This is a genomic window from Acinetobacter sp. S-1, assembly GCF_059579785.1.
Genome location: NZ_JCAOGE010000002.1, coordinates 56,139 through 113,809 on the forward strand (window position 1 = coordinate 56,139; position 57,671 = coordinate 113,809).

A 57,671-nucleotide genomic window follows, 5' to 3' on the forward strand; every position below is an offset into this window, starting at 1 on the left:
TTGACGCTTTTGCACGTTTGCTTGAAAGTGGCAATCTGTCTGATCAGCTTTTCGGTGTGCATATTGAAGCCATTCGCGAAGAAAAGATTGCTGAAAAAGAGCGTAGGAAGGAATTGAAGAAAAAAGCGCTAGAGTTAATTAAATCTGGCCAAGTGCAGTAAGAAATGCCTCAAGTGATATATGGGGCATTAATTTATTCGGAATATCATAGGTAATTAAAAAGCTTAGCTCAATAAATTGTAGCCCAAATATTTTTTCAGCTTGTTCAATACGCGACAAAATATCTTTACTTGATCGGGAGTTAAATTAAGTTTGCCCAAAAGTAATCTAAAATTTCTACTATCGAGCTGGTTTGAAGCCCAAAGCAATGTAGCGGCTTTATTTTCGCCGAATTCGTAAAGACGATCTATTTTTTCGTTAATATAAGAATTATCTAAACCCTGTTCTTCCAGAATTTCGATAATGTGGTAAGCAACATAATTTAAATCATCCTTTGAAGCCATCTTTTCCCTCTTTACTTGGTCAAATAGCTTAAAGCTAATAAGAACTAACGAAATCGTTGAACTTAATAATTTCCTTATAAACGTTTCTCTTGCAACTGGCCATCGGGTCATAAGGCTTGGTCATATTCGGATTATTGCATGACATGTTGGCCACGATCGCATAGGTTCCCTTCCCATAAGGCTCCTTAGAAACCTTTACGATGATCTCGCCAGTGAACTCGCGCGGAGCGTATGTTTCGATTAATACGTTATTTGAACTTCTGATCTTGTAATCAGCGTATTTACTCACCCACAAATGAGCAGCTTCCATTTTCTTGTCACATTCTTCTTTGCTTGAGCACGTTGGTCGGGTCTTTGCAATCGCAGCCAGATATTCGTCCTTATTCATCTTTTTCATGATTGCCAGCTTTTGCCCAACATAAACAGTTGGTGGATCAGGGAGATCATTGTCTTCTGCCAGCTTTGCCCACGTGGTCCCGTTACGCTTGGCTATATCATTTAATGATTCGCTCGGTTTCACGGTGTACTCGGCGAACAGGCCCTCCCCTTCTGCCATTGCATTTGAACAAACTAAAATCAAAGTAGCCAAAAAAAATCTTTTCATATTGATCCTTAAATATTATTAGAAAGTCGTCCTGAAAAGAATAATGGACATGGCGTACTGGGACAAGGATAAGTGTATGGATTTAAGCGGCGCAAGGGTAAAGTATTTGTTATATAGGCCTGGTGGTGAAAGGGTGTTTGGAAAATGGTCGCGATTGACACAGGCTATGCACCCGACACATTCGCGTTTTTTCTAGGACTTCGATATTAATATATAAAGAAATATAGTAATCGCTTACTATATTTCTTTATCTTTGCATGTTCACTTATTACGCTTGTTATCTTGTCTCATAATTAAGACAGCGATTAATAGTTTATGTTCGTTGCTAATCATGTTCTTACTCTCTATTAGAGTGATATTAGTAAGTGCTTACTAATATCACTGATTACTAAATTATGCGTTTGCTTGTTTTTCGCTTAACTCTTTCTTAATGTCATGCTGTACGCGCTCTAATTCTTGTTGTGTATTCTCTTTCATTTGCAAGAATGACAATACAGCTTCAATAAACTGAGAATTTTCATTAAACGTTATTTCACTGTCTTTTACAGACTTCACAACGTTACAGATATTAAGCGCTCTCAGTGTCATACGTGAGCTAGACGCTTGTGATGATGCTGTGCTGTGCGCTGATAAGTAATACTGTCTTACTTTCTTTTCATGCGACTGTGCGCGTATTTCAGTTGTGCAGCATAAACGACATTCATTAACAGTAAGTGAACCGTACTGCAATAAGTTTAGCAAGATTGACATTGTGTAACCGTCTAGCTTGCGTCTGTCGTTTTCAGCGATAGCTGTAATCGCTTGAAAGATTTTTCTAATGACTTTCACTTGTACAAAGTCAATGTGTGATTTATCAGTGTGAGCGATGATTGTTGCTAGATCTGATAAATCAAACTTAGCTTTTTGAAGCGTGTCTATTTTATTAAGCATAGAGCGTGAGCATGCTTCTCTTAAGTCACTGAATAACGTGCTTGATATTTTTTGTTCTGTCTCAAGCTTGTTATTCATACGGTTTATGATCGCGTTTGCTATATCAAGCTGTACTGCTACTGCTTTGCTAGTAACTTTTTGCTGTCTTGCATACGCTTTTATTGTCTCTTGATCTATAACTATTGCATTACGTGCTTCATGAGCTGAAAAATTAACGTCTGCAAAGATGTTTAGAGTTTCTGTGTTTTTAACTTGTGCATTCATGATTTTTGACCTTTTGTTAACAAGCTTTATTGCTTGATTAAATATTAGTGCAAATAAAAATTTAGTGCAAGTTTTTATTGATTGAAAGTTATTTAGTGCAAATAAAATTTAATCGAAATTTTCATTAATAAAAAACTTGCACTAATAAATAAACTCCGCTATTCGCGTGCGTGCGCGTTTCATCTATATGCTTTATACAGACATTCTCTAGGCATGCATTGGGTTGTTTGCTGGCGGTTTTTCTTGAGGTTCGGGCACGCACCCGCTTGTTTAAGCGCCCTAGGTCTGCCTTGGTTGTTAAAGATAAGGATGTGGCATTCCAAGGAGCTGCTAGGTGCTCTTTGGTTATATAAATGCGTGGCGCTTGGTTATAAAAATAGGATGTCGGCCAAAGTTTTGATTTTTTTGGTGGGCTGTTTTGGAATATTAGGATGAGCCTATGCCCATCCTACCGCTTCATTAAGATTTGAGTCATAGGCATGACCAGTCTCAATATCTATAAACATGAGATTGGTACGCTCGAAATCTTCCCGCTCATCTTCATAGACGGTTTTCTCATCATAATTTACCGCAGCATCATAAATATCACCGACCGCTACACCAATGGCATCAATGATGCTTTGATCTATGGATGAAAGGTCGGCATCCGTTTCAATCCCATATTCGCTGCCGATATCATCACTGAGTTTATAGCGGGTAAATTTCGGTTCTACCTGTTTGCCCTGCAATAATGAAAGAATCACGACAAAACCGTTGTCTAGCCCAATCTTTTGCGCTTGGTTCGCTGATATAAAGCCCCATTGAGCTAATTTACCTTTACTTGCAAGGCGACGAATTTTAAGCATTTTCCGCTTAACCAGCATAATTACTCCTTGTTTATTTAGTTGAAGAAAATATTAGCAAGAAGAAATAGGTGTAACAAAATTTAGTTAATGTAAGTTTGCATTTCACTAATTCATGTATTTAGGTGGGGAAATTTAATTTTCAATATGCGCGCCGCGAATTTTTGAAGATCCAGCATAAAAAAAGCCCGACCTAGAGGGACGTCGGGCAAAGGAGGTTTTCAGACGCAGAGTTGTTGTAAGTTATGTTAATTCGATAGATTTGGAATTCTAAGGAAATGTTTTTAATTTTTCAAATTCCATATTCTATATTTTGGTATGCCCTTTTCTTACAGCGGAAACCACTAACGTTAAGGAACGCCCCCCCAAACCCCCCCATAGAATTTTGCCTCATAAATCTTGGAGAGAGTTTGGGGAGACGTAACCTAACCTAGCCAATTTCCACCACAAGAAAAGGAACTTTTCTTTACAGTGCAAACCACTGACACGGTATAAGCCACGACCCCCATCAAGCAAATCGCGTCGGGGAGAAAATCTCAACCCGAAACCCATTTGTCAGAAGTATAGTAAGCGCTCACTAGATTGTAAACCCCCTAGGCATGCCTGATTTATCCATTTTATGCCTTGGTATGCCGTGGTACAGCTTCAAAAAGCCAACTTTACGCTGGCAATGGAATAACTTTAAATTTTCGAACACCAATACCGCTAATTTCAATCATTAGCGCGTAATTCAGGATGAATAAATAACATGATTACTTATCCTCTTTCCAAAGACTGTTGTGATTCACATGTCTGCCCAAATCAATCAGCTTTTGCATATCCTCTATAGATAGACCGTGATAACGTGCAAATGCCTCAACGCTTAAAAAGTCGTTGTAATACTGAATATAGAGGTCGTTAAGGCGTGTAGTGATTGCATTAACCATCTCGCTCATTAGCTCGTTTTGTTTTATAGGCATGACTGTAAAACTCTATGTGTACTTAGATGCATAACAGTGTATAGAGATAGAGCAGGAAACAAAGCTAGAGAACTAAAAATCCATTTATATGGCTATGTAGATAGATTTCTATATTTCTACATAAGTGCCTAGGCATACCTATTGGTTGATGGCGATGTGTGGCGATTGGTGCATTGCCTCATCCCTAGATAGAGAGGTGCAGGTATAATAGAGGTATGGGCTGATCTGGAAGTGGAGCTGACCGGCTTACCTATGTGCGCCGTGGTGTGCTTGGTTATAAAAATAAGAATGTCGCCCGAAGTTTTGATTTTTATATTTCCTGTAGGTCAAAGGAATGGCTAGGTAGACGATTGATTGAAACACACAATTCTTTGGCTCACTCCGTTCGCCTTTGTTTTATCGTCTTATCTCTCTACTAAGTGCTTAATATCCTCTATCTCTCTCCTTATACCTGTTTATCTATCTACATATCTATATAGATAAATATTGAGCTATTTTCCCTATACCTGTTCTATCTCTATCTACGCTTACCTATGCCTATCCGTATAGTCCTATTGTTATCTATCTATATAGATTTCTACATTACTACACAGTTTTACTTGTTCTTTATCTCTATATGATTGGCTTTGTGTATTGCTAGTTTTCTACATTTCTATATAGATAGATTGCTTGTATATCTACTCGATATTTCTATCTATCTAGGTTTCTACATTTCTATAAGTATTGGTGCATAAGTGTTTGCCTATATTGATGTTTATTTCTATCACTTCTTATACGTTTGAGGATTTTCTTTAGCCGCGTATCTCTATCTCTACGTTTACCGAGACTTGGGTGTACTTGGGTATTCCGAGAGTTTTCGAATATATAAATATACTTTCTTAGAACATTCTTATATTTCTTATTCTCGGAAATGTAGGCGCGGTTCACTTGGGTTTTTAGAGATTCTTCTCATGTATCTTTCAAACCGGCATAAAAGCTATCATATTTCTTCACCGTTTCGCGTATTTCGCATTTTTCATCTTAAGATGACTCTCTTTATCTCTTTTGCTTAAAAATGCTTAAAACGCTCTAAAAACGCGAAATAGAGTAGAGTTATAAAAACGATTAATTCACACCAAAATCAGCTTTAATTGCCTGAAGGAAAATGCCTAGGATAAAATCTATAAAAATGCCTTAAAAATCAAATAACTAAGTTGTAGTTTTTATTATTTTATATACCACTATTCAAATTATCGCGGATTAGCCTGATTTTTAACATTTTTTGCCTGTTTTTAAGCTGTTTTGGGTTACTATAATGGGCATGTGTCATTAGGGAGTGTCTATTACATGCTTGCTGTAATTATTGTTTTAGGTGCTTTGCTGTTTGTGTCACTCATGTCAAAATTTACGGCGTTGCAGAATGAAAGAAATAAGGCTGCTAGATTACGCCAGCTTTCCGCGAAGGCATCTGAGGCACGAGCAAACTTGGCTATGCACCAAATGAGACTTACTACAATGTCTCCAGAGGACGCCTTTATTTCTATCTTAACCGATGAAGAAGGAGAAAAATATTTAAGCCTTACCACTACGCTTGAGCGACTAGAATTTAAAGTAAATCGGGCTGATGAGGATATTAAGAAGATGGTGAAAAATGTTCAAAATCTCGTTAGTTCCCTTGCATAAAATTATAACTACGTCTTTTTTTGATTTATCGCTACTAATCACATTGAACATATGAGGTGACTTATGTTGATCTTGATTGGTATGGCACTTGTAGCGTTATCGGTCTACCGTGGTATAAGTTTAGGCAGAGATTTAGAAGGCTCGTCGGTAACCCAACTATCCAATAGCATGTATATTCAGGAAATGGTAATCACGCAAATTAAGCAGGCTTGGTATTGTATTGTCGGTTTTACCGGAGCAACCATGATTGCAATGGGGGTATGGCATACCTGGCTATCTTAAGTGAGTTTTTGGCTCCTAACAGGAGCCAGTATCATGATATATAAGATTCAGGTTTTTAATGTTTCGTTATAGAGTGCGCTCAAACATTTGATATTTAACCTGAAAAGATGACGCTTAAAGATCACATTAAACAACTTGTCGGCGAAGAAGAATTTAATAACGTCCTATCGGAGGTAAAAGAAAACATTTCGGTAGAAACAAAGAACTTTAGAAACACTAAGTACATTTCAAATGGCTGCTTGATTATCGGGTTCCTTTGTTTGTTTTTCCCGCCATTTTGGATAGGGGTAGCAATTTTTCTTGTCATTGGTATGGCTACTCATATGATAAAAGCTGGTGTTCAAAAGAAGTTGGAAATATTCAACGAGGTATGGTTTGTCTTAACTGAAGAACTTGAGAATTCCGATGAAAATCTTGATCGATACAAATATTTGATTGAACAGTTGTAACTTGAACCTATCAATAGATAGGTTAATATGGGCTTAGTTAAGCTGGGAATAGTTACATTGTGATTGATCAAGATACTCCTCGCATGACGCCGGAAGAATTAAGACAGGCGGGTGAAATACTCTACGGCACGCATTGGCAAAGCGAATTGGCTCGTGCTATCGGCGTGGATCCACGCCGAGTTAGACAATGGATAACGAGAGAGCGACTAATTCCCGTGGGCATAAGAAATGAGATTATTTTGCTTCTTAAAGAGAAAAGTATAAAATCTGTGGAATACGCCGATTACTTGGATCAGCAATTTTAGAAAGGGCTATTAAGCCATCCAAACAAAAAAGGCTCGCTTATTGCGAGCCTTTCTTTTCTTCATTGTATTGATCGCCTTGTTTTCTATAGGCATCAATTTTCTTTCGAATTTGCTTCATGGCAGCATCATTGAATTTTACTCTTGGATCTTGTTCACCAAATAAATCATCATGAATAGCCATAAAGCGAATACTTGCCACTTTCATTTCGTGACCATCGGGATGTACTTGGTCGGTATCTTCAAAAGTTATAACAAGTAAAGGATCGTACTCGCCTTTAACAACGCGGGCATGATACATATTTAGATAGTATGGAACGGAATTTCGTACAGAAGCCATACTTTTGGCTCTGCCGTAGCGTCTATCGCTATCTTCTATGTATATATCGATGTAACCTTGCTCTCGCCAAAGCTCGATTAGGTTAAAGATGTCTTCTTCGTAATCCTCAATGTCTTCAATAGTGAAGCCTATATGTTGACTGATTACGAAGAATAGGTCGTGCAATTCTGCGTGGGTGATGTATTTTCTTTCGAGTTGTTGATCAGGTTGTGGCATCCCGTTTCATGCGTTCCTTGGCCGCTTCAAAGGCTCTGCGCAAGTTGCGTCTCGTTTCCTCAGAAGAGTTGCCAGTGATTTTTGTGCCACCGAAGCTATTACCCATCTGCACAAGTTCAACAATTGCAGGGTTTACGTTTTGGTTGGTCATCTTGTTCATAACTTTTTTCTCCAGTTGGAGATTCTCGTTAAGAGATGACAGTACATATAATAACTGTCATTTCGCTTTATTGCTTTAATAAGCTGCTTAAATAGTCGGCAGTTTGTAAACTAAATAGGCTACAACCTATTTGATTTACATATGCATAATCGCATCAGATAAATAAAATTTTATCGACCTCTTATAGAATTCTATAAACGATCAATAATATTTCTTAGTTTGCATCGATTATTTTATGCTTTTACGCATAATTTGCAATAGAGAATATTTCAAAATGAAACTATCCCTTTCTAAAATAGAAACTGTAAATCTATGTAGTAATGTAGATATATAGAAATCTACAAATATTATAAGCCTTTATTTTTTATGATTTAATTGTGAAATTTTCTACAAAGGCTTCAAAGCAATCATGATTAATCACTTGTTTTTGATGATTAAAGACAAATTCATATTTTTGATCGTTCTTTTCAAATTTTGCAAAACCACTACTTAACTTCACATGAATCGAATCATGGACGCCCTTTTTATCCTTTGTGTGCGTAACTTTTACTTCATTCTTTTCATAAGCCAGCGCATCAAAGAATTTTGCCATCGGTGTTCTGTCGGCGTATGACATTTCGGTACCTGAGTACAAGAGGAGCATATAAGGAGATTGGCTGCGTAGACTGGGTTCGAACCAGTGACCAACGGATTAACAGTCCGCTGCTCTACCTACTGAGCTACTACGCAATATAGTTAGGTAATTATATTGTTTTATAAGTAACTTTCAATATTGTTATGTAGTAATATAGGAATATAGAAATGTAGATAACTAGATAGATATAAAGCTTGTAATATGGGAGTATAATTATATTGAAGAGGGCGTTTGGCAGATGCCATTGCAAGTAATGCAAGCAATTTAGCACTCGATGGGCTTTGTTGCACAAACCTATCTGTAAAGGCTTTTTCAGCGATATAATTTTCAAATGAAGAAGCCTACACACAAAATCTACCGCACAACCAACTGGTCTTCCTATAATCGCGCTCTCATTAATCGGGGCAACATTTCCATTTGGTTTGATCCAAACACTCAGTGGTATGCACAACCACAAAACAAGCAAGGTCGAAATCAAACTTACGCCGATACGGCTATTCAATGCTGTTTAATGATTAAATCCTTATTCCGTCTATCTTTACGTATAGTCACTGGCTTTGTGCAAAGTCTGATTAAACTTTGCGGATTAAATTGGACCGCACCAGATTACACCACGCTTTGTAGAAGACAAAAGCATATTGATATTGTAATCAACTACCAAAAAAGTAGCGATGGGCTGCATCTACTCATGGACTCTACAGGCATGAAGTTTCTAGGTGAGGGCGAATGGAAGCGCAAGAAACATGGACCTGAATATCGTCGCCAATGGCGTAAACTTCATATTGGTATAGATGCTAAAACCCTACAAATACGAGCAGTTCAGCTTACAACCAATAATGTCAGTGATTCACAGGTGCTTGGTGATTTACTTGATCAGATTCCATTGGATGAGCAAATAGACTCTGTTTATACCGATGGAGCTTATGACACAAAAAGATGCCGTCAAGTCATTGCAGATCGACAAGCGCATGCAGTGATTCCTCCTAGAAAAAATGCAAGACCTTGAAAAGATACAAAATCACATTCTCAGGAGCGAAATGAATTACTTCGAACAGTTAAACGTTTAGGCAGAACACTATGGAAAAAATGGTCAGGCTATCATCGGCGAAGTTTGGTGGAAACCAAGATGCATTGCATCAAATTATTAGGGGATAAATTAACAGCAAGGAGTTTGCCTAGTCAGGTGAATGAGATTCATGTACGCATAGCAGTCTTGAATAAATTCACAGAGCTAGGTCGCCCTCATACCCAAGTTGCCACTTAAATTTGGATCACTTAGGGGCAGCTGTGCATTTCAAGCCTTTGTGCAACAAAGCCGGGTCAAAGTGTGATTTACTTCTCACAAGAAAATTGTTATTTTACTCGATAATAAATTACATTTTTTTACTTGGTAAACCGACTTGTATACATAAAGGCTGCAAGTTCTAACTTCTTTTCTGCATTTGGAAATTATTATGAATAAGGTTTATAAGGTTGTATGGAATGCCTCTTTAGGCGTATGGGTGGCGGTTTCTGAAATTGCCAAAGGGAAAACAAAAAATAGTGGAAGTGTTGGGCAAACTCTTTCTTTAGAACAAAAAGAACCACAGAGTTTTGGTAATCTTTTTTTTAATTACAAAGCTTTAACTCTTGCTATTTTCGCAGCATTTACTGCTGATTTTGCCCATGCAGGTTATGAAGCTGGAGGGGGTACTACTCGGACCAACTGTACGAGAACTTCAAATGGGACTGGAAGTGAAACTGCCGCAATTGCCATTGCAAATGAAAATAGTACAGCTTGCGCATCTGCAGTTGAAGCAATAGCAATTGGTGCAAATTTAGCAGCTCAGGGGGCACAATCTACTGTCATTGGTAATGATATTATTTCATCAACATCGGCTGAGCAGTCAGTAATTATTGGATCAAATTACAACTCAAATCCAGTGACGTCTAATGGTAAAGGTGGTGTAGCTATAGGTAGTGGTTTATCTACTACACACAGCAGCCCAATAGCTGATGGTCAGGGATCACTAGCTTTAGGTTCGAGTGGTGATGGCACTACAATTAATGGGACCACTTATAACCAGCAAGGCCCTGATGCTAAGGCTGCTTATAGCGCGGCTCTTATGGCAGGATCACAAGTAGCTACTGGCGCTGACAAATCTATTGCATTTGGTGTGGATGCAAAAGTCTCTGCAAATATAAAAGATGCTATTGCATTAGGTACTGGGGCGGTTGCTAGTGTTAACAATTCTGTTGCATTAGGTGGAGGCTCAACTACGACTGCGCCTACTGGTACAGGTTACATTACCAACACTACAGCTCCTACCTCCGTTGTTTCAGTTGGTTCATCTACAAATCTTAGACGTATTCAAAATGTTGCTGATGGTGCTGCTGACCAAGATGCGGTTACAGTGGCTCAACTTAAAGATGTAAACAATCGTGCGGTTGGGAACACTACAGCTTTAGGAGGCGGAGCAGCCTATGATCCATCAACAAATGTATATACTGCACCAACTTTTACAACTACAAAAACAGATGGAACAACAGTAAACTCGAATACTGTGTCAGGTGCTTTAACTAATCTAAATAATGAAGTTATTAAGCCAATTACTTTTAGTGGGAATACAGGTAGTTCTGCTAACAAGCTTGGTTCAACATTAAATATTACTGGAACAGGCTCAACAGCTGGAACTTATTCTGGAAATAATTTAAAAACGTCAGTAAGTGGAAATACTGTTAGTATTCAAATGGCTGATGCACCTGTATTTACAGGCACTGTCACAGCAGGAAATCTTGCAACTGGTGGCACATTGAGTGTTACGGGAGTAAGTAATCTAAATGGTGGTGCAAATTTAAATAATCAAAAGATTACAAATGTTGCAGCAGGTACAGCATCAGGTGATGCGGTTAACTTTGGTCAGTTAACTACCACGAATAACAATGTAACGACTGCACAAACTACAGCGAATTCAGCACTAGCAGAAGCACAAAAAGGCATTAATTTTGGTGATGGTAGTACCTCAAATAACTATGCGTTGGGAGAAACTATCAATGTTAAAGGTGATAGTAATATCAACAGTGTTACTACTGCAGATGGTGTGCAATTAAGTTTAGCATCGGATATTAGTGTCGACAGCGTGACCGCAGGTAACAGCAAATTAAACAACAGTGGCTTAACCATCACAGGTGGACCAAGCATCACCACAGCGGGCATTGATGCTGCGAACACCAACATCAGCAATGTTGCAGATGCGACCACAGCAGACCAAGCGGTGAACAAAGGCCAATTGGATGCAGCGACCGCCGCAGCGGATAACAAGACTGATGCATTGGGCAACAGCACAGCCAACAACTTAGGTGGTGGTGCAACCTATGACAGCACGACAGGTGCAGTGACAGCACCGACCTATACCGTGAATGGCACAGACGTGAACAACGTAGGTGCTGCGATCAGTGAATTAGACAAAGGTTGGAACTTAGCCAGCAATGGTGCCAATGCAGGTGCGATCAAAGCGGGAGATACGGTCGATATCGGCACAGCAGCAGGCGAAACGAACTTACAAGTTGCGAAGAGTGGCAACACCATTCAATACAGCCTAAGCCGTGACCTTGACCTAGATAGCGTGACCGCAGGTAACAGCAAATTAAACAACAGTGGCTTAACCATCACAGGTGGACCAAGCATCACCACAGCGGGCATTGATGCTGCGAACACCAACATCAGCAATGTTGCAGATGCGACCACAGCAGACCAAGCGGTGAACAAAGGCCAATTGGATGCAGCGACCGCCGCAGCGGATAACAAGACTGATGCATTGGGCAACAGCACAGCCAACAACTTAGGTGGTGGTGCAACCTATGACAGTACGACAGGTGCAGTGACAGCACCGACCTATACCGTGAATGGCACAGACGTGAACAACGTAGGTGCTGCGATCAGTGAATTAGACAAAGGTTGGAACTTAGCCAGCAATGGTGCCAATGCAGGTGCGATCAAAGCGGGAGATACGGTCGATATCGGCACAGCAGCAGGCGAAACGAACTTACAAGTTGCGAAGAGTGGCAACACCATTCAATACAGCCTAAGCCGTGACCTTGACCTAGATAGCGTGACCGCAGGTAACAGCAAATTAAACAACAGTGGCTTAACCATCACAGGTGGACCAAGCATCACCACAGCGGGCATTGATGCTGCGAACACCAACATCAGCAATGTTGCAGATGCGACCACAGCAGACCAAGCGGTGAACAAAGGCCAATTGGATGCAGCGACCGCCGCAGCGGATAACAAGACTGATGCATTGGGCAACAGCACAGCCAACAACTTAGGTGGTGGTGCAACCTATGACAGCACGACAGGTGCAGTGACAGCACCGACCTATACCGTGAATGGCACAGACGTGAACAACGTAGGTGCTGCGATCAGTGAATTAGACAAAGGTTGGAACTTAGCCAGCAATGGTGCCAATGCAGGTGCGATCAAAGCGGGAGATACGGTCGATATCGGCACAGCAGCAGGCGAAACGAACTTACAAGTTGCGAAGAGTGGCAACACCATTCAATACAGCCTAAGCCGTGACCTTGACCTAGATAGCGTGACCGCAGGTAACAGCAAATTAAACAACAGTGGCTTAACCATCACAGGTGGACCAAGCATCACCACAGCGGGCATTGATGCTGCGAACACCAACATCAGCAATGTTGCAGATGCGACCACAGCAGACCAAGCGGTGAACAAAGGCCAATTGGATGCAGCGACCGCCGCAGCGGATAACAAGACTGATGCATTGGGCAACAGCACAGCCAACAACTTAGGTGGTGGTGCAACCTATGACAGTACGACAGGTGCAGTGACAGCACCGACCTATACCGTGAATGGCACAGACGTGAACAACGTAGGTGCTGCGATCAGTGAATTAGACAAAGGTTGGAACTTAGCCAGCAATGGTGCCAATGCAGGTGCGATCAAAGCGGGAGATACGGTCGATATCGGCACAGCAGCAGGCGAAACGAACTTACAAGTTGCGAAGAGTGGCAACACCATTCAATACAGCCTAAGCCGTGACCTTGACCTAGATAGCGTGACCGCAGGTAACAGCAAATTAAACAACAGTGGCTTAACCATCACAGGTGGACCAAGCATCACCACAGCGGGCATTGATGCTGCGAACACCAACATCAGCAATGTTGCAGATGCGACCACAGCAGACCAAGCGGTGAACAAAGGCCAATTGGATGCAGCGACCGCCGCAGCGGATAACAAGACTGATGCATTGGGCAACAGCACAGCCAACAACTTAGGTGGTGGTGCAACCTATGACAGCACGACAGGTGCAGTGACAGCACCGACCTATACCGTGAATGGCACAGACGTGAACAACGTAGGTGCTGCGATCAGTGAATTAGACAAAGGTTGGAACTTAGCCAGCAATGGTGCCAATGCAGGTGCGATCAAAGCGGGAGATACGGTCGATATCGGCACAGCAGCAGGCGAAACGAACTTACAAGTTGCGAAGAGTGGCAACACCATTCAATACAGCCTAAGCCGTGACCTTGACCTAGATAGCGTGACCGCAGGTAACAGCAAATTAAACAACAGTGGCTTAACCATCACAGGTGGACCAAGCATCACCACAGCGGGCATTGATGCTGCGAACACCAACATCAGCAATGTTGCAGATGCGACCACAGCAGACCAAGCGGTGAACAAAGGCCAATTGGATGCAGCGACCGCCGCAGCGGATAACAAGACTGATGCATTGGGCAACAGCACAGCCAACAACTTAGGTGGTGGTGCAACCTATGACAGCACGACAGGTGCAGTGACAGCACCGACCTATACCGTGAATGGCACAGACGTGAACAACGTAGGTGCTGCGATCAGTGAATTAGACAAAGGTTGGAACTTAGCCAGCAATGGTGCCAATGCAGGTGCGATCAAAGCGGGAGATACGGTCGATATCGGCACAGCAGCAGGCGAAACGAACTTACAAGTTGCGAAGAGTGGCAACACCATTCAATACAGCCTAAGCCGTGACCTTGACCTAGATAGCGTGACCGCAGGTAACAGCAAATTAAACAACAGTGGCTTAACCATCACAGGTGGACCAAGCATCACCACAGCGGGCATTGATGCTGCGAACACCAACATCAGCAATGTTGCAGATGCGACCACAGCAGACCAAGCGGTGAACAAAGGCCAATTGGATGCAGCGACCGCCGCAGCGGATAACAAGACTGATGCATTGGGCAACAGCACAGCCAACAACTTAGGTGGTGGTGCAACCTATGACAGCACGACAGGTGCAGTGACAGCACCGACCTATACCGTGAATGGCACAGACGTGAACAACGTAGGTGCTGCGATCAGTGAATTAGACAAAGGTTGGAACTTAGCCAGCAATGGTGCCAATGCAGGTGCGATCAAAGCGGGAGATACGGTCGATATCGGCACAGCAGCAGGCGAAACGAACTTACAAGTTGCGAAGAGTGGCAACACCATTCAATACAGCCTAAGCCGTGACCTTGACCTAGATAGCGTGACCGCAGGTAACAGCAAATTAAACAACAGTGGCTTAACCATCACAGGTGGACCAAGCATCACCACAGCGGGCATTGATGCTGCGAACACCAACATCAGCAATGTTGCAGATGCGACCACAGCAGACCAAGCGGTGAACAAAGGCCAATTGGATGCAGCGACCGCCGCAGCGGATAACAAGACTGATGCATTGGGCAACAGCACAGCCAACAACTTAGGTGGTGGTGCAACCTATGACAGTACGACAGGTGCAGTGACAGCACCGACCTATACCGTGAATGGCACAGACGTGAACAACGTAGGTGCTGCGATCAGTGAATTAGACAAAGGTTGGAACTTAGCCAGCAATGGTGCCAATGCAGGTGCGATCAAAGCGGGAGATACGGTCGATATCGGCACAGCAGCAGGCGAAACGAACTTACAAGTTGCGAAGAGTGGCAACACCATTCAATACAGCCTAAGCCGTGACCTTGACCTAGATAGCGTGACCGCAGGTAACAGCAAATTAAACAACAGTGGCTTAACCATCACAGGTGGACCAAGCATCACCACAGCGGGCATTGATGCTGCGAACACCAACATCAGCAATGTTGCAGATGCGACCACAGCAGACCAAGCGGTGAACAAAGGCCAATTGGATGCAGCGACCGCCGCAGCGGATAACAAGACTGATGCATTGGGCAACAGCACAGCCAACAACTTAGGTGGTGGTGCAACCTATGACAGCACGACAGGTGCAGTGACAGCACCGACCTATACCGTGAATGGCACAGACGTGAACAACGTAGGTGCTGCGATCAGTGAATTAGACAAAGGTTGGAACTTAGCCAGCAATGGTGCCAATGCAGGTGCGATCAAAGCGGGAGATACGGTCGATATCGGCACAGCAGCAGGCGAAACGAACTTACAAGTTGCGAAGAGTGGCAACACCATTCAATACAGCCTAAGCCGTGACCTTGACCTAGATAGCGTGACCGCAGGTAACAGCAAATTAAACAACAGTGGCTTAACCATCACAGGTGGACCAAGCATCACCACAGCGGGCATTGATGCTGCGAACACCAACATCAGCAATGTTGCAGATGCGACCACAGCAGACCAAGCGGTGAACAAAGGCCAATTGGATGCAGCGACCGCCGCAGCGGATAACAAGACTGATGCATTGGGCAACAGCACAGCCAACAACTTAGGTGGTGGTGCAACCTATGACAGCACGACAGGTGCAGTGACAGCACCGACCTATACCGTGAATGGCACAGACGTGAACAACGTAGGTGCTGCGATCAGTGAATTAGACAAAGGTTGGAACTTAGCCAGCAATGGTGCCAATGCAGGTGCGATCAAAGCGGGAGATACGGTCGATATCGGCACAGCAGCAGGCGAAACGAACTTACAAGTTGCGAAGAGTGGCAACACCATTCAATACAGCCTAAGCCGTGACCTTGACCTAGATAGCGTGACCGCAGGTAACAGCAAATTAAACAACAGTGGCTTAACCATCACAGGTGGACCAAGCATCACCACAGCGGGCATTGATGCTGCGAACACCAACATCAGCAATGTTGCAGATGCGACCACAGCAGACCAAGCGGTGAACAAAGGCCAATTGGATGCAGCGACCGCCGCAGCGGATAACAAGACTGATGCATTGGGCAACAGCACAGCCAACAACTTAGGTGGTGGTGCAACCTATGACAGTACGACAGGTGCAGTGACAGCACCGACCTATACCGTGAATGGCACAGACGTGAACAACGTAGGTGCTGCGATCAGTGAATTAGACAAAGGTTGGAACTTAGCCAGCAATGGTGCCAATGCAGGTGCGATCAAAGCGGGAGATACGGTCGATATCGGCACAGCAGCAGGCGAAACGAACTTACAAGTTGCGAAGAGTGGCAACACCATTCAATACAGCCTAAGCCGTGACCTTGACCTAGATAGCGTGACCGCAGGTAACAGCAAATTAAACAACAGTGGCTTAACCATCACAGGTGGACCAAGCATCACCACAGCGGGCATTGATGCTGCGAACACCAACATCAGCAATGTTGCAGATGCGACCACAGCAGACCAAGCGGTGAACAAAGGCCAATTGGATGCAGCGACCGCCGCAGCGGATAACAAGACTGATGCATTGGGCAACAGCACAGCCAACAACTTAGGTGGTGGTGCAACCTATGACAGCACGACAGGTGCAGTGACAGCACCGACCTATACCGTGAATGGCACAGACGTGAACAACGTAGGTGCTGCGATCAGTGAATTAGACAAAGGTTGGAACTTAGCCAGCAATGGTGCCAATGCAGGTGCGATCAAAGCGGGAGATACGGTCGATATCGGCACAGCAGCAGGCGAAACGAACTTACAAGTTGCGAAGAGTGGCAACACCATTCAATACAGCCTAAGCCGTGACCTTGACCTAGATAGCGTGACCGCAGGTAACAGCAAATTAAACAACAGTGGCTTAACCATCACAGGTGGACCAAGCATCACCACAGCGGGCATTGATGCTGCGAACACCAACATCAGCAATGTTGCAGATGCGACCACAGCAGACCAAGCGGTGAACAAAGGCCAATTGGATGCAGCGACCGCCGCAGCGGATAACAAGACTGATGCATTGGGCAACAGCACAGCCAACAACTTAGGTGGTGGTGCAACCTATGACAGTACGACAGGTGCAGTGACAGCACCGACCTATACCGTGAATGGCACAGACGTGAACAACGTAGGTGCTGCGATCAGTGAATTAGACAAAGGTTGGAACTTAGCCAGCAATGGTGCCAATGCAGGTGCGATCAAAGCGGGAGATACGGTCGATATCGGCACAGCAGCAGGCGAAACGAACTTACAAGTTGCGAAGAGTGGCAACACCATTCAATACAGCCTAAGCCGTGACCTTGACCTAGATAGCGTGACCGCAGGTAACAGCAAATTAAACAACAGTGGCTTAACCATCACAGGTGGACCAAGCATCACCACAGCGGGCATTGATGCTGCGAACACCAACATCAGCAATGTTGCAGATGCGACCACAGCAGACCAAGCGGTGAACAAAGGCCAATTGGATGCAGCGACCGCCGCAGCGGATAACAAGACTGATGCATTGGGCAACAGCACAGCCAACAACTTAGGTGGTGGTGCAACCTATGACAGCACGACAGGTGCAGTGACAGCACCGACCTATACCGTGAATGGCACAGACGTGAACAACGTAGGTGCTGCGATCAGTGAATTAGACAAAGGTTGGAACTTAGCCAGCAATGGTGCCAATGCAGGTGCGATCAAAGCGGGAGATACGGTCGATATCGGCACAGCAGCAGGCGAAACGAACTTACAAGTTGCGAAGAGTGGCAACACCATTCAATACAGCCTAAGCCGTGACCTTGACCTAGATAGCGTGACCGCAGGTAACAGCAAATTAAACAACAGTGGCTTAACCATCACAGGTGGACCAAGCATCACCACAGCGGGCATTGATGCTGCGAACACCAACATCAGCAATGTTGCAGATGCGACCACAGCAGACCAAGCGGTGAACAAAGGCCAATTGGATGCAGCGACCGCCGCAGCGGATAACAAGACTGATGCATTGGGCAACAGCACAGCCAACAACTTAGGTGGTGGTGCAACCTATGACAGCACGACAGGTGCAGTGACAGCACCGACCTATACCGTGAATGGCACAGACGTGAACAACGTAGGTGCTGCGATCAGTGAATTAGACAAAGGTTGGAACTTAGCCAGCAATGGTGCCAATGCAGGTGCGATCAAAGCGGGAGATACGGTCGATATCGGCACAGCAGCAGGCGAAACGAACTTACAAGTTGCGAAGAGTGGCAACACCATTCAATACAGCCTAAGCCGTGACCTTGACCTAGATAGCGTGACCGCAGGTAACAGCAAATTAAACAACAGTGGCTTAACCATCACAGGTGGACCAAGCATCACCACAGCGGGCATTGATGCTGCGAACACCAACATCAGCAATGTTGCAGATGCGACCACAGCAGACCAAGCGGTGAACAAAGGCCAATTGGATGCAGCGACCGCCGCAGCGGATAACAAGACTGATGCATTGGGCAACAGCACAGCCAACAACTTAGGTGGTGGTGCAACCTATGACAGTACGACAGGTGCAGTGACAGCACCGACCTATACCGTGAATGGCACAGACGTGAACAACGTAGGTGCTGCGATCAGTGAATTAGACAAAGGTTGGAACTTAGCCAGCAATGGTGCCAATGCAGGTGCGATCAAAGCGGGAGATACGGTCGATATCGGCACAGCAGCAGGCGAAACGAACTTACAAGTTGCGAAGAGTGGCAACACCATTCAATACAGCCTAAGCCGTGACCTTGACCTAGATAGCGTGACCGCAGGTAACAGCAAATTAAACAACAGTGGCTTAACCATCACAGGTGGACCAAGCATCACCACAGCGGGCATTGATGCTGCGAACACCAACATCAGCAATGTTGCAGATGCGACCACAGCAGACCAAGCGGTGAACAAAGGCCAATTGGATGCAGCGACCGCCGCAGCGGATAACAAGACTGATGCATTGGGCAACAGCACAGCCAACAACTTAGGTGGTGGTGCAACCTATGACAGTACGACAGGTGCAGTGACAGCACCGACCTATACCGTGAATGGCACAGACGTGAACAACGTAGGTGCTGCGATCAGTGAATTAGACAAAGGTTGGAACTTAGCCAGCAATGGTGCCAATGCAGGTGCGATCAAAGCGGGAGATACGGTCGATATCGGCACAGCAGCAGGCGAAACGAACTTACAAGTTGCGAAGAGTGGCAACACCATTCAATACAGCCTAAGCCGTGACCTTGACCTAGATAGCGTGACCGCAGGTAACAGCAAATTAAACAACAGTGGCTTAACCATCACAGGTGGACCAAGCATCACCACAGCGGGCATTGATGCTGCAGGCAACACAATCAGTAACGTAGCAGCAGGCACCAATGCTACTGATGCAGTAAACAAAGGCCAGCTTGATCATGTAGATAATCGTGTAACACAGGTTACAAATACAACTGCAAGTATCTTTGGTGGTGGTGCTAAAGCTAATACAGATGGTTCAATTTCTAACCCGACTTATAATGTTGCAGGTACAAGTGCAAACAATGTTGGTGATGCTTTAACAGCACTTGATAAAGCAGTTACTGATGCAGGTACGGCAGCGAATGCAGGCTGGACAGTTTCAGCCAATGGTGATGCTGCGACTGCTAAAAATATCAAACCAAATGGTAAAGTGAATTTTACTGGCGATGACAACTTAACTGTTGCTCAAAGCAGCGAAACTGATAATGAAGGTAATATCAAGGTCGCGCTGAACAAAAACTTGAAGGTTGATAGTGTTACGACTGGTAATACCGTTATCGATACGACTGGAGTAAAAGTTGGTAATAACGTCCATTTAGGATCAACAGGCTTAATCATTGCTGGCGGTCCGAGTATCACTACTTCTGGAATTAGTGCTGGTAATAAAACGATAAGTAATGTAGCCGCAGGTGTTTCTTCTACAGATGCGGTAAACAAAGGACAACTGGATAGCGCAATAAGTAGCATAAACAATAATGTTGGTGCTCTTGCTAATAGTGCTGTGCAGTACGATAAAAATAGTGATGGATCAGTTAACAAAGACTCTATTACTTTAGCTGGCGGTGCTAATGGTACAACCATTAAAAATGTAGCAAATGGTACTGTAGCAGAAGGTTCTAAAGATGCTGTTAATGGAGGCCAGTTATGGACTGTTCAACAACAGGTCAATAAAAATACGGGCGATATTTCGAATCTTCAGACTGACATTAGCAATATTAACAATGGTAAATCAGGTTTAGTTCAGCAAGCTGATAAAGATGCAGCGATTACTGTTGGTAAAGATACTGGTGGTACTCAGGTTAATGTTGCTGGAACAGCAGGTGAGCGTACTGTGACTGGTGTTAAAGCGGGAGCAGTTACAGAGTCCTCAAAAGATGCAGTAAATGGTTCTCAACTTAATACAACAAATCAAGCACTTGTAAACTACTTAGGTGGTGGAGCAGGTTATGACAATATTACCCAAAGCTTCTCAAATCCAACATATAACGTAGGTGATCAGTCTTACCACAATGTTGGTGATGCGATAGGTGCATTGAATCAAGCTGACCAAACATTAAATACCAAAATTGATAATGTAAGTAATAAGCTTGAACAAGCATTCTATGCAACAAACCAACGTATTGATGATGTTGAGAAAAGAGCGAATGCTGGTATTGCTGCCGCGATGGCTTTAGAAAATGCGCCATTTGTTGCGGGTAAATACACCTATGCTGTTGGGGCTGCTTATCATGGTGGTGAAAATGCTGTCGGTGTGACCTTACGTAAAACAGCGGACAATGGTCGCTGGTCACTGACTGGTGGTGTAGCTGCAGCTTCTCAAGGTGATCCAAGTGTTCGTATCGGTATTAGTGGTGTAATTGACTAATTCACTAGACGAAGAAGATGAGAATCGCTCATCTTCTTCATTTTTCCTTAATTTTGAGAGAGATAAAAAATGAAAGCATTGAACAAAACCATGCTGTTAGGTGCATTCAGTGGTCTAGTGATGTCGATGTCATTGAGTCATGCTGCTGAAATTGAAACAACCACTGCACAAGAACAGGAAATTCATTTTCCAGAGGTCAGTGACAGTTACTTAAAACAAGTCAAACGCTATGAATATGATGATGTGGCGCGTTTAGATGTTGGACTGAATAAAGACCAATTCCGTCATTTATTGGGCAATCCACAGTTTAATGAAGGTTTATTCATCAATAAAACGTGGAATTATGTGTTAGATATTCGCCAACCAAATAGTCAGGATTATTTGCGTTGCCAATTACGCGTTGACTTTGACAAACTCAGTAATCGAAAAGCCACTGCGCAAAACGTGTATTGGAAAGGTGAAGCCTGTCAGGGTTTGATGGCTTTTGGTGCAAATAACCAAGCCCCGAAAGATGCACAAATCACAGATCGTTCTGCCAGCGTATTCTTTGCCTTTGACCGTTACCATGCCAATGCAATTGAACAGGGTGCAGGTATTGTCACAGAGATTGCGCAACGCATTCAACAAAGCCCAAGTACAGGCCCAGTCGTGGTATCAGGTTTTGCTGACCCTTTAGGCAAGTTTGCCCATAACCAGCAATTGTCATCACAACGTGCCAATACGGTTGCTAAATTGTTGGTGAGTGCAGGCATTGCCCCAAATCGGATTCAGATTCAGGCAAATAGCCAAACTGATTTATATCAGCAATGCGCGGGAACTCGTGCCACAGTACAAACGGTGAACTGCTTAGCACCTAATCGCCGTGTAAATGTGGTGTGGTAAAGCTACAATTCTTACTTTAACCTCTTTGCAGCTGGCTGTACCAGCTAGCTGTTTTACAAAATAAATGACTTGGACCATTAACATGTTAAAACAACTTTCCTGCTTTGCGCTTGCTAGTGCATGTGCTTTATCTACTCAAGCATTTGATAAAACCCAAGTTGATTTGAAAAAAGATTTTTTTGGGACATGGACGGTTTACAATACAAAAACGAAATGTACAGAAAGCTATCAATTCACTCAGCCTGCACAAGTAATCTATAGCGCGAAACAGAAAAAAATGTCAGGCGAGTTTGCCATTGTGCGCAACCAAGATCCTAAAATTTTAGATATCTTTGCCATGAATGTCAGTAAAGATAATAAAAAAGCTGGCTGCAACGGTCAGCCAACTGATTTTACTAAAGCGCAAATCCGTTTAAGCTTGAAATGGATTTCAGCAAAAACTGCAGAATTGTGTACCGACTTGGAAGGCAAACAATGTCTGGGGCTTTATTTTATTAAACAAATGTAAGCAGAAAATTTAAAAGACTTCTTCGGAAGTCTTTTTTATCACATCTTTTCTTGAAATTATTGATAAACAATCTCAAAATGGTGGACTATTAATCACAAGTCAAGTTCTCAAGAAATTATGATTTGAACAGTTTCAAGATCCTTCAATTGCAGATGCAGTCATGGATCGGATTTTACATAGATCGTATGAACAGGCTTTGTTGCATAAAGGTTTGAAAGGCTGAGCTACGCTAAGTGATCCAAATTTAAGTGGCAACTTGGGTATGAGGGCGACCTAGCTCTGTGAATTTATTCAAGACTGCTATGCGTACATGAATCTCATTCACCTGACTAGGCAAACTCCTTGCTGTTAATTTATCCCCTAATAATTTGATGCAATGCATCTTGGTTTCCACCAAACTTCGCCGATGATAGCCTGACCATTTTTTCCATAGTGTTCTGCCTAAACGTTTAACTGTTCGAAGTAATTCATTTCGCTCCTGAGAATGTGATTTTGTATCTTTTCAAGGTCTTGCATTTTTTCTAGGAGGAATCACTGCATGCGCTTGTCGATCTGCAATGACTTGACGGCATCTTTTTGTGTCATAAGCTCCATCGGTATAAACAGAGTCTATTTGCTCATCCAATGGAATCTGATCAAGTAAAGTAAGCGTCCGCTGAACCCCATGCCTATTTTTTAATTTGAGTTGGATTTCCAGCGATGTGGCAGTAATTCTTCTATTTGGGTCGCTTTATGCGTCGGCAGCCTTTTCAGCACATCACTTAAATAGGCATACGGATCCAGCCCATTCAGCTTTGCTGACTGGATTAAAGTCATGATATTGGCTGCTCGTTGGCCACTGCGCAGCGAACCTGCAAATAGCCAGTTCTTTCGTCCCAAGGCCCAGGGGCGCATTGAGTTCTCTGCCCAGTTATTGTCAATGGGTAGATTGCCATCATCCAGATAGCGGCTTAAGGCTGGCCAACGCTTCAGACTGTAATTGATGGCCTTGGCGGTTGGAGAACTCGATGGCACCGTCAGATAATGTTGGTTGAGCCATTCATACAGTTGTTGCATCACCGGTTGGCTGTGCTGTTGTCGGTATTCGCGGCGGTGTTCTGCTGTACTATCGGTCTTTTTCCTGAGTTCGGCTTCTATCGCATACAGTTTCTGAATCATCAGTAATGCCTGTTCAGCGATCTGACTTTTCCCAGTCACATGTAGCTCATGGAATTTACGACGTGCATGCGCCATGCAGCCCACCTCAATGACATCGCCTGATTTAAAGCGTGCTTTATAACCACTGTAATCATCACAGACCAGATGGCCCTGCCAGCCATTCAGGAACTCTTCTGCATGCTGACCTGAACGGCTATCCTGAAAGTCATAGATCACCGCTTGAACTGGATTGTACTGTGTAGTGGCATAGGCCCAGACATAACCTTTCTTCGGTTTTTTCTCATCATCACCCATCCGCATGATGGTGACCGGCGTTTCATCGGCATGGATCACCCGCTGTTGCAGCACCACCTGTTTTAAGGCATTGGCCAGAGGTTCCAGTTCCACACCGCAGCGACCAATCCAGTCAGATAAAGTAGATCTGGACAGATCAATGCCCGCCCGCTGATAGATCAGGCGCTGACGGTACAGCGGCAAATGATCGGCATACTTCGATACCAGCACATGGCTGAGCAGTTCAGGTGAAGCAATGCCTTTATCAATCACATAGGCGGGCATCGCTTGCTGAGTCAGGGTGTCACACTGATCACAGACCCATTTGCCACGCACATGCTGTTCCTTATAGAACTGTGCCGGTCTGAAATGCAGTTTTTCACTGATATCTTCGCCGATACGACGTAACTGGCAGCCACAACTGCATTGGGTTGATGCAGGTTCATGCTCAATACGGATGGTGTGTAAATGATCCGGCAGCAGTCGACGTTTAGGTTTGTTGACTGTGGCTTTCTCTGTCGCTGCATCGGTTTTATCTGCATTCAGCCGCTCCAGTTCCAAATCAACTGCTGCGATATCCTCTTCAACCGCTTCGTCCCACAGATGGATTTGTTTTGCGGTGAGATGTTCGTTTTTACTGCCAAATTTGTGCTGTTTAAATAGTGCGAGCTCATGCTCGTATTTTTGCGTGAGAATGGAAAGATGTTGAACTTTGGCATCCAATTGCTGGTTTGATTTTTCTAATTCTTGATTTGATTGTGCCAGAGACTGATGCTGCATTGCCAACTGTCTGGTAAATTCCAGCAGTTGTTCATGGGTCAGTTGGCTTAAGTCTGGCAGCGTATTCATGACCGCAGTATGCCTGAGGTCATGACGCAGAGGAAATAGAACGTTTGGAGAATAGCAGAATGGACCAGTTTAGAGCATCGTCACCACCTGCTGTCGTCCAATGCGCTGCCAAGGTAAACCCTGGATCAGTGCCTGTAACTGTTCCGGACTGATCGCCATGCTTTCACCCTGGTGAACCTGCGCCCAGTGGAATTTTCCCTGTTCCAGCCGCCGGGCACACAGCCAGATGCCCAGTCCATCATGTACCAGCACTTTCATGCGATGGCCACGTTTATTACAGAACAGGTAAGCACAATGCGGTTTAATGTAGCCAAAGGCTCTCACCACCTGAGCCATGATAGTATCCATCCCTGCTCGCATATCCAGAGGTTGGGTAGAAAGCCAGATTTCATCAATGCGGATCATGTTGCAAGTGCCTTGAGTAATTCTGCTAAAGCAGATATTTCTGATACTTGCCATTTCAAGCCAATTTCTGCTTTTGAGTGGGGTAAAGTAATTTGAACCGTTAACATGTCAGTAGGAGTAGGATCTAATGGTGCAGAGCAAGATAAGGCAATAAATGCAGGTTTATTCGGTAGTGGTGAGCGATCATTCCCTGGCTTACCATCAATTAAGCGAATCCATTTGGATACAAGATTTGTATTCAATCCATGTTGCAAAGCGACCGAAGCAATTGAAACGTCCGGTGCTTTACAAGCCTGAACGATCTGCTGTTTAAATTCAGCACTGTATGTTCTTCGTTTTTTCGCAAGAGATGCGATGGATGTCTGGTGATTTGTAGTCATAAATTTTAGTCCCCACTTGTTTTTAAGTGGGGACTAAATTAAGGCTTATAGGATGAATTCATAAGGTGTGTTCAGCGGACGCTTACCAAGTAAATCACCAAGCACCTGTGAATCACTGACATTATTGGTTGTAAGCTGAACTGCTCGTATTTGTAGGGTTTTAGCATCTATACCAATATGAAGTTTACGCCATTGGCGACGATATTCAGGTCCATGTTTCTTGCGCTTCCATTCGCCCTCACCTAGAAACTTCATGCCTGTAGAGTCCATGAGTAGATGCAGCCCATCGCTACTTTTTTGGTAGTTGATTACAATATCAATATGCTTTTGTCTTCTACAAAGCGTGGTGTAATCTGGTGCGGTCCAATTTAATCCGCAAAGTTTAATCAGACTTTGCACAAAGCCAGTGACTATACGTAAAGATAGACGGAATAAGGATTTAATCATTAAACAGCATTGAATAGCCGTATCGGCGTAAGTTTGATTTCGACCTTGCTTGTTTTGTGGTTGTGCATACCACTGAGTGTTTGGATCAAACCAAATGGAAATGTTGCCCCGATTAATGAGAGCGCGATTATAGGAAGACCAGTTGGTTGTGCGGTAGATTTTGTGTGTAGGCTTCTTCATTTGAAAATTATATCGCTGAAAAAGCCTTTACAGATAGGTTTGTGCAACAAAGCCCTCTGGAAATAAAGTCACACTTTGAATGTGTATTATTTAATTAAAACCAGTATAAAATCTTTCAATCAACTGCCGTGTCTTGACCAGCAAGTTAGTGAAGACATTATCCCGTTCAAAAAGTTTTACTTTATAGTTTGGCAAGTCTTTCAATTCTTCTTTACGTGGAAAACGGTTCGTATATTCATAGTGTTCAAGAACTTCTTTCATCACTTCAGGCTTTAGATTTTCCTGTTCACAAAGCTGCTGGTAAGCCCGTTCTTTTTCGATATCCCAAAAATGTGCAAAGGCATCTTGAACGCTCTGTCCATTGATCATCTTCGGTATGTTTTCTTCAATGAATTTTTGAATGAGGTCTTGCTTATCGTGCAAACTAATATCGCTACTGATTAAATCGTAAATTTGCGCTTGGTACTTCTGACGCTTGTCCTCTGAGTCTGTATCCACGACTAGTTGTAGGAGGTTGATGATATAACCAACATTAATGCGGTCACTGTGCAGTAAATCCAGTTGAAAATCGACATCATCTAGCACCGATACTTTTTCTTTCTTGGTGGTCTTTCTAACGGCACGGCATAAGTCAGCATACTTAGAAGCGAAGTTCGCGAAGTGCTGCTTATCCAGTTGTGTTTGGTCTTGATCGTACTCAATAAAAGTTTGTAATTGCGCGTTATAGCGCATCACTTCACGGAAAGCTTTAATAAATTCCAGTTGCTGTTCTTCAGTAACAAGATCATCGACTGATTGGTAATTGGGCGTTAAGGCAAACAGTTTGCTCACCGCCGCTTGGTAATCCTGTTCGATTTCCGCATAGCTTGGAACAAGGACGATCTGGGTCGTTTCTTTATTGGAAAATAGTGCCAGCGCCTCATCTGTGGCGCGTTTCAGATTGCGGAAACAGATGATATTGCCAAATGGTTTTTTATCGTTATAGACACGATTGGTACGAGAGAATGCCTGAATTAAGCCATGATATTTTAGGTTTTTATCGACATACAAGGTATTTAGCGGCTTAGAGTCAAAGCCCGTGAGGAACATATTGACCACGATTAGAATATCAATCTGTCTGTTTTTTACGCGCTGTGCAATGTCGCGGTAGTACGCATAAAATTGATCACCAGAATTGTAGTTAGTTTTGAACTGTCGGTTGTAATTGGCAATGTATCGATCTAGCTTATCCCGACTGGATGAATTGACCTGACTTGGAATATCTGCGGCTTCTTCGTGAATCAAGCCAGTTAAGTCATCAGTCGGTACAGCCTCATTTGCCGCATAGGAAAAGATGGTGGCAATGGTCAACGGTTTAAATATCCGACCTTGTGCTTCATCTTCAATTTGCTTTTCAGCCTGCACCTTTTCAAAGAGGTCGTAATATTGGGTCAGTGTTTCGACCGAACTGACACAGAACATTGCGGTAAATTCACGATTACGGGTTTTGGTATCGTGAATATTGACAATGTAGCGAGCAATCATTTCTAGGCGTTGTGGGTTGTCATACAGTTCTTTGGTATCGATGCCTTCTACATCTTCCTCATAACTTTCATTCGTCGCCATGCCTTTGGCGGTGTATTTGCCACGATAATCAATCTGGAACTGCAAGACATTACGGTCACGGATGGCATCGACAATCACGTATTTATGCAAACACTCATTAAACAGGTAGTCTGTGGTGAGTTTTAAACCTGCTTTGCTTTGGCTGTTCTTTTCAAAAATAGGCGTACCGGTAAAACCAAACATTTGTGCATTGCTGAAGAATTTTTTGATGTTCTGATGGGTCTCACCAAATTGGCTACGGTGACACTCATCAAAAATAAAGACTACTTTTTTATTTTTAAGATAATCAATCGATTCTAAATAACGGTCGGTGCTGATGGCCCGATTGAGTTTTTGAATGGTGGTCACAATCAGTTTGTCATGACGTTGATCCAGCTGTTTCACCAAGGTCGATGTGTTATCTGTGCTGTCGACGCTGTCGGCTTTAAAAGCATTAAATTCGCGTGAGGTTTGCGTATCGAGGTCGTTACGATCGACCACAAACAGAACTTTTTCCACATTAGGCATTTGCATGATGATCTGACTGGCTTTAAATGAGGTCAGGGTTTTGCCTGAACCTGTAGTGTGCCAAATATAGCCGTTCTGATCGGAGTTTTGCACATGCTCCACAATTTTCTGTACTGCATAAATCTGATAGGGACGCAGCACCATCAGGCTTTTGGTGGTTTCTAGCAGCACCATGTACTGAGTCAGCATTTGGGTCAGATGCTGCTGATTGAAAAAAGCTTCGGCAAAGTCGACAATTTCATTGATGTGTTTGTTATGGACATCCGCCCATGGAAAGGCAAACTCGATGCCTGTGGTGCCGTTGGAGTAATAACGAGTATTGGCACCATTACTAATCACAAACAACTGGATAAAGCCAAACAGCCCTTGCCCTGCCCAATAGGCTTCACGAATATAGCGTTGCGTTTGATTAAAGGCTTCGGCAATTTCCATGCCGCGTTTTTTCAGCTCGATCTGTACCAAAGGCAAACCATTGACCAGTAAGGTCACATCAAAACGGCTGGTACGGCCATTATAGTCGCGGTGATCGATGGTGATTTGATTGGTCACCTGATAGATGTTCTTGCTTGGGTCATCCGAGAGAAAAAAGATGTGTTTGCTGCTCCCGTCATCAAATTTGACTGGGAACAGATCACGCAGATTCTTGGCGCGTTCAAACACGGTGCCCGTGTTTAAAAAACTGATGATTTGTTTCCATTCCGTTTCTGACAGTGGCGCAAGTCCATTGGCACGTTCGACTTGGTTTTTTAGGTTAGACAGTAGTTGGCTTTCGTCCTTGATGGTCACCGCAGCATAACCCAATTGCTTGAGCTGGCTAATCAGTTCATTTTCAAGTTGATATTCGCTTTGTACTGTCATTTCACCCTCTACTCTCTAAATTCTTATTCGCTTTATATTCAATATACTGATTTATCTTAAAGTTTTTTCAATCACATCTAACAAACTTGCTTTCTCCACAATCAAATCTCGAATCGCTTCAAAATTATTTTCAGGTGCACGCCAATAGATACATAACCAGCGTTCAGCACCACCTTTATATTTTTCAATTTTCCAGTTGAGGTAGCGTGAATCATCGTTGCATTTCAAAATAGAAAATGCTTGCTCCTCTAATTCTTCTGGTAAATTCAAAATATAAGTATTCACCCCAAAGATTGTCTCGCCTTGATTTTCATAAATGTATAAAGTGTTATTTGTCAGGTTATTCCACGCATCGTTATAAAAACGAATCCCTCCCCATGATTCATATTTGTTTCTAGAGATATAACCATCAATGGATTGATTAAGAAGCTGACTGATACTATCGACAACTTCTTGAATAGTATTAGTTTTCAACTTTTGTAACTCTTGTATTTCTTGATAATGATCAAAAATAAATTGGATACGGTTCATATCTAGTTTCTGTGTACGATAATAACTTTCAAGATGCAGCAAAAACTCACGTGCAAACAAATTCCATTTATTCATGGGATTCGCCATCATTTGTTCTGCAAGGTAAGGTCGGACAGCATTCACCAATTGTTGGTAGGAAATACCGTGCCAATTTTTGGCTTCACTTTTACCAGAGATGCTGAGTATCAAGCCAAGGATAGCTTTGCCTTTTGAGCGTGTTTGAGCATATTTCACATAGTCATCAAATGGATTGTTTTGATGATGATAAATTTTAGCTTCCAGTAAAATGAGATACGTGTCGGTATCAATCATTAGGTCGATACGATTACTGTTATGTGTAACGCATTCTCGCTCCAAATTTTCCACTTGACCTAGACTAGAATTCTCTAGGGCGCTCATTCCTACAACAACATCACTAAAGCCTTTCCAGAACACCTCTCCCAACTCATGGGATTCTTGAGGGTTTAAGAAAAATTCAAGCAATTCAGTGGTGGGATTTTCGTAATAGCTACGAATCGCAGTATCGAAAAAAGTTTTTTCTCGCGGTATCGCTTTAAACTTTTTTGCAGAATCTAAAAGTTGTGTGAAATGTTCAAAAGGTGATGTTGCTAAATTCACTATATCCCCCTACACAAACATCTGCTGCAACAAGCCTTTTTTCCAAGTTTTGGCTTGTTCAATTTGCTGTACTACAACTTCAATTTTTTGGTCAATGCTAGATAGAAAATTAGCGATTTTGGTTTGTTCTTTTAGACAAGGAACTTTAATTTCTACTTTCCCAATATTCGTTTTGGATATACCCAAAACTGAAATACCTGTTGCTAATTTTTTAATTTGCTCACGCACTTCAAAAGTTTGCATTAAATAACCACAAAAACCTAAAGCAAACGGCTGCACTGGCCTAGCAATGTAGGTATGTAATCCTGCAACCACTTTCTGATTGTTTAAGTGAATAATTTCTAAAGCTTTACCAATATCTTTATAGTCTTCTGAAGCATCAGCTATAACTAAATCACCTACCTGCAAAAACTGATCTTCGGCAAATTTATTTGTATTCACTTCACTACTTAGAAATGGCACAACCTCCTTACTGATATCAAATAAGGTAGAGAATTTAGTATGAATATCTCCATAATGGATATTCATTATTTCACCTTGTTCGGATAATAAAGCTCTTGAATATGAGTTTGTTTGATGAAATTTAAATTTGTCTGAAAACTTAACTTTCTTCCACTCCCCAAACTCACTCCCATCATCCGCTTTAAAACGAATCTGCTGACTAAACAACTTCTGCATCATGCCTTGTTTATATTGGCTCAGCAGTTCATGTTTTTGCGTGAGTTGGCTGATCTTTTCATCCACGTTCGATAGAAAAGAGGCTATTTTGGTTTGTTCTGTAAATTCGGGGATAAAAATATTAACTTTTTTTATCATTCCTCCAGTTACAAGGGGTTGTCCTGTCCCAAATACAAGTCTATTCAGATTAAATTTTATCAGTAGTTCTCGTAAATAATCTAAACTCGTATCATCTGATACAGTGAGTCTCAGAGTGTTATCTGATACAGAATATTTTCCATCTATTTGATATAAAGATCCTGCATTCGCACCAACACGTGCAATTAAAATTGATTTTCCTTCATAGTCAAAAATATCTTTATAACCAATCACACCTGTTGAACCATAAAAAGGGAATTCTCCAGTATCGCCTTTCTCTTCCGATTTTCCTGACTGAATAGAAAACCCTTTCAGTTTCTCAAAAGTTGTATTTGTATAGTCTGCATCAAACTCTTTAAATCGTAACTTAGGCACAGCCATTACTTCACCTCCGCAAATGGTGAAACAATGCCTAGCTCATTACAGAAATCTGCAATGATGGCATCAGTTTTTTGGCTGTCGTGTTCCAAAGCTTGAAGCTGCTTTGCAATCGCATCTAAATCAATCTCGGCTTCCGCTTCAAAGGTATCCACATAACGAGGAATATTCAGGTTGTAATCGTTATCTTTCACTTCTTGTAAAGTTGCGACATGCGCATACTTTTCAATATTTTCACGCTTTTCAAATGCCGCAACAATCTTATCCAAATGCTCAGGCAATAACTTGTTTTGGTTCTTCTGCTTTTCAAAATCATTGCTGGCATCAATAAACAGAATATTGCTGCTATTCTCACGGTTTTTCTTCAGCACCAAAATACAGGTCGGAATAGACGTGCCATAGAATATATTGGCGGGTAAACCAATAATGGCATCCACCACGTTCATCTGCTCAATCAAATACTGACGAATCACGCCTTCACTTGAACCACGGAACAATACGCCATGCGGTAACACCACCGCCATGGTGCCATTGTCATCCAGTTGATACAGCATGTGCTGTACAAAAGCCATATCGGCTTTAGAACTTGGCGCCAATTTGCCATAAGCAGCAAAGCGTTCATCTTGTAAAAATAACGGATCGGCTGACCATTTTGCAGAAAATGGCGGATTCGCCACCACCGCATCAAACTTTTTATCTAAATGCTGCGGACGGGTCAAAGTATTTTCCTGCTTGATGTCGAACTTGGCAAAATGCACGTCATGCAGAATCATGTTCATGCGCGCCAAGTTGTAGGTGGTACGGTTCATCTCCTGACCGTAAATCATATCGACATCTTTAACTTCACGTTTTACCCGTAGCAATAACGAACCCGAACCACAAGTCGGGTCATAGACTGAACGTAAACGGTCTTTGCCTTGGGTGACAATCTTCGCCAGTAAGGTCGATACCGTTTGCGGCGTATAGAATTCCCCCGCTTTTTTGCCCGCGCCTGAGGCAAATTCACCAATCAGGTACTCGTAAGCATCACCCAGTACATCGGCTTCGGTATTACTAATATCAAAATCAATATCATCTAAATGACTCAGGACTTTCGCCACCAGTGCATTACGGTCACTGGCATTATTGCCAAGCTTGGTCGAGTTTAGATCCAAATCTTCAAACAGGTTGGCAAAGTCATCGGCAGAGTCGGTGCCTAACGTGCTTTGTTCAATTGATTTTAAGGTTGCCGTTAAATCATCCAGAATGAATTCGCCCTGACGACCACGCTCGGCTAAGGTATGGAATAGCTGTTTGGGTGTGAGCGCATAACCGACTTCGGCAATGGCATTCTTTTTAATTTCTTCGATGTACGGCACATGCTCAGCATTATTTTCATCTAATTCTAAAAAGCTGACTTCTTCGCCATCCAGCAATTCATTAGCAAAATTAACCGATTTTTCTGATAAATATTTAAAGAAAATAAAACCCAGAATGTAATCACGGAATTCATCGGCGCCCATGGTGCCGCGCAAAGTATTGGCAATATTCCAAAGTTGTTTTTGTAATTGTTGCAGTTGTACTTGGGTCATTGTTATGCATGTCCGATGAAATGAATAAAACATGACTAGTTTACCGAAAATTAAAGTTTTTTCAGCAAAATTGGAAATAGAAAGACAAAATTTGTCGCACTAAATGCATATCAATAATATTGATATACAAGGTTTTATTTGGATTTTAAAAGATTAACAGGTTCAAGTATCATAATTTAAATTAAGGCCCATATCAAAATTACAGATGCTTAGAAAAATATTTATAAGCAAAATAAATAAAAAGGCGGTTTGTTAAAGTTGGTCATATTCAGCATCAATATACGCATTAATTAATGTCCAATGGCTTTGTTGCACAAAGATTTAAAAGATAACACTCTGCTCATTTGAACAGAATTCAAGTGACAACTTGGGTATGAGGACGACCTAATTCGTTTTAGGAGTAGGTTTATTCATTTTGAAATTATAGGACTGAATAAACCTTATAGGCTAGGTTTGTGCAACAAAGCCAGTGTTGAGTGAATAGTAAATGTAATTATCTGGAAATATATAGTAATCGCTAACTAATAATATGGATTCTATCTACTGTTTTATATTTTTAAAAGAGTATAACAATATTTATAAGTAAGCGCTTATATATAAGCAGTGCTATTTTGCGTTGTAAAGCGCTAGATTTAATTTTATTTTCAGCGTGAGTGTTTCTTTATAAAAATTTTTTTAACGTAATTAGCGCGCAAATTAGAAGCAGGAAAATAGTGTTTTTGACATAGGCAAAAATAAAGGGAGTTTGACACTCCCTTTTTACCGCTTTTTTCTATTACTTTTCACTTGGAAAGAGATCAGCTTTCATCTTGGCTAAAATTAGCGACTGCTCATTTGGAATTAGCTTATTTCCTTCTTTTGTTGCAATTTTCAATAGGGGGAACATTTGGAGCATCTGTCCCGCCTGCGCTCGCGCTGTACCTTCTGAGTAATGTGTATTCAACAGGTTGTTATATAGATTGCCACCTTTACCAGTTGTAATATAACCATCTGTAATAATCGTCTCAAATGCGATTCTCATGACCTTATTTAAGTTTCCACCGTTCTTGAAATAGGTGAACAAGATAATGACCTTCTCAGCTACTTTCTTTTGAACTGTCTCAACATTACCTCGTGTACCAATTACCGTCGGTTGGTTGTTCAGGATACGTAACAGGTTTTCTTGTTTTTCTTTAAGCTTGTCATTTGGTAAATCAATATCACTCGCTTCAAGAAGAATCATGTCTGCACTACCGCCTAGACGGTCTAAGAGAACTTCTGACTTCTTGGAGTTGTAGTGTGTCACACGTTGCTGTGTAGATTTAGGTTTCTCTTTTGCAGCTTTATTTTCTGTTGTCACTTTCTGAGGTGCGCTATTTTGCTTTTCTGGAACAATTGGCTGTTTTGTTTCTTCTGCTTCAAGATTTAAATCAAGTTCTTCCTCGTTAATCAGATCGTCAAACGCGCCATTATTTAAGTTGTCCAATAACTCAACATCATGCAACTCTTCATCGACTAGCTTTTCATCTTGAACAGCAGCAGATTCGGCTGTTGGCTCTAAAGCCATGTCGAGTTCTGATTCATCAATATCAAGTTGATCAAAAAGATTAGATATAAGTAATTCATCATCTTTTACTTGATTAGTAGCTTTTGCGTTCATACTTACATACCTTTATTAGTTGAAGTTATTGCAGTTTTCTTGCTGCTGTATGTAGTTTATTGAGCGCCGTGTGGATAAGAAGCGAAATGATGGCGATGTTGTAGGTAAAGTAAAATAATAAGATTCAGTGTGTTACCACACTGAATCAAAGTTGGTTTTCGGTTTGAAGGTGATGGAAGGTAGTTGTTCTTCTTCTAGGTTCTCAACCGTAATTCGCTCATGAATACATTTTGAAATATTGTCCTCACTATAGGTAAAGTTACCTTCTTCATCGTAATAACATTTGGAGTATTTCAAGAGGATATCTTCATATTCCGCATCGGCTGATGACCGCCGGTTGTACGTCTTGGATAAAGGTTCTTCATACCATCGGTCATCATTCCGTTTATTCAAGATCGCAATTTTAAAGATAGGATATTGTGACTTGTAGTGGCTGGAGACTATCTTATCGCTGATTTCACCGAGCCATATTAATTGCACACATAGATTTTCATTTTGAAATTCGCGCACCGAAAACATGTTTAGCGGCAAAGTGTCTGGTTCGTTTTCGGCATGCTTTCTAAAAACTTCCTCAAAATGGGCACGTAACTTTTCATATTCTTCCTTAGAAATCTCTTTGCTAAACATGTCAAAGTAACGCGCCATTATTTTTCTCCTTCATTTACGGTATCGTCGTGTTTACTCATAGGTAAGTTTTCTCATAACTTCGCCAACTGTCTGTTGGGCGTAATACAAATCAAGCTCAAACCCATATTTGATCAATTCATCTAAATCGATATATCCAAGCTCCGGATAACCGCCATTAAGTCTGATTACTCCATATGCTTGAGTATGAGGTGGACCAGCAACGTCTAATTCAACGATGTAAACGTCGCTATCTCCCTTGAAGTAATGCATTTGGCATATTGCGTTGTCGCCTTGGCCGTCTGTTTGATAGGTAACAGGGCATTTGGCTACGATGTCATCGACTTTGATAATCAAGTCTTTGTAATGCTCACTCTCAACACCTTTGGTTCCTGATAGAAGGCAGGCGATTTGAGGGTCTGACATAACTTTGCGCAGATTGCCAATACGGCTAAAAATACTTTCAGCAATAATCATAACGTAATACCCATTAATTATAAATAAGTGCTTACTTATTATTGCAATCAAAATTAGGCATTCAATGCTTGCTGATTGGGTTTGATTTTATTAATAAGCGCTTGGAACTCTTTACGGTGTCGGTCTTTGACGTCGGTCCACTTCACGTCCGAAAGGCTAACGATCGGTTTAAATTCGCCATGCCCGGAAGTGTAAATATCAATTGAGCCAACTGGATCTGAAAAGACAATGGTTCCATCACTACGTTGCATTAGATTTGCCGCATGGATGTCATAAAACGCATCACCGTAACTGCCTACGAAATTATTTAGTTTTTCGAAGTAAGGTAAGAGGGTAGGAACGTCCTTCAGTTGAGGAAGCTGATTTGCCATTTCGATGAGAATTTTAGCTGTGGCGCCTCGTACACTTATACCATGCTCTAACCCTGCAAGACGGCGGCGCAATTCATATGTAAGGTTTAAGGCAAGGCTGCGATTAGGACCTTTTGAAATCTTCTCAAGGCGCTCTACTTCAAACAGAAATAATGGAACTAATTTTTTATTTGGTTTTGTGAGGTTTGTTTCTTTCACATTCTTGCCAACCAGGTATTCACCAACTTGGCCATAGTTTTTGATTAATTTAGGTGAGTGAATGTCATCAATCTTAATTGCTTCGTCGTTAAGCATGTAATAAGTGGCTGGACAGGCAGTCAATTTAAGAACGGTATTGGGATTTCCGCTTTCAAAGACACCTGAAAACATGCCGCTTGCAATGAGTTTTCTACCTTTTAAAGCCTCATGTGTTTTTCTAACGGTTGTCACACTTGAGTCATTCATCAATAAAATTTTCATATCCAATCAATTCATTTCTTAATTAGCAAAACGTTAAGTTATTTTAGTCAGCTAATTGTTAAGTTGATTGGAAAAAGCAAAGGCGGCATGACTTACCCGAAGAACTGATAAATTAAGGCTGCCAACTTATTACTTTAGATTTAAGCATAAGAAATATCCTCTTTTTGATTTAAGCTTTCTTAAGTACATTGGTTGGTAATACAAAGCTCGTTTTGTTTCTTCAATCATAATCATAAAAAGCCCTGTATGATCAGGGCATTAATAAAGGCGTTCAATTGAACGCCTTTTAATCCATCTTAAACAGGTTATGTGCTGAGTTTCCATCATTGTCTTAGCATGATGCGGATCAGTCTAAAGCATTCTCAGGAATAGAGGAGCTCGTTGCTGATGTTGTCGCTGATATGATTAGCAATAATGAAAAAGTTCCTACACTGTATATATCATTAATAGTAGTCCACTAATTCCAATTAAGAGTAGTCCACTAATTTCGATTAAATGTGGTCCACTGAGTTTATAAAAAGCGAGATCCTAAGATTCTCGCTTAAATCTTAATTTTAGGTGCATATTCCTACTTAGATGAATATACACAGCTGCATACCAACTTGGACAATGATTCTCACTTTAATTGAACACTCTAAAAAGATTAATCATATCCATTTATTTTGAAAGTCTGCACCTGCTGAATTTGGTATTATTGACGGTTGATGAATATTAATCGTTAATGGAATCGGAAAATCGTTTCCAATAAGTACAGCTTCCCCTGGTTGTAAACTAGGTAAAAAATCTGAAGCTGCTTTATCAATTTCACCACAAGCACGTTCAATAATTTCTCTATCTCGATCATTAGTAAGCCTATGAACAATTAATGTGCCTAATTGGCTTAATACGCCTTCAGTTATATCCCTTGGTCTCTGAGTTGCTAAGCAAATATTCAAACCAAATTTTCGTCCTTCCTTTGCAATTAACTCAAAAGAATCTAATTTGGCAATCGAATCTTCGTTACCAATGCTTTTCCCGATAAAATTATGAGCTTCATCTAAAAAAACAACTATCGGTTTATCTGAGAATTTCCGATCCCTTGCGAGACCTAAAAGATGTCTTCCAATCACATTTGCAACGATTTCCCTAGCTTTAAATTCAAATCCAACATCACTTAAGTCTATTCTCAAGATTTTTTTATTTGAATCATAGAAATCATCGATTTTTTCTACAAGTGTTGGTAGGCCTTTGGATTGAAAAACAAATTTAAAGGTATTAGAGGTTGTTATTCCATGAATTCTTGATACTAAGGCAAGACAATAACTAAAACTTTGCTGATCTTCTCCCCATATACCATCCGATTTTGGTGGCCAGACACATTCCTCACGAATTTGTTTACTAAGCTTTAAAGGATTAAATGGTGTTGAAGGGGCTTTGTTGCACAAAGATTTAAAAGTTAAGACTTCTCATATCTACTCAAATTTAAGTGACAACTCGGGTATGTGGTCTGCCTAAGTCCGTAAATTTATTTAATACTGCCATACGTGCATGAATCTCATTGACTTGGCTTTGAAAAATTTCTCGCACTGAGTTTATCCCCCAATAATTTGATGCAATGCATCTTGGTTTCAACCAAACTTCGCCGATGATAGCCTGACCATTTCTTCCAAATAGTTCTTCCTAAACGTTTAACTGTTCGAAGCAACTCATTGCGTTCTAGCGAGCTCATCTTTTTATCTTTCCATGGCTTCGCATTTTTTCTTGGTGGAATCACTGCATGTGCTTGCCGATCCGCAATGACCTGTCGGCACTGTTTGGTATCATAAGCTCCATCGGTATAGACGGAGTCAACTCTCTCATCTTGTGGAATCTGATCGAGTAAATCACCAAGTACCTGTGAATCACTCACATTGTTGGTTGTGAGCTGAACAGCGCGTATTTGTAAGGTTTTAGCATCTATACCCATATGTAATTTACGCCATTGGCGACGATATTCAGACTGATGTTTTTTACGCTTCCATTCACCCTCACCTAAGAATTTCAGACCTGTAGAGTCAACGATTAGATACAGTCCATCACAACTTTTTTGATAGCTAATCACAATATCAATATGCTGTTGTCGTCTACAAATTGTAGTGTAGTCTGGCGCTATCCAATTTAACCCACAAAGATGGATGAGACTTTGAACAAAGCCAGTGACCATGCGTAAAGACAATCGGAAGAGAGATTTAATCATTAGGCAGCATTGGATAGCTGCGTCGGAGTAAGTTTGATTTCGTCCTTGTTTGCCTTTTGATGGGGCATACCATTGCGTAGCAGGATCAAACCAAATGGCAATATTTCCACGATTAATGAGAGCTCGGTTATATGAAGACCAATTGGTTGTGCGATAAATTTTAGGTGTCGACTTATTCATTTGAAAATTATATTGTGGAATAAGCCTTTAGAGATAGGTTTGTGCAACAAAGCCATTTCGAAGTGCTGAGCAACCGCTCGAATAGATTGGCCTTCTTCAAGCTTGGCTAATATTTTCTTTCTAAAATGTATTGTATTGGTATCGGTATTGTATTGGTTTTTTTGCGTGCTTACTATACGTTGTCTGGGGCAACGGAAGTGTTTCGACCCGACTCTGGAACGCGATCCGCAGCGACGACTAGGCAATTCCGCACGTTGGCCTGATCAGGTCGCCCCGCTGCACCTTGTCTGAGCAGTCGACCTGCATCAATGGGGCGGGAGATCGCTGTACATTGAATGTTGATATTCTTTCCTGATAAGCGCAGTATCTTACAAAGTCTTGCAAGGATTTCCTTGGCCGGAACCGCAAAGCGACGCGATTGGAGAGGGCGAAATGAAAGCGCACCTACAGGTGATTTTCACGCTCGATGAATTGGCAGCGTACTTGAAAGTCGGCAAGCGGAGTGAGCGAGAGTCTTCAATTTTTCTTCTGGAGGTGTGACATGGACATTGATTTCAAGAAATTGGCTCCCTGGAACTGGTTCAAAAAGGAGCAGGAAGAACAACAGAGCACTGCCTCGCTGCCGGTGCAGCGCAATGACCTGCAGGTGTCGGGTGGGCCCGTCAGTCCCATCCTGCAATTGCATCGCGAGATCGACCGCCTGTTCGACGACGCGTTTCGAGGCTTCGGTTTCCCGACGCTGGCCATGCCACGCTGGCCGTCGGACTGGCCGGGCATGCTGAAGCCGGCGCTGGACATCCAGGAGACCGACAAGCAGTACAAGATCGCCCTGGAAGTACCCGGCGTCGACGAAAAAGACATCCAGATCACGCTCGACAACGACGTGCTGCTGGTGCGCGGTGAAAAGCGTCAGGAGCAGGAAACGAAAGACGGCGGTTTCCACCGGGTGGAGCGCTCCTACGGTAGCTTTCAGCGCGCTCTGAACCTGCCGGCCGATGCCAACCAGGACACGATCAAGGCCGCTTTCAAGAACGGCGTGCTCACGATCACGATGGAAAAGCGCGAGGCCAGTACGCCCAAGCAGGGGCGCTCGATCCCGATCAACGGCTGACGCGGGGCAGCGCGTTTTTCTCAAAAACCAAAAAGAAATGAGGCACCGTGATCGGCGGTGCCTCTTCAGATCAATCTTTACAGGAGTATCAGCATGGACAGAAAACAATGCCAGGTCTGCGGCCAACCCGCCACCGTGCGGGTGGAAGCCAATCTCAACGGTCGTCACAGCACCATGCTGTTGTGTGACGACCATTACCGTCAACTGGTGCGCCAGCAAAAGCGCACCGTCTCGCCGCTGGAAGCCTTGTTCGGCTCGCGCAGCGGCCTATTCGAGGACTTCCTCGGCAGTGACTTCTTCCGCATCGGCGACGACGCGACGCCGATGGCCGCCGATACCGATGACGTGGTCGATGCCTCGTTCGGCGAGCCCGCCGCCGCAGGTTCGGGTGCGCCGCGCCGTCGCGGCAGTGGTTTGGCCAGCCGCATCAGCGAACAGTCGGAAGCCCTGCTGCAGGAGGCCGCCAAACACGCTGCCGAATTTGGCCGCGCCGAGGTGGATACCGAACATCTGCTGCTGGCGCTGGCCGACAGCGACGTGGTCAAGACCATCCTGGGTCAGTTCAAGATCAAGGTCGATGACCTCAAGCGGCAGATCGAGTCCGAGGCCAAGCGCGGGGACAAGCCGTTCGAGGGCGAGATCGGCGTGTCGCCGCGCGTGAAGGATGCGCTCAGCCGCGCTTTCGTGACCTCCAATGAACTCGGCCATTCCTATGTCGGTCCGGAGCACTTCCTGGTCGGTCTGGCCGAGGAAGGCGAAGGGCTGGCCGCCAACCTGCTGCGCCGTTACGGCCTGACGCCGCAGGCGCTGCGCCAACAGGTCAGCAAGGTGGTCGGCAAGGGCGCCGAGGATGGCCGCGCCGAGACGCCGACCAACACGCCGGAACTCGACAAGTACTCACGTGACCTGACCAAGATGGCGCATGACGGCAAGCTCGACCCGGTGATCGGCCGTGCGCAGGAGATCGAGACCACCATCGAGGTGCTGGCCCGGCGCAAGAAGAACAACCCGGTGCTGATCGGCGAGCCGGGCGTGGGCAAGACCGCCATCGTCGAGGGGCTGGCGCAGCGCATGGTGGCCGGTGAAGTGCCCGAGACCTTGCGCGACAAGCGCCTGGTGGAACTCAATATCAACGCCATGGTGGCCGGCGCCAAGTATCGCGGCGAGTTCGAGGAGCGCGTGCAAAAGGTGCTGAAGGAGATCTCCGAGCACCAGGGCGAGCTGATTCTGTTCATCGACGAGGTGCACACCATCGTCGGTGCCGGCCAGGGCGGTGGCGAAGGCGGGCTGGACGTGGCCAACGTCTTCAAGCCGATGATGGCGCGCGGCGAGCTGAACCTGATCGGCGCCACCACGCTCAACGAGTACCAGAAATACATCGAGAAGGATGCCGCGCTGGAGCGGCGCTTCCAGCCGGTGACGGTGCCCGAGCCGACAGTGGCACAGGCCATCATGATTCTGCGCGGCCTGCGCGACACCTTCGAGGCGCACCACAAGGTCAGCATCTCTGAGGACGCGATCATCGCGGCGGCTGAGTTGTCCGACCGCTACATCACCGCCCGCTTTTTGCCCGACAAGGCCATCGACCTGCTCGACCAGGCGGCCGCGCGCGTGAAGCTGTCGGCCACGGCCCGGCCGGTGGCCGTGCAGGAGCTGGAGTCCGAACTGCACCAGCTGCGGCGTGAACAGGATTACGTGGCCGCGCGCAAGCAGTACGACAAGGCCGCCGAGCTCGGCAAGCGCATCGAGGCCAAGGAGGCCGAGCTCAAGAAGCTGATCGAGGGCTGGGAGCGGGAGCGGGCCTCTGGCAGTGCCGAAGTCAAGGCAGAACACGTGGCCCAGATCGTTTCGCGCCTGACCGGCATCCCAGTCAACGAGTTGACGGTGGAAGAGCGCGAAAAGCTGCTGCACCTGGAACAACGGCTGCACGAGCGCCTAGTGGGACAAGACGAGGCGGTCCGTGCCGTGGCCGATGCCGTGCGGCTGTCTCGCGCGGGCTTACGCGAAGGTAGCAAACCGGTGGCTACCTTCCTGTTCCTGGGCCCGACCGGGGTGGGCAAGACCGAGCTCGCCAAGGCGCTGGCCGAGTCCATCTATGGCGATGAAGGTGCGCTGCTGCGCATCGACATGTCCGAGTACGGGGAACGCCATACCGTGGCACGTCTGGTGGGGGCGCCTCCAGGTTACATCGGTTACGACGAAGGCGGTCAGCTCACCGAGAAGGTGCGGCGCAAGCCCTACAGCGTGTTGCTGCTGGACGAAATCGAGAAGGCTCACCCCGACGTCTACAACATCCTACTGCAGGTGTTCGACGACGGGCGGCTCACCGACGGCAAGGGCCGGGTGGTGGATTTCACCAATACCATCATCATCGCCACCTCGAACTTGGGCTCGGACATCATCCAGCGTCGGCTGAAGGCCCGTGACGCCGCCGGCGAGGAATACGAGAAGACCAAGTTCGAGGTGATGGACGTGCTGCGCGGACACTTCCGCCCCGAGTTCCTCAACCGCATCGACGAGATCATCGTCTTCCATGCGCTGGGCAAGGAGGAGATCCGCCATATCGTCGGCCTGCAGCTCGATCGTGTGGCCCGCAACGCCGCCAGCCAGGGCGTGACGCTCACCTTCGATCAGACGCTGATCGACCATTTCGCGGAAGAAGGCTACAAGCCGGAGTTCGGTGCGCGTGAACTCAAGCGCCTGATCCGCAGCGAACTGGAAACGACGCTGGCGCGCGAGATGCTCGGCGGCGGCATTGGCAAGGGCGATCACGCCAGCGCCCGCTGGGACGACAAGGCCGAACGGGTGGTCTGCGAGTGCCAGGAGCCACCCGCGAAGCCGGCCGAGCCTGAGAAGCCCGATGCCGCGAAGGCGGCCGAGCCTGAGAAGCCCGATGCCGCGAAGCCGGCCGAGACGCCGCCGAGCGACGCGAGCAAGCCTGCGCGCAAGAAGAAGTCAGCGGGCGGCGAATCTTGAGCGATGGGGGCTGTCGTGTCCGACCCCAACGGGCTGACATGGGCAGCCACCCTCGTGCCGCTGGCGGTCACTATCCCCACAGCGGGGCACACGGTCATCTTCAAGCGTGACCCTCGATCGGCCACGCTGTGGGTGCTGCTGATCGCGCTGTTGCCGCTGGGCGGTTCGCTGCTGTATGGGCTGTTCTGCATCAACCGTTACCAGCGGCGGGCGCGGCGGCTGTTTCCGGGGGCAGATCCTGCTGTTCGGCAGGACCTCACGCCTACGATGCCCCAGACCGTATCGGCGCCGTTTGCCGGCCTGGCGCACCTGGTGGGACGTGCCACCGGCCAGTCGCTGACCAGCGGCAAGATCGACAACGCCAAAGCGGAACTCGCCCGAGCACTGAACACCCTGGTGGTGACCTCGGTCGCCTTTCCTCTGACCGTGCTACGGGCCGAAGCCGCGATCGCAAAAGCTGAAAAGCTGGCCGAGACCGACAAGCGCGATGCCAAGCAGAACGAGGAGCTCAGCACCTTGCTGTCGTCCGTGTGCACGGAGATCGAGATGGCGCAGATCCTGGGTTATGGCAAGAAGGCAGACTTCAAACCCATCTTCGATCAGGTGAAGTTCATTGAGCAAAAGTCGGCTGGTGGCAAAAGCGGCAAGGGATGGTTCGACGAGTTGAAGACGCGCATCCAAAAGCTGTTTTGAGGTGATGAAGGGGCTGACTGCTCTGTCGGTCAGTCTCGCGATGTTCGCATTCAGCCCCAATAGATTCGCCTATTTTCACTATCTCATACGAGGTATATCACCATGAATGAGCAAACACCGAATCCCAATGCGACGAACGAAGGAATAAACGAACAGGCCGCGGTAAGCAGCCTTCCTGTCAGTCCAGAGGCCAAGCCTGAAGTCGTCACGGAGGTACAGCCTGAGGTTCAGAAGGAAACGGACTCGCAGGCGGCAGACAAACGTAAACAAGTCCTCGATGAGGCCGTCTCGGCCTTGTCGCTGACCAAATCAGCGCTGGCCGCACTTGACGGCAAGGACACTGCACGCGCATTGGCAACGCTGGCCGAAGTGACGGGAAAGCTGGAGCTGATCGTCGCGCGCGAACCCACGCTCGCCCTGGCCGGCGTTGATGTGCGCACCATCGTGCACGACTTGTTCGCCAACACGGAAACCATTGAGGCGATGACCGACGAGGCGCTGGATGCCCTCAAACATGGCGAGGTGCAACGGGCTCGCCACGTGCTGGCTTTGCTGGCCAGTGAAATCGTGATCACAGTCACCAACATCCCTTTGGCGTCCTATCCCGCAGCCGTGAAGGCAGTCGTGCCGCTGATCGATCAGGGCAAGATCGAAGAAGCCAAAGCCGCGCTGCAGTCAGCGCTCAGCACGCTGGTCGAGGAGCGCAGCGTGCTTCCGCTGCCCGTCCTGCGTGCGAAGCTGCTCCTGAAGCGCGCAGAGCCCCTGGTAGAAGATGGTCAGCGCAGCGAAGCATCCAATGAGCGCCTGGAGACATTGTTGAACGAAGCCCGGCAGCAGTTGGAAATGGCAGAACTGCTGGGCTATGGTAAAAGGAAGGACTTTGAGCCCCTATACGCTGAACTCAAGAAAATCAAGGAAAAGACGGGAGGGGGAGGCTGCGGAAAAGGCTGGCTCGATGAAGTCAAGGCAAAACTGTCCAAGTTGTTCTGAAACCGCTGGAGAGGGGGCGCATAGCGCCCCCTCTCTTGTCCCATGAGTGTTTGATTTTTTATTTTGTATAGATCTTTAGGAGATATTGCATGAACACAGATACCATCGCCAATTCCAATGCGGATGACCCCACCAAAGCACTGTGTTCGCTGAGCCAAAATTGGTGGCTTTTTGTGCTGCGCGGTGTCTTGGCATTGATTTTTGCAGCCCTCGCGTTCTGGATGCCACAATCGGCTCTGTTGGCCATGACCATCATGTTCGGCGCATTTTCCTTGGTCAATGGCGCGTTCAACTTGTTTGCAGCGGTGCGCCATATCCAGAAAAAAGAGCGCTGGGGCTGGCTGCTGTTCAGCGGCATTGTCGGCATACTTACGGGCGTCGTCGTCCTGGTTGCTCCTTGGGTCGCCACGATAGTCTTGGCTTCTTTTTTATGGGCTAGCGTGGGCTTCTGGGCGATTTTCACCGGTGTGCTGGAGATATCCGCCGCCGTTCGGCTGCGTCGGGAAATCAAGGGTGAAATCTGGCTTGCCCTCAGTGGACTGCTCTCGATTATACTTGGCGCTATCGTCTTGTGGATATTTTTTACCCGTCCGGTCGAGTCATTCGTGGCCGCAGGCTGGCTGTTGGGTTTCCATGCGGCAGTCTATGGCGTCACGCTTTTGTTCTTTAGTTGGAGTCTTCGCAAAACGCGCCTGGGGTAAGAGCGTGCCAAACCAAAATCTATGGATATGAGCATCCTCGATTCATACCTCCATAGAAATGACATCGAAGGAGTCATACATGCAGATGCAATATAGCTATCGAGCTATCGACAAAGAGTTTCATGAACCTTGGCAGAGAGCTTTGGGAAATGTGATCGAGCACGCCCTCAAGCCATTGCTCGACAAACACACTAAAGATTCAGCGCAACTTCAAATCATCCTTGATCGCGACAAGATCAAGCGGCAATTTCTGGCCAGTGGCTATATGCACCTGCCCGGCAAAAAGATTGTCAGCGTTACTGCATCACATGACGAGCTGACGCCCCTCGCGCAGATGCTCGCAAAGTCGTTGTTCCGTCAGGCCAAGAAGCATTTTGACCGACTGCATGCTCAGGATCAAATCAAGCGCAAAGCACGACGCGAGCGCTTGCGCGAGCTCAAGGTGCGGATTGCCGCAAAACCCGCATCAGCCGCCCATAAGGCCGAGGTGACCCGAATGCCTCTACTGTCGAAACTTGAGGCTGTCGCAAGGCGTGAGCTGGCTTATCTGCGGGCCGTCGGCGATTTACCGCGCGATTATCCGACGCTACGCGACGTGGTGGATGAAGCGATTGTCCGAGCTGAGGTGGAATGGCAATCCGTGCCGGGGGAAAAAAAGGCTTACACCGGTCTTTTGAAGCATCTGTTCGCCGTCCTGGATAACGAAGTGGCAAGCAGCCGGCAATTTGGCGAATTCGTTTCTCTGGACGCGCCGGTCGAACCGGATGCCCAAGACGTGGCCGAGGCCATGGTGGAAGAGGAAATCTTCGAATTTTATCAGCCCGATGACACACTCAAGCTGGCCGATATCTTCGCTGGCAGTCAGCATCCCGATGTCGCAACGATCGCGGAACAGGAGGAGCTGATTGATCGGTCGAGCGAGTTCGCTTTTGCATTTGACCTGCTGAAGGACATGCCGCGTTTGTGGCGGCGCATTTTTCTGCTTATCCGTGTGGACGGGCTGAATGCCAGCAGCGTCTCTGAAATCCTGCTGATTCCTAATAAGGAAGATGCTGTCCGAAGGTGGCTCATGCAGGCCGAAGCATTCATCGCTGCTCATCTGGAAGAGGCCGGAGTAAGCAAAAACGGGAACGATTGGCTCCAAGGCGTTGATTGGTCGGCATTGTCTGTGACCCGAAGCGAGGCAGCCTCACTGTGGTCCAAGGAGGCGAACCATGAAGAATGATCTTCACCTCGTCTGCCCGCATTGCCAGTCCATCAACCGCGTACCGACTGCGAAGCTATCGGAACATCCCAACTGTGGCCGCTACCAGCAGCCCTTGTTCACGGGCGAGCCCATCGAGTTGACCACGGCGACGTTCTCGCGCCACGTGGAGCGCAGCGATCTGCCGCTGCTGGTCGATTTCTGGGCGCCATGGTGCGGGCCGTGCAAGATGATGGCGCCACAGTTCCAGCAAGCGGCGAACCAGCTCGAACCGAGGATCTGGCTGGCGAAGGTGAATACCGAGGCTGAGCCCCACCTGGCCGCGCAGTTCGGTATCCGCAGCATCCCGACGCTCGCCCTGTTCCAGAGTGGGCGGGAGATCGCCCGTCAGGCCGGCGCGATGGGCACGCAGGACATCGTGCGCTGGACGTCGACGCAAGTGGGACGCTGACCGATGCAGGGCTTGCTTGGTGCTACGTTAATCCTGCTGGCGGCTTGCAGCCTGGCGGCGATGGCGACGGCGGCGTTCAGAGTGCCCGCCTTGCTGGGGTATCTCTCTGTCGGCGTTGTACTGGGCCCCTCAGTCATCGGCGTGATCGCGCCGGGGGAGACGCTGAGCTTTCTGTCCGAGCTGGGCGTGGCGCTGCTGTTGTTCATGGTCGGACTGGAATTTTCCCTCGGACACTTCTGGCTCGCCCGCAGGACAGTGCTGATGGCGGGCGCTCTGCAGATGATCGCCGTGGCCCCGCCGCTGATCCTGCTATTGATGTGGCTGGGGCAGCCCGGCCAGAGCGCCGTGCTGCTCGGCACTGCGGCGGCCATGTCGTCCACGGCGCTGGTCAGCCGACAACTGGCCGACCAAGGCGAGCTCACCACCCGCCACGGCCGCAGTGCCATCGCCGTGCTGGTCTTTCAGGACCTGGCCAGCGTGCCCCTGTTGGCCTTGCTGGCGATCTGGGCGCGCGGCGAGTCGCCGAAGATCGAGCATGTGCTGCTCGAAGTATTCGGTGTGCTGCTGCTGTTCGCGGCAGCGGCCCTCGCCTCGCGCCGTCTGTTGCATGGTCTGCTGGGCTGGGTGGCGCGGCGGGGCCACGAGGAATCGTTCGTGCTCGTCTCCTTGTGCGTGGTGGTGGCTGCCGCCGCCGCTGCGCACGCGGTCGGCGTATCCGCCGCCCTGGGGGCCTTCCTCGCCGGGATGGTGCTGGGCGAGAGCGACTTCCGGCACCACATGGAAAGCCACCTCAGGCCGTTTCGCGATGTGCTGTCGGGCCTGTTCTTCGTGACCATCGGCTTGCAGCTGGATGTCGCGCAGATCGTGGCTGCACCGCTGGCGGTACTGGGCTGGCTGTTGGCCTTGGTGCCTCTCAAGATGGGGCTGAACTTTCTGGCTCTGCGCGCAACCCGCCTGTCGGCGCTCGACGCCTGGCGCACAGGCATCGTGCTGGGGCATGGCGGCGAGTTTGCGCTGCTGCTCCTGGGCATGGTCATGCAGCAGCACTTGGTTGCCGCCAACGTGGTGCAACCGATGCTGATCGCGTTGGTGCTGAGCATGGGGTTGGCGCCGCTCCTGATCCGACACCATGACCGTTGGGCGCGGGCATTCAGCCGCTCGGGCGCACTCGGTCAGCCACCGCAGGCCGAAGAAGGCGAAGTCGCCGAGCGGGCGCGGTCGTTGCGCGACCATGTGATCATCTGTGGGGCGGATGAAGTCGGGCTGCTGCTGAGTCGAACGCTGCGTCTGGCAGGCGTGCCGCATTTGCTGCTGGAATCGGACCGCCAAAGGGTCGAAGCGGGTCGTGCGATGGGGGCGCCGGTGTCGTATGGCGATGCCAGTCGGCTCGACACCCTGGCCGCCGCCGGATTGGCCCATGCCCGTCTGGTGGTGCTGACGCTTGTTCGTCCGCAGACGGCCGAGCGCATTGCGCGAGCGGTCCTCGAACGCCGCCCGACCTTGCCCTTGGTGGTGGCCACTGACCGCGTAACGGATGCCCAGCTTTTGCGTAATCTGCCCAATGTCAGGCTGTACCCGTTGTACCTGGCTTTGGGACTGGGGCTGGCCGAGCAGGTGCTGTTGATGCTGGGCATCAATGCCGACTACGTCAACCGCCGGATCGAGGAATTACGGCAGACACTCAGTGAGTCAGGTGGGGATAGACCATGAACGGGCCGGCCATTGGGTTGATGGTGTCGCTACTTGCCAATATTGGCATGGCGGTTGCGCGTGGGGTTTTGCTCGTACCAATCGCCAGAGGCGCGACGAGCTGAAGCTTCGCCAACAAGCGAAAATCGACGACAACGAACGGATCGCCATCGCCCTGGAAGGCGCAGAATTGGGGTTCTGGGAATGGGATATCGCCACCGACAGCTTCAGGCTTTCTGCCCGCAGTCTGGCGATGTTCGGCTTCACCTCCGACGACGAGAAGATTGGCGCCACCCATGCCGCATGGCAAGCGCGTATTCACCCGGAGGATTTACCGGTCGTTCTGGCAAAGGTGCGCGCTTATCAAGAAAACCCGTCGGAGCGATTGGAGTGCGAGTACCGCGTTCGTCATCGATCCGGCGTTTGGATTTGGGTTTTGGATCGCGGCCGATGGCTGGGTGACGCGGGCAGGCAACTGATAGTCGGCACTCTGCTCAACATCTCTTCTCGCAAGGAAATGGAGCAGCAGTTGCTGCGTATGGCGATCACCGACCCCTTGACCGGCTTGTCGAACCGGCGGGCGTTTAACGAGGCTTTGTTGCACAAACCTATCTCTAAAGGCTTATTCCACAATATAATTTTCAAATGAATAAGTCGACACCTAAAATTTATCGCACAACCAATTGGTCTTCATATAACCGAGCTCTCATTAATCGTGGAAATATTGCCATTTGGTTTGATCCTGCTACGCAATGGTATGCCCCATCAAAAGGCAAACAAGGACGAAATCAAACTTACTCCGACGCAGCTATCCAATGCTGCCTAATGATTAAATCTCTCTTCCGATTGTCTTTACGCATGGTCACTGGCTTTGTTCAAAGTCTCATCCATCTTTGTGGGTTAAATTGGATAGCGCCAGACTACACTACAATTTGTAGACGACAACAGCATATTGATATTGTGATTAGCTATCAAAAAAGTTGTGATGGACTGTATCTAATCGTTGACTCTACAGGTCTGAAATTCTTAGGTGAGGGTGAATGGAAGCGTAAAAAACATCAGTCTGAATATCGTCGCCAATGGCGTAAATTACATATGGGTATAGATGCTAAAACCTTACAAATACGCGCTGTTCAGCTCACAACCAACAATGTGAGTGATTCACAGGTACTTGGTGATTTACTCGATCAGATTCCACAAGATGAGAGAGTTGACTCCGTCTATACCGATGGAGCTTATGATACCAAACAGTGCCGACAGGTCATTGCGGATCGGCAAGCACATGCAGTGATTCCACCAAGAAAAAATGCGAAGCCATGGAAAGATAAAAAGATGAGCTCGCTAGAACGCAATGAGTTGCTTCGAACAGTTAAACGTTTAGGAAGAACTATTTGGAAGAAATGGTCAGGCTATCATCGGCGAAGTTTGGTTGAAACCAAGATGCATTGCATCAAATTATTGGGGGATAAACTCAGTGCGAGAAATTTTCAAAGCCAAGTCAATGAGATTCATGCACGTATGGCAGTATTAAATAAATTTACGGACTTAGGCAGACCACATACCCGAGTTGTCACTTAAATTTGAGTAGATATGAGAAGTCTTAACTTTTAAATCTTTGTGCAACAAAGCCTAGAGCAAGAAAAAATTAGACAGCAAGCTAATTTACTTTCTAATATTTCATTGAAAGCAAAGCTTGGACATAATTTGGGTGGAGGTTATGGCAAATTTTTGTACCAACAAGATTTTAATGATAGGGATATGTCATCTAAATACTTTGAGAAAGAAATCAAATCAGGAAGAAAACACATCCATGCTATTGCTCCAGGAATGTACTGTATCAATCGTGCATGTAGTATGAGAATTGGTATAGAATTTCCTGAATGTGTAGATTGTGATTGGTCAATTATTGAAAGTACAGCTTATGCTCAAGCTGTAAGACAAGAAAGTATAAACATATTAGAGGTTCTAAGCATTGAAGGACAGTTATCCGATGACATTTACGAATTTCACAAAATACGCATCCAAGCTGCTGAAAAAATAATGCAGAGTATGAACTTAAACTTTGAACCTTATAAAATTATGACAGTCCCGAGAGATCAACTTTAATAGGTATTTTTATATGGCAAAGATTAGAAATCCCGAAGTTACTAGACAACAATTACTTGATGCTCTTGAACGATTAGAAAAAGGACAACCTGAACGTTTAACAGGTCGATTTAAACTAAATATTAAAGGCACTGTTGCAAATAGGGATCTGAGTCGATGATTTTCCCTTCAAAAAAGCTTAGAGACCGAAAACTCTATTTACTAGCCAAACTTCTCCTAGAATATTACCGTTATAAAATAATGAAGCTTGTCCTTTGCGTAGAGCACGCATAACCTCAATACCTTTAATTGTGGCATAAGCCGTTTTCATAGACTTGAATCCCAACGTAGCCTTGATGATTCGTTTGAGCTTGCCATGATCACTGAACCGTACCGGGTTTGTCGGAGAGTCAATATTCTGAGAGACTATCCCGATGACAAAATTAAAATATACCCCTGAAATCAGAGAAAGAGCGGTTCAATTATTGATTGAATCTGAAAAAGATTATCCATCGAATTGGGCTGCGATCACCGCTATTGCTCCCAAGATAGGTTGTACTCCTGAAACACTACGTGTTTGGTATCAAAAATATTTAGATAAACTAAATCCAGTTAAAGTACAGCAGCTTTCAGATCAAGAACGTATTAAACAACTCGAACGTGAAAATAAAGAACTGCAACGCGCCAATGAGATTCTACGTAAAGCAGCCGCTTTTTTCGCCCAGGCGGAGCTCGACCGCCCACACAAATAATGGTGGATTTTATCCATAATAATAAAGAGCTGTACGGAGTCGAGGCGATTTGTAGAATTTTACCGATCGCACCCTCAACCTATTACCGGACTCTAGATCTCTGCGAAAATCCAGAACATCGAGCAAAGCGAGATTTACATGACTTGCATCATGCTGAGGAGATTAAACGAATTTGGAAGGAAAGTTCAGGTCGGTATGGTGTACGTAAAGTCTGGCAAAAACTGAAACGTGAAGGCTATATTATTGCACGCTGTACTGTTGCTCGATTAATGAAAAAGCTAGGTATACAAGGTGTTTGGCGAGGTAAGAACAAACAAACCACCCGTAGCCGAGATGACCAAAAACGAGCAGATGATTTAGTGAAACGTAATTTTACTGCTGATCATCCTGACCAACTGTGGGTCAGTGACTTTACGTATATTCAAACTCATTCAGGCTGGGTCTATACCGCCTTTATTATTGATGTGTTCTCACGAGCAATTGTTGGCTGGAAAGTATCTACACGAATGAATACAGATATGGTGCTCGATGCATTAGAGCAAGCATTGCATGATCGAGGCATGCCAAAGAATGTGATTCATCATTCCGACAGAGGTGTGCAATATCTTTCCATTCGTTATACCCATCGTTTAGAAGCAGCAAATTTACGAGCATCAGTCGGTACGACTGGTGATTCATACGATAATGCTTTGGCTGAAACGGTGAATGGCTTATACAAAACAGAGGTGATTGAATATCTAAAAGCAGATTGGCAAGGTTTAGCAGATGTACAACTTGCGACACTAAACTGGGTAGATTGGTTCAATAAAAAGCGTGTACACAGTGCACTGGGTTATGTATCGCCTTTTGAGTTTGAAGCAATGTACTATGATAAGATTAACCCGTTAGGTCAGGTGGCCTAACTTAAATAAAAAAGTCTCCGACAAACCCGGTACGGTTCACACATTCAATCACGTTATTCTTGTATTTAATCTGTCGATGCTCCAAGTCTTCAGGACACTTTCCTTCCTGTTTTAGTCGCGACAAAGCACGGCCATAGGTATGAGCCTTATCAGTGTTTATGACTCGTGGAATCTGCCATTTTTTGACATGATTCAAAATCTTACCAAGAAAACAATAAGCTGAATGGGTATTTCGTCTAGCAGAAAGATAGAAATCAAGAGTATGGCCACGTTGGTCAACTGCACGGTATAGATATGCCCATTTGCCATTCACTTTTACGTAAGTTTCATCCAGATGCCATAAATGTCGATCTGTAGGATTACCCCAATACCAACGTAAACGTTTTTCCATTTCTGGAGCATAACGCTGAACCCAGCGATAAATTGTGGTGTGATCAACATTCACTCCACGTTCAGCGAGCATTTCCTGAAGTTCACGATAGCTGATGCCATATTTACAATACCAACGAACAGCCCAAAGAATGATTTCACCTTGAAAGTGCCGACCGTGGAAGGGATTCATCTGCTGTATCTCGAAATAAATAAGATATTTAGCTTATCATGTCAGCCTATTTGCAACAGTGCCATATTAAATCAGTTCAAGAAGAGGCAGGCTTAAGCCTAGGAGCAGCTTACAGATATCCTGATATCATTGATAAAATTGAAATTTCAAAAAATCGTGAAATCTTAAATTCTAAAAAAGATAAGACTCTGAATGAAGTTGATAGATTACGTAAAGAAAAAGCTAAGGAGGCCTCTATGAAAGATAAATATCGTCAAGAACTTCAAATTACTAATGGTTTATTAGATAAACTTTACGCTGAACAAGCAATGCAAATGATGGCTATGTTTAACCTTTTATCAAATGAAGATAAAAAGCGTTTGTTAGAAAATGAACAAAGCCCTATTGTAAATAATTAAGACAACATTATTAAAAAAATTGATTTGTTAGTATGCAAAAAAATAGAAATTCTTGGCTAAACTAAATTATAGATGGATTGTATTTAAGAACAAATTTTAGAGAAGTCTACATCCAATTAATAGTTGTTAACTTAATAATTTTATTATATAAATATTTCATTACTTTAATTTTATGAAATTAGTAACATGACAAGAATAACCCTAAAACTGCCTCAGTATGAATTAGCAAGAAAAAAAATTGCATCAAATTATATGCAACAGATAGGACTGCCTGAAACGATTATCAATGCTTTTGTAGAACTTGATACTGAAAATAAAAATTACTGGAAGATTTTGACTGATTTAGATACACCTTTTGATGTGATGTGTGCTGAAAAAACAGGAGGTTTTAACTTGGTAAACTAAACACACTCATCAGGAGTTTACCATGAGCAAGAAACACAAGACTTACACCACAGAATTTAAAGCTGAAGCCATCAAATTAATTGAAGCCAATCAAGGCAATGTCTCGGAAACAGCCAGACAACTTAGCATTTCAATGCAAACTCTTTCAAATTGGAATACCAAAGCAAAGGCTGGAACTTTAGCAGGTACAAAACAGTATTCACCTGATCTAAACGCTCTACTCGAAGAAAATAAAAAACTCAAACAACAGCTCAAAATAGCTGAAATGGAACGTGAATTTTTAAAAAAGGCAGCAGCGTACTTTGCCAAAGAAAGTCAGTAAGGTACGCCTATATGAAACAAAAAAGATATTCTTTTCCAATTACCTTAATGGCTCGATTACTTCATGTTTCAGTTTCATGTTTTTATGATTGGCCCAAGAGAGGCGTGAGCAAAAGAACGATTCAACGAAATCAACAGACGATATTGGTGAAAATAGCCCATGAGGAGACAAAGCAGAGCTATGGTTATATTCGATTAACCAAATACTTACAAGCTCAGGGCATAAAAATGAGTATGTACGCTGTACGTCAGATAAAAGCGCTGAACCACCTGTATTGTAAGCGACACAAGCGTTTTAAAAGGACTACGAATAGTGACCATAATCGAGCGATCTATGAAAACCTGCTGGAGCAACAATTCTCAATGACTAGACCAAATCAAGCATGGTCAAGTGATATTACGTACATATGGACTGTTGAAGGATGGCTGTACTTAGCAGCGGTAAAAGACCTTTACACGAAGCAAGTGGTTGGCTATAGCTTAAATGAGCGCATGACAACACAGCTTGTTTGTAATGCGCTAAATATGGCTATTCACAATCAAAAACCAACCAAAGAACTGATTGTGCATTCAGACAGAGGAAGTCAATATTGCAGCCATGAATATCGAAATATACTTGAGCAATATGGTTTTCAAGGTTCAATGAGCAAGCGCGGAGACTGTTACGATAATGCACCGATTGAAAGCTTTTGGGGAATACTGAAAAATGAGTTAGTGCATCATTACAACTATCAAACCAGAGAAGAAGCCAAAGCAGATATTATAAAATACATTGAATTATTTTATAATCATCGAAGAATTCAAAAGGGTTTGGGTTTTAAGACACCAAATCAAATGGCCGAAGACTTTTATAAGTTGGCTGCCTAGAATCTCCCAAGGGAAAGTCTCCTGATAATTCAGCGTATATCATTTGGGGATGTTCACAAAAGAAAGGAAAGATTTGGTCACCAAAAGCAGGGAATCTTGTTGATTGGCAAGAATGGAGTCAGAATGCTTGGGATAAAATTCACTCTGAAGATGAAATAGATGTGAATAATTTAGTTAAAGACTTTCTAAAACCAATTCGAATTAATAAAGCGTATAAATATTACCCTCTGTTTGCAGAATGGGGAGAAACGCTACAAAATGCATTTGAAGATAAAGTAAATATTTTGTTTGATCAGACAGAAATTCCTTTGTTTTTAGCTGATCTAAACGTTTTTAAGGATGAATCTGAGCAACTTTATATAAAAATCTATACAGAAGATCTCTTTGGTTTATATCGCTTAAATATTTCAGATCAATTTCCCTCAGGCTACATGTATGAACATGTTGAAGGAAGTTTAATATCTATTAAGACTCATAGTTCAACTATTTCTTTCGAGGAAAAAATGGTGAAAGATCCAGTTAGGATCCATTATGTTGATGGTTCAATGAGTTATAACTGTTATTTGATCCAAATAAATTTAATAGACAATACCTTCGATGTAGATGGTTTGAATCAAATTAATTGGACTGTAGATATTACTAAAGAATCAATGGGGAAAGCCCAAACTAAAAATACTGTCCAATTTCAAACTTTGAGTATGATTCAAGATCAATTTGAAATAATAATTAATGATGATGGCAGTGGTGAAATTGCTGATCTAGTCGCTTTAAGACAAGAGAATAACGAAATAATTCTAAGTTTATATCATTGTAAATATTCAAGTTCGCCTGAAGCTGGTCGAAGATTAGCTGATATGTATGAAGTTTGTGGACAAGCTCAGCGTTCTATACGTTGGAAACATGCGGGTCTAAAACACTTATTCAAACATATCAACGGTCGTAACAATAAATGGCTATCTGAAGGTTTTAGTAGATTTGTAAAAGGTGAGTTAGCTGACTTAGAAAAATATAGAAATATGGCAAATACGATGCCAATTAAATTAGAGGTAACAATTGTTCAGCCCGGCTTAAGTAAATCAGTTATTACCGAAGAGATATCAAAGTTATTAGCATGTACTGAATCGTACATAAAGAAAACAACAAGAGCTGACCTAAAAGTTTGGTGTTCGACATGAGCCTTGTTTTAATCTAATAATTGAAATGAACCAAATGCTTTATCGATTTGAACCATAGATTTAAAATGGAATCGGTTTTTTATGACTTATTTGGTTGTATTTTGATCTAGTTTTTCTATATTTTATGACTAAAATTATGACTAAAAGAAAATATAAAATAAGTCTTTAAAAATAAAGACTTATTAATCTAGTCATAATCTTGGTCACATCTTTCACCAAGGTTAAGTTTCATCCTAACCCTAAAAACAGAGAGAAACGTCGCGCGCTCTCCTATTCATAAAAAATCCATTTTATATCAGTATGTTGTGAGCACTTACACCCGAGACTGGATCGTTTTGCCTTTCATGGGAGAATGATTAAGGGCGCTAAAGTATCATCCTAATTTTCGCCCAGGCTCGAAAAATACGGTAAATGGTGAAAATAAAAATTCATCCTTTTCCGATGTTGCCCGTTCCAACACGTAAGCAGTCAGTCAGAAAAAACACATAGATCCAATCCCTAGCGAGCATTGAGCTCTCTCATCCGTGCCAACTGCTCCAACCCTTGGACGCCCTAAATGCTTACCCAAAAAAATCAACATCTTCTTTTAAAAACACAATCAAAAATGACTCCCTTATATCCATTTAACCTAAACAGCCTTCCCCCCACTGCACTAGCTAGGGCTCGTAGTTCGGCGCAAGGCTGAAGTCGCTTGACTGCTTCGCTGTGCAGATCCATGACCCACTTTCCATCAAACTCCCGGTTGTAGTTCCACAAGCATCTCGCGAGTCTTGCCGGCCCGCTCCACTAACAAGACCACAACATCTCCAACGTTCTTGTCGTCTAGCCGGGCCTGTAATGTGGTGACGTCGTCGACGGCGATACCGTCGATGCTGATAACGCGATCGCCGGGCACGATGCCGCCTGCGGTGACCTCGACGCCGACGAGCCCGGCCCTGTGCGCCACCGAGCCCGGCGTCACGCGCAATACGAATACGCCCTTACTACCGGTCAGCGCCTGCAGACGCGCGTTGAGCTGCTCATCCACCTCGATGCCCAGCGCCGGACGGATGTACTTGCCGGTCTTTATGAGTTGCGGCACCACGCGCATGACGGTATCCACCGGCACAGCGAAACCGATGCCAGCGGACGCGCCCGAAGGGCTGTAGATGGCGGTGTTGATGCCGATCAGCCGCCCAGCCGAATCGAGCAGCGGGCCGCCGGAGTTGCCGGGGTTGATAGCGGCGTCGGTCTGGATCAGGTGATCGATGGCAGGCCCGCCCCCTTCGCCGTCGAGGGTGCGGTCGAGCGCCGAGACGATGCCG

At 44.9% G+C, this 57,671-nt stretch carries 43 protein-coding genes, 1 tRNA gene, 12 pseudogenes and 1 other annotated feature (2 of these 57 cut by a window edge); of the genes and pseudogenes, 27 read left to right on the top strand and 29 right to left on the bottom strand.

The genetic code is table 11. The annotated features are described in order from the left end of the window. On the top strand, nt 1-161 hold the 3' portion of the coding sequence (locus AC52J8_RS18660) for a hypothetical protein (protein ID WP_000741665.1). 133 nt of this gene lie to the left of the window's left edge; only the last 161 of its 294 coding nucleotides appear in the window; its start codon lies beyond the left edge, outside the window; it ends in the stop codon at nt 159-161. Between the two features lie 63 nt (nt 162-224). On the opposite strand, the gene AC52J8_RS18665 is transcribed toward AC52J8_RS18660, so the two are convergent. The 5 genes from AC52J8_RS18665 to AC52J8_RS18685 all read right to left on the bottom strand — a co-directional run bounded on the left by AC52J8_RS18665 (nt 225) and on the right by AC52J8_RS18685 (nt 4,078). Continuing rightward, nucleotides 225-503, bottom strand: coding sequence for a hypothetical protein (locus tag AC52J8_RS18665; protein ID WP_000146944.1), 279 nt, complete (start codon nt 501-503; stop codon nt 225-227). Between the two features lie 34 nt (nt 504-537). Then, the gene (locus tag AC52J8_RS18670) at nt 538-1,107 is read right to left on the bottom strand and encodes a LysM peptidoglycan-binding domain-containing protein (protein WP_000819254.1); all 570 of its coding nucleotides are present in this window, start codon (nt 1,105-1,107) and stop codon (nt 538-540) included. A gap of 393 nt (nt 1,108-1,500) precedes the next feature. Then, nucleotides 1,501-2,301: a hypothetical protein gene (locus AC52J8_RS18675; protein ID WP_114259646.1), complete on the bottom strand. Its 801-nt coding sequence runs from the start codon at nt 2,299-2,301 to the stop codon at nt 1,501-1,503. A gap of 437 nt (nt 2,302-2,738) precedes the next feature. After that, nucleotides 2,739-3,164, bottom strand: coding sequence for a hypothetical protein (locus AC52J8_RS18680; RefSeq protein ID WP_000960558.1), 426 nt, complete (start codon nt 3,162-3,164; stop codon nt 2,739-2,741). 731 nt (nt 3,165-3,895) lie between these two features. Beyond that, nucleotides 3,896-4,078, bottom strand: coding sequence for a hypothetical protein (locus AC52J8_RS18685; protein WP_223233739.1), 183 nt, complete (start codon nt 4,076-4,078; stop codon nt 3,896-3,898). Between the two features lie 1,350 nt (nt 4,079-5,428). Between AC52J8_RS18685 and AC52J8_RS18690 the strand changes: the two genes are divergently transcribed. From AC52J8_RS18690 to AC52J8_RS18705, 4 genes are all read left to right on the top strand, one after another. Continuing rightward, the gene (locus AC52J8_RS18690; RefSeq protein ID WP_130119938.1) at nt 5,429-5,764 is read left to right on the top strand and encodes a hypothetical protein; all 336 of its coding nucleotides are present in this window, start codon (nt 5,429-5,431) and stop codon (nt 5,762-5,764) included. 63 nt (nt 5,765-5,827) lie between these two features. Further along, nucleotides 5,828-6,046, top strand: a complete 219-nt coding sequence (locus tag AC52J8_RS18695; protein ID WP_000906142.1) for a hypothetical protein — start codon at nt 5,828-5,830, stop codon at nt 6,044-6,046. Nucleotides 6,047-6,153: 107 nt separating this feature from the next. After that, on the top strand, nt 6,154-6,495 hold the full coding sequence (locus tag AC52J8_RS18700) for a hypothetical protein (RefSeq protein WP_000172715.1): 342 nt from the start codon (nt 6,154-6,156) through the stop codon (nt 6,493-6,495). 56 nt (nt 6,496-6,551) lie between these two features. Next, nucleotides 6,552-6,800 carry a helix-turn-helix domain-containing protein gene (locus tag AC52J8_RS18705; RefSeq protein ID WP_130119939.1) on the top strand — a complete coding sequence of 83 codons (249 nt, stop codon included), beginning with the start codon at nt 6,552-6,554 and terminating at the stop codon, nt 6,798-6,800. A 37-nt stretch (nt 6,801-6,837) separates the two neighbouring features. Here AC52J8_RS18705 and AC52J8_RS18710 read toward each other — a convergent pair whose 3' ends face one another. The 4 genes from AC52J8_RS18710 to AC52J8_RS18725 form a co-directional block, all read right to left on the bottom strand. Then, nucleotides 6,838-7,353, bottom strand: coding sequence for a hypothetical protein (locus AC52J8_RS18710; RefSeq protein WP_032035758.1), 516 nt, complete (start codon nt 7,351-7,353; stop codon nt 6,838-6,840). Further along, complete coding sequence (locus tag AC52J8_RS18715) at nt 7,340-7,513, bottom strand: hypothetical protein (RefSeq protein ID WP_002009082.1); 174 nt, start codon at nt 7,511-7,513, stop codon at nt 7,340-7,342. The genes AC52J8_RS18710 and AC52J8_RS18715 overlap by 14 nt, the downstream gene beginning before the upstream one ends. A gap of 364 nt (nt 7,514-7,877) precedes the next feature. Beyond that, nucleotides 7,878-8,105 carry a hypothetical protein gene (locus AC52J8_RS18720; RefSeq protein ID WP_223235331.1) on the bottom strand — a complete coding sequence of 76 codons (228 nt, stop codon included), beginning with the start codon at nt 8,103-8,105 and terminating at the stop codon, nt 7,878-7,880. A gap of 61 nt (nt 8,106-8,166) precedes the next feature. Then, nucleotides 8,167-8,242 (bottom strand) — tRNA-Asn (locus AC52J8_RS18725). A gap of 236 nt (nt 8,243-8,478) precedes the next feature. Between AC52J8_RS18725 and AC52J8_RS18730 the strand changes: the two are divergent. The 4 genes and pseudogenes from AC52J8_RS18730 (at nt 8,479) to AC52J8_RS18745 (ending at nt 22,544) form a co-directional block, all read left to right on the top strand. Continuing rightward, nucleotides 8,479-9,411, top strand: a pseudogene (locus tag AC52J8_RS18730) (IS5 family transposase). 190 nt (nt 9,412-9,601) lie between these two features. Beyond that, the gene (locus AC52J8_RS18735) at nt 9,602-21,154 is read left to right on the top strand and encodes an ESPR-type extended signal peptide-containing protein (protein WP_496538919.1); all 11,553 of its coding nucleotides are present in this window, start codon (nt 9,602-9,604) and stop codon (nt 21,152-21,154) included. A 120-nt stretch (nt 21,155-21,274) separates the two neighbouring features. Further along, entirely contained in the window at nt 21,275-22,036 is a 762-nt protein-coding gene (gene tpgA, locus AC52J8_RS18740; RefSeq protein WP_372531762.1) for a trimeric autotransporter adhesin/peptidogylcan-associated protein TpgA, read from the top strand. An 82-nt stretch (nt 22,037-22,118) separates the two neighbouring features. Beyond that, the gene (locus tag AC52J8_RS18745; protein ID WP_097355462.1) at nt 22,119-22,544 is read left to right on the top strand and encodes a hypothetical protein; all 426 of its coding nucleotides are present in this window, start codon (nt 22,119-22,121) and stop codon (nt 22,542-22,544) included. A 244-nt stretch (nt 22,545-22,788) separates the two neighbouring features. Here the strand turns inward: AC52J8_RS18745 and AC52J8_RS18750 are convergent. From AC52J8_RS18750 to AC52J8_RS18830, 17 genes and pseudogenes are all read right to left on the bottom strand, one after another. After that, a pseudogene (locus tag AC52J8_RS18750) lies at nt 22,789-23,193 on the bottom strand (IS5 family transposase); the annotation flags it as partial. A 26-nt stretch (nt 23,194-23,219) separates the two neighbouring features. Further along, nucleotides 23,220-24,824: an IS66 family transposase gene (gene tnpC, locus AC52J8_RS18755; RefSeq protein WP_130120076.1), complete on the bottom strand. Its 1,605-nt coding sequence runs from the start codon at nt 24,822-24,824 to the stop codon at nt 23,220-23,222. 69 nt (nt 24,825-24,893) lie between these two features. Then, nucleotides 24,894-25,229, bottom strand: coding sequence for an IS66 family insertion sequence element accessory protein TnpB (gene tnpB / locus AC52J8_RS18760; protein WP_004691519.1), 336 nt, complete (start codon nt 25,227-25,229; stop codon nt 24,894-24,896). Next, nucleotides 25,226-25,609 (bottom strand): IS66-like element accessory protein TnpA, encoded by a 384-nt coding sequence (gene tnpA / locus AC52J8_RS18765; RefSeq protein WP_004762545.1) that lies wholly within the window; start codon nt 25,607-25,609, stop codon nt 25,226-25,228. Before tnpA ends, tnpB begins: the two co-directional genes overlap by 4 nt. Before the next feature lie 69 nt (nt 25,610-25,678). Continuing rightward, nucleotides 25,679-26,236: pseudogene (locus tag AC52J8_RS18770) on the bottom strand (IS5 family transposase); the annotation flags it as partial. A 90-nt stretch (nt 26,237-26,326) separates the two neighbouring features. Next, nucleotides 26,327-29,206 (bottom strand): type I restriction endonuclease subunit R, encoded by a 2,880-nt coding sequence (locus AC52J8_RS18775; RefSeq protein ID WP_130120067.1) that lies wholly within the window; start codon nt 29,204-29,206, stop codon nt 26,327-26,329. Nucleotides 29,207-29,257: 51 nt separating this feature from the next. After that, complete coding sequence (locus AC52J8_RS18780) at nt 29,258-30,355, bottom strand: PD-(D/E)XK nuclease family protein (protein WP_130120065.1); 1,098 nt, start codon at nt 30,353-30,355, stop codon at nt 29,258-29,260. Between the two features lie 9 nt (nt 30,356-30,364). Then, nucleotides 30,365-31,138: pseudogene (locus AC52J8_RS18785) on the bottom strand (restriction endonuclease subunit S); the annotation flags it as partial. Beyond that, nucleotides 31,127-31,552 (bottom strand): annotated as a pseudogene (locus AC52J8_RS18790) (restriction endonuclease subunit S); the annotation flags it as partial. The pseudogenes AC52J8_RS18790 and AC52J8_RS18785, both read right to left, overlap by 12 nt. Continuing rightward, nucleotides 31,552-33,120, bottom strand: a complete 1,569-nt coding sequence (locus tag AC52J8_RS18795) for a type I restriction-modification system subunit M (protein ID WP_130120061.1) — start codon at nt 33,118-33,120, stop codon at nt 31,552-31,554. The pseudogene AC52J8_RS18790 and the gene AC52J8_RS18795, both read right to left, overlap by 1 nt. A gap of 775 nt (nt 33,121-33,895) precedes the next feature. Then, nucleotides 33,896-34,759: a hypothetical protein gene (locus AC52J8_RS18800; RefSeq protein ID WP_130120059.1), complete on the bottom strand. Its 864-nt coding sequence runs from the start codon at nt 34,757-34,759 to the stop codon at nt 33,896-33,898. 132 nt (nt 34,760-34,891) lie between these two features. After that, complete coding sequence (locus tag AC52J8_RS18805; protein ID WP_005113776.1) at nt 34,892-35,404, bottom strand: hypothetical protein; 513 nt, start codon at nt 35,402-35,404, stop codon at nt 34,892-34,894. 33 nt (nt 35,405-35,437) lie between these two features. Next, nucleotides 35,438-35,860 carry a hypothetical protein gene (locus AC52J8_RS18810; protein WP_000582283.1) on the bottom strand — a complete coding sequence of 141 codons (423 nt, stop codon included), beginning with the start codon at nt 35,858-35,860 and terminating at the stop codon, nt 35,438-35,440. Between the two features lie 53 nt (nt 35,861-35,913). Beyond that, nucleotides 35,914-36,690, bottom strand: coding sequence for a hypothetical protein (locus tag AC52J8_RS18815; protein WP_000698343.1), 777 nt, complete (start codon nt 36,688-36,690; stop codon nt 35,914-35,916). A 647-nt stretch (nt 36,691-37,337) separates the two neighbouring features. Beyond that, nucleotides 37,338-38,099: pseudogene (locus tag AC52J8_RS18820) on the bottom strand (ATP-binding protein); the annotation flags it as partial. Between the two features lie 52 nt (nt 38,100-38,151). Then, nucleotides 38,152-39,085: pseudogene (locus tag AC52J8_RS18825) on the bottom strand (IS5-like element ISAba13 family transposase). Between the two features lie 53 nt (nt 39,086-39,138). Then, nucleotides 39,139-39,216 (bottom strand): annotated as a pseudogene (locus AC52J8_RS18830) (IS630 transposase-related protein); the annotation flags it as partial. 410 nt (nt 39,217-39,626) lie between these two features. Between AC52J8_RS18830 and AC52J8_RS18835 the strand changes: the two are divergent. The 13 genes and pseudogenes from AC52J8_RS18835 to AC52J8_RS18895 all read left to right on the top strand — a co-directional run bounded on the left by AC52J8_RS18835 (nt 39,627) and on the right by AC52J8_RS18895 (nt 51,166). Continuing rightward, on the top strand, nt 39,627-40,196 hold the full coding sequence (locus tag AC52J8_RS18835; protein ID WP_000350434.1) for an Hsp20/alpha crystallin family protein: 570 nt from the start codon (nt 39,627-39,629) through the stop codon (nt 40,194-40,196). Between the two features lie 93 nt (nt 40,197-40,289). Beyond that, the gene (gene clpK / locus AC52J8_RS18840) at nt 40,290-43,172 is read left to right on the top strand and encodes a heat shock survival AAA family ATPase ClpK (RefSeq protein ID WP_130120071.1); all 2,883 of its coding nucleotides are present in this window, start codon (nt 40,290-40,292) and stop codon (nt 43,170-43,172) included. Between the two features lie 15 nt (nt 43,173-43,187). Continuing rightward, nucleotides 43,188-43,520, top strand: a pseudogene (locus tag AC52J8_RS18845) (PLDc N-terminal domain-containing protein); the annotation flags it as partial. Beyond that, nucleotides 43,512-43,865: pseudogene (gene yfdX1, locus AC52J8_RS18850) on the top strand (heat resistance protein YfdX1); the annotation flags it as partial. The pseudogenes AC52J8_RS18845 and yfdX1, both read left to right, overlap by 9 nt. Before the next feature lie 102 nt (nt 43,866-43,967). After that, the gene (yfdX2, locus tag AC52J8_RS18855; protein ID WP_002126446.1) at nt 43,968-44,855 is read left to right on the top strand and encodes a heat resistance protein YfdX2; all 888 of its coding nucleotides are present in this window, start codon (nt 43,968-43,970) and stop codon (nt 44,853-44,855) included. An 89-nt stretch (nt 44,856-44,944) separates the two neighbouring features. Next, a complete protein-coding gene (hdeD-GI, locus tag AC52J8_RS18860) occupies nt 44,945-45,556 on the top strand; it encodes a heat resistance membrane protein HdeD-GI (protein WP_004834871.1) in 612 nt (203 codons plus the stop codon). A gap of 79 nt (nt 45,557-45,635) precedes the next feature. Then, nucleotides 45,636-46,781 (top strand): RNA polymerase sigma factor, encoded by a 1,146-nt coding sequence (locus AC52J8_RS18865; RefSeq protein WP_005130191.1) that lies wholly within the window; start codon nt 45,636-45,638, stop codon nt 46,779-46,781. Continuing rightward, nucleotides 46,771-47,211, top strand: coding sequence for a heat resistance system thioredoxin Trx-GI (trx-GI, locus tag AC52J8_RS18870; RefSeq protein ID WP_004834869.1), 441 nt, complete (start codon nt 46,771-46,773; stop codon nt 47,209-47,211). Before AC52J8_RS18865 ends, trx-GI begins: the two co-directional genes overlap by 11 nt. Before the next feature lie 3 nt (nt 47,212-47,214). Continuing rightward, complete coding sequence (locus AC52J8_RS18875) at nt 47,215-48,921, top strand: cation:proton antiporter domain-containing protein (protein WP_032006326.1); 1,707 nt, start codon at nt 47,215-47,217, stop codon at nt 48,919-48,921. Beyond that, a complete protein-coding gene (locus tag AC52J8_RS18880; protein ID WP_228129001.1) occupies nt 48,896-49,549 on the top strand; it encodes a PAS domain-containing protein in 654 nt (217 codons plus the stop codon). The genes AC52J8_RS18875 and AC52J8_RS18880 overlap by 26 nt, the downstream gene beginning before the upstream one ends. Further along, nucleotides 49,546-50,478, top strand: a complete 933-nt coding sequence (locus AC52J8_RS18885) for an IS5-like element ISAba13 family transposase (RefSeq protein WP_005130176.1) — start codon at nt 49,546-49,548, stop codon at nt 50,476-50,478. Before AC52J8_RS18880 ends, AC52J8_RS18885 begins: the two co-directional genes overlap by 4 nt. A gap of 39 nt (nt 50,479-50,517) precedes the next feature. After that, nucleotides 50,518-51,006 carry a hypothetical protein gene (locus tag AC52J8_RS18890; RefSeq protein ID WP_049065942.1) on the top strand — a complete coding sequence of 163 codons (489 nt, stop codon included), beginning with the start codon at nt 50,518-50,520 and terminating at the stop codon, nt 51,004-51,006. 13 nt (nt 51,007-51,019) lie between these two features. Beyond that, a complete protein-coding gene (locus AC52J8_RS18895) occupies nt 51,020-51,166 on the top strand; it encodes a hypothetical protein (RefSeq protein WP_160310229.1) in 147 nt (48 codons plus the stop codon). A gap of 18 nt (nt 51,167-51,184) precedes the next feature. Here AC52J8_RS18895 and AC52J8_RS18900 read toward each other — a convergent pair. Further along, nucleotides 51,185-51,385, bottom strand: a pseudogene (locus AC52J8_RS18900) (DDE-type integrase/transposase/recombinase); the annotation flags it as partial. A gap of 34 nt (nt 51,386-51,419) precedes the next feature. Here AC52J8_RS18900 and AC52J8_RS18905 point away from each other — a divergent pair. Then, nucleotides 51,420-52,639, top strand: a protein-coding gene (locus AC52J8_RS18905; protein ID WP_103270969.1) for an IS3 family transposase whose coding sequence is annotated in 2 segments (ribosomal slippage) — nt 51,420-51,696 and nt 51,696-52,639 — 1,221 coding nt in all. Because the reading frame shifts where the segments join, the coding sequence is not laid out codon by codon here. Then, nucleotides 51,695-51,811: a sequence feature (AL1L pseudoknot), on the top strand. It overlaps the preceding gene by 117 nt. A gap of 43 nt (nt 52,640-52,682) precedes the next feature. Here AC52J8_RS18905 and AC52J8_RS18910 read toward each other — a convergent pair. After that, nucleotides 52,683-53,201, bottom strand: a pseudogene (locus AC52J8_RS18910) (IS6-like element IS1007 family transposase); the annotation flags it as partial. Between the two features lie 38 nt (nt 53,202-53,239). On the opposite strand from AC52J8_RS18910, the gene AC52J8_RS18915 reads away from it, so the two are divergent. The 4 genes from AC52J8_RS18915 (at nt 53,240) to AC52J8_RS18930 (ending at nt 56,367) form a co-directional block, all read left to right on the top strand. After that, the gene (locus tag AC52J8_RS18915; RefSeq protein ID WP_228142152.1) at nt 53,240-53,599 is read left to right on the top strand and encodes a hypothetical protein; all 360 of its coding nucleotides are present in this window, start codon (nt 53,240-53,242) and stop codon (nt 53,597-53,599) included. Between the two features lie 186 nt (nt 53,600-53,785). Next, nucleotides 53,786-54,004, top strand: coding sequence for a hypothetical protein (locus AC52J8_RS18920; protein WP_068550886.1), 219 nt, complete (start codon nt 53,786-53,788; stop codon nt 54,002-54,004). Between the two features lie 22 nt (nt 54,005-54,026). Next, nucleotides 54,027-55,192, top strand: a protein-coding gene (locus AC52J8_RS18925) for an IS3-like element ISAba22 family transposase (RefSeq protein ID WP_085945708.1) whose coding sequence is annotated in 2 segments (ribosomal slippage) — nt 54,027-54,285 and nt 54,285-55,192 — 1,167 coding nt in all. Because the reading frame shifts where the segments join, the coding sequence is not laid out codon by codon here. A gap of 161 nt (nt 55,193-55,353) precedes the next feature. Next, on the top strand, nt 55,354-56,367 hold the full coding sequence (locus tag AC52J8_RS18930; RefSeq protein ID WP_228132080.1) for a hypothetical protein: 1,014 nt from the start codon (nt 55,354-55,356) through the stop codon (nt 56,365-56,367). A 730-nt stretch (nt 56,368-57,097) separates the two neighbouring features. On the opposite strand, the gene AC52J8_RS18935 is transcribed toward AC52J8_RS18930, so the two are convergent. After that, a protein-coding gene (locus AC52J8_RS18935; RefSeq protein ID WP_000221973.1) for a S1C family serine protease crosses the window boundary here: on the bottom strand, nt 57,098-57,671 show its 3' end. It continues 578 nt past the right edge of the window; 574 of the gene's 1,152 nt are visible here — the last part of the coding sequence; its start codon lies beyond the right edge, outside the window; the stop codon is at nt 57,098-57,100.

Excerpts from the sequence above, each read along its gene's own strand:
- AC52J8_RS18710 (WP_032035758.1), bottom strand. The coding sequence starts at position 7,353 with ATGCCACAACCTGATCAACAACTCGAAAGAAAATACATCACCCACGCA.
- AC52J8_RS18920 (WP_068550886.1), top strand. The coding sequence starts at position 53,786 with ATGACAAGAATAACCCTAAAACTGCCTCAGTATGAATTAGCAAGAAAA.
- AC52J8_RS18715 (WP_002009082.1), bottom strand. The coding sequence starts at position 7,513 with ATGAACAAGATGACCAACCAAAACGTAAACCCTGCAATTGTTGAACTT.
- AC52J8_RS18885 (WP_005130176.1), top strand. The coding sequence starts at position 49,546 with ATGAATAAGTCGACACCTAAAATTTATCGCACAACCAATTGGTCTTCA.
- AC52J8_RS18800 (WP_130120059.1), bottom strand. The coding sequence starts at position 34,759 with ATGAACGCAAAAGCTACTAATCAAGTAAAAGATGATGAATTACTTATA.
- clpK (WP_130120071.1), top strand. The coding sequence starts at position 40,290 with ATGGACAGAAAACAATGCCAGGTCTGCGGCCAACCCGCCACCGTGCGG.
- AC52J8_RS18745 (WP_097355462.1), top strand. The coding sequence starts at position 22,119 with ATGTTAAAACAACTTTCCTGCTTTGCGCTTGCTAGTGCATGTGCTTTA.
- AC52J8_RS18815 (WP_000698343.1), bottom strand. The coding sequence starts at position 36,690 with ATGAAAATTTTATTGATGAATGACTCAAGTGTGACAACCGTTAGAAAA.
- tnpC (WP_130120076.1), bottom strand. The coding sequence starts at position 24,824 with ATGAATACGCTGCCAGACTTAAGCCAACTGACCCATGAACAACTGCTG.
- AC52J8_RS18775 (WP_130120067.1), bottom strand. The coding sequence starts at position 29,206 with ATGACAGTACAAAGCGAATATCAACTTGAAAATGAACTGATTAGCCAG.
- AC52J8_RS18735 (WP_496538919.1), top strand. The coding sequence starts at position 9,602 with ATGAATAAGGTTTATAAGGTTGTATGGAATGCCTCTTTAGGCGTATGG.
- trx-GI (WP_004834869.1), top strand. The coding sequence starts at position 46,771 with ATGAAGAATGATCTTCACCTCGTCTGCCCGCATTGCCAGTCCATCAAC.
- AC52J8_RS18665 (WP_000146944.1), bottom strand. The coding sequence starts at position 503 with ATGGCTTCAAAGGATGATTTAAATTATGTTGCTTACCACATTATCGAA.
- AC52J8_RS18805 (WP_005113776.1), bottom strand. The coding sequence starts at position 35,404 with ATGGCGCGTTACTTTGACATGTTTAGCAAAGAGATTTCTAAGGAAGAA.
- tpgA (WP_372531762.1), top strand. The coding sequence starts at position 21,275 with ATGTCGATGTCATTGAGTCATGCTGCTGAAATTGAAACAACCACTGCA.
- AC52J8_RS18895 (WP_160310229.1), top strand. The coding sequence starts at position 51,020 with ATGGCAAAGATTAGAAATCCCGAAGTTACTAGACAACAATTACTTGAT.
- AC52J8_RS18865 (WP_005130191.1), top strand. The coding sequence starts at position 45,636 with ATGCAGATGCAATATAGCTATCGAGCTATCGACAAAGAGTTTCATGAA.
- AC52J8_RS18915 (WP_228142152.1), top strand. The coding sequence starts at position 53,240 with ATGTCAGCCTATTTGCAACAGTGCCATATTAAATCAGTTCAAGAAGAG.
- tnpB (WP_004691519.1), bottom strand. The coding sequence starts at position 25,229 with ATGATCCGCATTGATGAAATCTGGCTTTCTACCCAACCTCTGGATATG.
- hdeD-GI (WP_004834871.1), top strand. The coding sequence starts at position 44,945 with ATGAACACAGATACCATCGCCAATTCCAATGCGGATGACCCCACCAAA.
- AC52J8_RS18700 (WP_000172715.1), top strand. The coding sequence starts at position 6,154 with ATGACGCTTAAAGATCACATTAAACAACTTGTCGGCGAAGAAGAATTT.
- AC52J8_RS18695 (WP_000906142.1), top strand. The coding sequence starts at position 5,828 with ATGTTGATCTTGATTGGTATGGCACTTGTAGCGTTATCGGTCTACCGT.
- AC52J8_RS18835 (WP_000350434.1), top strand. The coding sequence starts at position 39,627 with ATGGACATTGATTTCAAGAAATTGGCTCCCTGGAACTGGTTCAAAAAG.
- AC52J8_RS18680 (WP_000960558.1), bottom strand. The coding sequence starts at position 3,164 with ATGCTGGTTAAGCGGAAAATGCTTAAAATTCGTCGCCTTGCAAGTAAA.
- AC52J8_RS18720 (WP_223235331.1), bottom strand. The coding sequence starts at position 8,105 with ATGGCAAAATTCTTTGATGCGCTGGCTTATGAAAAGAATGAAGTAAAA.
- AC52J8_RS18675 (WP_114259646.1), bottom strand. The coding sequence starts at position 2,301 with ATGAATGCACAAGTTAAAAACACAGAAACTCTAAACATCTTTGCAGAC.
- AC52J8_RS18875 (WP_032006326.1), top strand. The coding sequence starts at position 47,215 with ATGCAGGGCTTGCTTGGTGCTACGTTAATCCTGCTGGCGGCTTGCAGC.
- AC52J8_RS18810 (WP_000582283.1), bottom strand. The coding sequence starts at position 35,860 with ATGATTATTGCTGAAAGTATTTTTAGCCGTATTGGCAATCTGCGCAAA.
- AC52J8_RS18795 (WP_130120061.1), bottom strand. The coding sequence starts at position 33,120 with ATGACCCAAGTACAACTGCAACAATTACAAAAACAACTTTGGAATATT.
- AC52J8_RS18670 (WP_000819254.1), bottom strand. The coding sequence starts at position 1,107 with ATGAAAAGATTTTTTTTGGCTACTTTGATTTTAGTTTGTTCAAATGCA.
- AC52J8_RS18690 (WP_130119938.1), top strand. The coding sequence starts at position 5,429 with ATGCTTGCTGTAATTATTGTTTTAGGTGCTTTGCTGTTTGTGTCACTC.
- tnpA (WP_004762545.1), bottom strand. The coding sequence starts at position 25,609 with ATGACTACAAATCACCAGACATCCATCGCATCTCTTGCGAAAAAACGA.
- yfdX2 (WP_002126446.1), top strand. The coding sequence starts at position 43,968 with ATGAATGAGCAAACACCGAATCCCAATGCGACGAACGAAGGAATAAAC.
- AC52J8_RS18685 (WP_223233739.1), bottom strand. The coding sequence starts at position 4,078 with ATGAGCGAGATGGTTAATGCAATCACTACACGCCTTAACGACCTCTAT.